Annotated in this window: 52 protein-coding genes and 1 pseudogene (1 of these 53 running past the window's edge); 18 read left to right on the top strand and 35 right to left on the bottom strand. The window is 62.4% G+C overall.

Annotated features, from left to right (window positions below; all coding sequences use genetic code 11):
* A protein-coding gene (locus GJV18_RS10485) for a hybrid sensor histidine kinase/response regulator (protein ID WP_160345180.1) crosses the window boundary here: on the top strand, positions 1-286 show its 3' end. Its footprint begins 2,465 nt before the window's first position; 286 of the gene's 2,751 nt are visible here — the last part of the coding sequence; its start codon lies off the left edge, out of view; it ends in the stop codon at positions 284-286.
* A 47-nt stretch (positions 287-333) separates the two neighbouring features.
* Positions 334-573 (top strand): YheU family protein, encoded by a 240-nt coding sequence (locus tag GJV18_RS10480; protein WP_160345178.1) that lies wholly within the window; start codon positions 334-336, stop codon positions 571-573.
* A gap of 12 nt (positions 574-585) precedes the next feature.
* Here GJV18_RS10480 and GJV18_RS10475 read toward each other — a convergent pair whose 3' ends face one another.
* The 11 genes from GJV18_RS10475 to GJV18_RS10425 form a co-directional block, all read right to left on the bottom strand.
* Positions 586-1,014, bottom strand: coding sequence for a hypothetical protein (locus GJV18_RS10475; protein ID WP_160345176.1), 429 nt, complete (start codon positions 1,012-1,014; stop codon positions 586-588).
* A gap of 194 nt (positions 1,015-1,208) precedes the next feature.
* A complete protein-coding gene (locus GJV18_RS10470) occupies positions 1,209-2,369 on the bottom strand; it encodes an MFS transporter (RefSeq protein ID WP_160345174.1) in 1,161 nt (386 codons plus the stop codon).
* Positions 2,370-2,457: 88 nt separating this feature from the next.
* Complete coding sequence (locus GJV18_RS10465; RefSeq protein WP_160345172.1) at positions 2,458-3,267, bottom strand: SDR family oxidoreductase; 810 nt, start codon at positions 3,265-3,267, stop codon at positions 2,458-2,460.
* 129 nt (positions 3,268-3,396) lie between these two features.
* Positions 3,397-4,191, bottom strand: a complete 795-nt coding sequence (locus GJV18_RS10460; RefSeq protein WP_160345170.1) for a transglutaminase family protein — start codon at positions 4,189-4,191, stop codon at positions 3,397-3,399.
* Entirely contained in the window at positions 4,188-5,138 is a 951-nt protein-coding gene (locus GJV18_RS10455; protein ID WP_160345168.1) for an alpha-E domain-containing protein, read from the bottom strand. Before GJV18_RS10455 ends, GJV18_RS10460 begins: the two co-directional genes overlap by 4 nt.
* 2 nt (positions 5,139-5,140) lie before the next feature.
* Positions 5,141-6,550 (bottom strand): circularly permuted type 2 ATP-grasp protein, encoded by a 1,410-nt coding sequence (locus tag GJV18_RS10450; RefSeq protein ID WP_160345166.1) that lies wholly within the window; start codon positions 6,548-6,550, stop codon positions 5,141-5,143.
* Positions 6,551-6,895: 345 nt separating this feature from the next.
* Positions 6,896-7,603, bottom strand: coding sequence for a type 1 glutamine amidotransferase (locus GJV18_RS10445; RefSeq protein ID WP_160345164.1), 708 nt, complete (start codon positions 7,601-7,603; stop codon positions 6,896-6,898).
* 108 nt (positions 7,604-7,711) lie between these two features.
* On the bottom strand, positions 7,712-8,053 hold the full coding sequence (locus GJV18_RS10440; RefSeq protein WP_160345162.1) for a ribonuclease E inhibitor RraB: 342 nt from the start codon (positions 8,051-8,053) through the stop codon (positions 7,712-7,714).
* A gap of 378 nt (positions 8,054-8,431) precedes the next feature.
* Positions 8,432-9,193 carry an SDR family oxidoreductase gene (locus GJV18_RS10435; protein ID WP_160345160.1) on the bottom strand — a complete coding sequence of 254 codons (762 nt, stop codon included), beginning with the start codon at positions 9,191-9,193 and terminating at the stop codon, positions 8,432-8,434.
* Positions 9,194-10,123 (bottom strand): alpha/beta hydrolase, encoded by a 930-nt coding sequence (locus GJV18_RS10430; protein ID WP_160345158.1) that lies wholly within the window; start codon positions 10,121-10,123, stop codon positions 9,194-9,196.
* Positions 10,107-11,582 (bottom strand): flavin-containing monooxygenase, encoded by a 1,476-nt coding sequence (locus GJV18_RS10425; protein ID WP_160345156.1) that lies wholly within the window; start codon positions 11,580-11,582, stop codon positions 10,107-10,109. The genes GJV18_RS10430 and GJV18_RS10425 overlap by 17 nt, the downstream gene beginning before the upstream one ends.
* 100 nt (positions 11,583-11,682) lie before the next feature.
* Here GJV18_RS10425 and GJV18_RS10420 point away from each other — a divergent pair, with 100 nt between their 5' ends.
* The 3 genes from GJV18_RS10420 (at position 11,683) to GJV18_RS10410 (ending at position 15,325) form a co-directional block, all read left to right on the top strand.
* Positions 11,683-12,702 (top strand): AraC family transcriptional regulator, encoded by a 1,020-nt coding sequence (locus tag GJV18_RS10420; protein ID WP_160345153.1) that lies wholly within the window; start codon positions 11,683-11,685, stop codon positions 12,700-12,702.
* A gap of 53 nt (positions 12,703-12,755) precedes the next feature.
* A complete protein-coding gene (locus GJV18_RS10415) occupies positions 12,756-13,727 on the top strand; it encodes a Bug family tripartite tricarboxylate transporter substrate binding protein (RefSeq protein ID WP_160345151.1) in 972 nt (323 codons plus the stop codon).
* A gap of 155 nt (positions 13,728-13,882) precedes the next feature.
* On the top strand, positions 13,883-15,325 hold the full coding sequence (locus tag GJV18_RS10410) for a methyl-accepting chemotaxis protein (RefSeq protein WP_160345149.1): 1,443 nt from the start codon (positions 13,883-13,885) through the stop codon (positions 15,323-15,325).
* 4 nt (positions 15,326-15,329) lie between these two features.
* Here GJV18_RS10410 and GJV18_RS10405 read toward each other — a convergent pair whose 3' ends face one another.
* The 5 genes from GJV18_RS10405 to aroC all read right to left on the bottom strand — a co-directional run bounded on the left by GJV18_RS10405 (position 15,330) and on the right by aroC (position 19,268).
* Positions 15,330-15,887 (bottom strand): histidine phosphatase family protein, encoded by a 558-nt coding sequence (locus GJV18_RS10405; RefSeq protein WP_160345147.1) that lies wholly within the window; start codon positions 15,885-15,887, stop codon positions 15,330-15,332.
* A gap of 9 nt (positions 15,888-15,896) precedes the next feature.
* Positions 15,897-16,088: a PLDc N-terminal domain-containing protein gene (locus GJV18_RS10400; RefSeq protein ID WP_160345145.1), complete on the bottom strand. Its 192-nt coding sequence runs from the start codon at positions 16,086-16,088 to the stop codon at positions 15,897-15,899.
* Positions 16,089-16,381: 293 nt separating this feature from the next.
* A complete protein-coding gene (locus GJV18_RS10395; RefSeq protein ID WP_160345143.1) occupies positions 16,382-16,924 on the bottom strand; it encodes a cupin domain-containing protein in 543 nt (180 codons plus the stop codon).
* A 12-nt stretch (positions 16,925-16,936) separates the two neighbouring features.
* Positions 16,937-18,100: an MFS transporter gene (locus GJV18_RS10390; RefSeq protein WP_160345141.1), complete on the bottom strand. Its 1,164-nt coding sequence runs from the start codon at positions 18,098-18,100 to the stop codon at positions 16,937-16,939.
* Positions 18,101-18,176: 76 nt separating this feature from the next.
* Entirely contained in the window at positions 18,177-19,268 is a 1,092-nt protein-coding gene (gene aroC, locus GJV18_RS10385) for a chorismate synthase (protein WP_160345139.1), read from the bottom strand.
* A 246-nt stretch (positions 19,269-19,514) separates the two neighbouring features.
* Here aroC and GJV18_RS10380 point away from each other — a divergent pair, with 246 nt between their 5' ends.
* Positions 19,515-20,309, top strand: coding sequence for a hypothetical protein (locus tag GJV18_RS10380; RefSeq protein ID WP_160345137.1), 795 nt, complete (start codon positions 19,515-19,517; stop codon positions 20,307-20,309).
* Positions 20,310-20,485: 176 nt separating this feature from the next.
* On the opposite strand, the gene prmB is transcribed toward GJV18_RS10380, so the two are convergent.
* Positions 20,486-21,424, bottom strand: a complete 939-nt coding sequence (prmB, locus tag GJV18_RS10375; protein ID WP_160345135.1) for a 50S ribosomal protein L3 N(5)-glutamine methyltransferase — start codon at positions 21,422-21,424, stop codon at positions 20,486-20,488.
* Positions 21,425-21,592: 168 nt separating this feature from the next.
* On the opposite strand from prmB, the gene nhaD reads away from it, so the two are divergent.
* From nhaD to folE, 5 genes are all read left to right on the top strand, one after another.
* Positions 21,593-22,882 carry a sodium:proton antiporter NhaD gene (gene nhaD, locus GJV18_RS10370; RefSeq protein WP_160345133.1) on the top strand — a complete coding sequence of 430 codons (1,290 nt, stop codon included), beginning with the start codon at positions 21,593-21,595 and terminating at the stop codon, positions 22,880-22,882.
* Positions 22,883-23,181: 299 nt separating this feature from the next.
* Positions 23,182-23,778, top strand: a complete 597-nt coding sequence (locus GJV18_RS10365; protein ID WP_160345131.1) for a cysteine hydrolase family protein — start codon at positions 23,182-23,184, stop codon at positions 23,776-23,778.
* Positions 23,779-23,867: 89 nt separating this feature from the next.
* Positions 23,868-24,179 carry a hypothetical protein gene (locus tag GJV18_RS10360; protein ID WP_160345129.1) on the top strand — a complete coding sequence of 104 codons (312 nt, stop codon included), beginning with the start codon at positions 23,868-23,870 and terminating at the stop codon, positions 24,177-24,179.
* A 41-nt stretch (positions 24,180-24,220) separates the two neighbouring features.
* The gene (locus tag GJV18_RS10355; RefSeq protein WP_160345112.1) at positions 24,221-24,778 is read left to right on the top strand and encodes a Smr/MutS family protein; all 558 of its coding nucleotides are present in this window, start codon (positions 24,221-24,223) and stop codon (positions 24,776-24,778) included.
* Positions 24,779-24,863: 85 nt separating this feature from the next.
* Positions 24,864-25,412 carry a GTP cyclohydrolase I FolE gene (gene folE, locus GJV18_RS10350; RefSeq protein WP_160345110.1) on the top strand — a complete coding sequence of 183 codons (549 nt, stop codon included), beginning with the start codon at positions 24,864-24,866 and terminating at the stop codon, positions 25,410-25,412.
* A 120-nt stretch (positions 25,413-25,532) separates the two neighbouring features.
* Here the strand turns inward: folE and GJV18_RS10345 are convergent.
* The 11 genes and pseudogenes from GJV18_RS10345 to GJV18_RS10295 all read right to left on the bottom strand — a co-directional run bounded on the left by GJV18_RS10345 (position 25,533) and on the right by GJV18_RS10295 (position 39,714).
* Positions 25,533-26,378: pseudogene (locus tag GJV18_RS10345) on the bottom strand (integrase core domain-containing protein).
* A gap of 128 nt (positions 26,379-26,506) precedes the next feature.
* The gene (gene rpsA, locus GJV18_RS10340; RefSeq protein ID WP_160345108.1) at positions 26,507-28,186 is read right to left on the bottom strand and encodes a 30S ribosomal protein S1; all 1,680 of its coding nucleotides are present in this window, start codon (positions 28,184-28,186) and stop codon (positions 26,507-26,509) included.
* Positions 28,187-28,360: 174 nt separating this feature from the next.
* The gene (cmk, locus tag GJV18_RS10335) at positions 28,361-29,041 is read right to left on the bottom strand and encodes a (d)CMP kinase (protein WP_160345106.1); all 681 of its coding nucleotides are present in this window, start codon (positions 29,039-29,041) and stop codon (positions 28,361-28,363) included.
* Positions 29,038-31,281, bottom strand: coding sequence for a bifunctional prephenate dehydrogenase/3-phosphoshikimate 1-carboxyvinyltransferase (locus tag GJV18_RS10330; RefSeq protein ID WP_160345104.1), 2,244 nt, complete (start codon positions 31,279-31,281; stop codon positions 29,038-29,040). Before GJV18_RS10330 ends, cmk begins: the two co-directional genes overlap by 4 nt.
* The gene (gene hisC / locus GJV18_RS10325) at positions 31,278-32,387 is read right to left on the bottom strand and encodes a histidinol-phosphate transaminase (RefSeq protein WP_160345102.1); all 1,110 of its coding nucleotides are present in this window, start codon (positions 32,385-32,387) and stop codon (positions 31,278-31,280) included. Before hisC ends, GJV18_RS10330 begins: the two co-directional genes overlap by 4 nt.
* Positions 32,388-32,485: 98 nt before the next feature.
* Positions 32,486-33,580, bottom strand: a complete 1,095-nt coding sequence (pheA, locus tag GJV18_RS10320; protein WP_160345100.1) for a prephenate dehydratase — start codon at positions 33,578-33,580, stop codon at positions 32,486-32,488.
* Complete coding sequence (gene serC, locus GJV18_RS10315; RefSeq protein WP_160345098.1) at positions 33,580-34,665, bottom strand: 3-phosphoserine/phosphohydroxythreonine transaminase; 1,086 nt, start codon at positions 34,663-34,665, stop codon at positions 33,580-33,582. The genes pheA and serC overlap by 1 nt, the downstream gene beginning before the upstream one ends.
* A gap of 88 nt (positions 34,666-34,753) precedes the next feature.
* The gene (gene gyrA, locus GJV18_RS10310) at positions 34,754-37,522 is read right to left on the bottom strand and encodes a DNA gyrase subunit A (protein WP_160345095.1); all 2,769 of its coding nucleotides are present in this window, start codon (positions 37,520-37,522) and stop codon (positions 34,754-34,756) included.
* Between the two features lie 218 nt (positions 37,523-37,740).
* Positions 37,741-38,817 (bottom strand): S-methyl-5-thioribose-1-phosphate isomerase, encoded by a 1,077-nt coding sequence (gene mtnA, locus GJV18_RS10305; RefSeq protein WP_160345093.1) that lies wholly within the window; start codon positions 38,815-38,817, stop codon positions 37,741-37,743.
* Between the two features lie 90 nt (positions 38,818-38,907).
* Entirely contained in the window at positions 38,908-39,204 is a 297-nt protein-coding gene (locus tag GJV18_RS10300) for a BolA family protein (RefSeq protein WP_160345091.1), read from the bottom strand.
* Between the two features lie 9 nt (positions 39,205-39,213).
* Complete coding sequence (locus GJV18_RS10295) at positions 39,214-39,714, bottom strand: DUF2059 domain-containing protein (protein WP_160345089.1); 501 nt, start codon at positions 39,712-39,714, stop codon at positions 39,214-39,216.
* A 253-nt stretch (positions 39,715-39,967) separates the two neighbouring features.
* Between GJV18_RS10295 and GJV18_RS10290 the strand changes: the two genes are divergently transcribed.
* From GJV18_RS10290 to GJV18_RS10280, 3 genes are all read left to right on the top strand, one after another.
* Positions 39,968-40,978 carry a DUF2804 domain-containing protein gene (locus GJV18_RS10290; protein WP_160345087.1) on the top strand — a complete coding sequence of 337 codons (1,011 nt, stop codon included), beginning with the start codon at positions 39,968-39,970 and terminating at the stop codon, positions 40,976-40,978.
* A gap of 100 nt (positions 40,979-41,078) precedes the next feature.
* A complete protein-coding gene (locus GJV18_RS10285) occupies positions 41,079-42,473 on the top strand; it encodes a class II fumarate hydratase (protein ID WP_160345085.1) in 1,395 nt (464 codons plus the stop codon).
* Entirely contained in the window at positions 42,466-43,086 is a 621-nt protein-coding gene (locus tag GJV18_RS10280) for an NAD(P)H-dependent oxidoreductase (protein ID WP_160345083.1), read from the top strand. The genes GJV18_RS10285 and GJV18_RS10280 overlap by 8 nt, the downstream gene beginning before the upstream one ends.
* Before the next feature lie 20 nt (positions 43,087-43,106).
* Here GJV18_RS10280 and GJV18_RS10275 read toward each other — a convergent pair whose 3' ends face one another.
* Entirely contained in the window at positions 43,107-44,069 is a 963-nt protein-coding gene (locus tag GJV18_RS10275) for a DMT family transporter (RefSeq protein ID WP_160345081.1), read from the bottom strand.
* 286 nt (positions 44,070-44,355) lie between these two features.
* Here GJV18_RS10275 and GJV18_RS10270 point away from each other — a divergent pair, with 286 nt between their 5' ends.
* Positions 44,356-44,580, top strand: a complete 225-nt coding sequence (locus GJV18_RS10270; RefSeq protein WP_160345079.1) for a DUF6316 family protein — start codon at positions 44,356-44,358, stop codon at positions 44,578-44,580.
* A gap of 99 nt (positions 44,581-44,679) precedes the next feature.
* Here GJV18_RS10270 and GJV18_RS10265 read toward each other — a convergent pair whose 3' ends face one another.
* Both GJV18_RS10265 and pap read right to left on the bottom strand, forming a co-directional pair.
* A complete protein-coding gene (locus GJV18_RS10265) occupies positions 44,680-45,864 on the bottom strand; it encodes a thiolase family protein (RefSeq protein WP_160345077.1) in 1,185 nt (394 codons plus the stop codon).
* Positions 45,865-45,979: 115 nt separating this feature from the next.
* Positions 45,980-47,473, bottom strand: a complete 1,494-nt coding sequence (gene pap / locus GJV18_RS10260) for a polyphosphate:AMP phosphotransferase (protein ID WP_160345075.1) — start codon at positions 47,471-47,473, stop codon at positions 45,980-45,982.
* 102 nt (positions 47,474-47,575) lie between these two features.
* Between pap and mnmC the strand changes: the two genes are divergently transcribed.
* On the top strand, positions 47,576-49,543 hold the full coding sequence (gene mnmC / locus GJV18_RS10255) for a bifunctional tRNA (5-methylaminomethyl-2-thiouridine)(34)-methyltransferase MnmD/FAD-dependent 5-carboxymethylaminomethyl-2-thiouridine(34) oxidoreductase MnmC (RefSeq protein ID WP_160345073.1): 1,968 nt from the start codon (positions 47,576-47,578) through the stop codon (positions 49,541-49,543).
* A 149-nt stretch (positions 49,544-49,692) separates the two neighbouring features.
* Here mnmC and rlmKL read toward each other — a convergent pair whose 3' ends face one another.
* The gene (gene rlmKL, locus GJV18_RS10250; RefSeq protein ID WP_160345072.1) at positions 49,693-51,945 is read right to left on the bottom strand and encodes a bifunctional 23S rRNA (guanine(2069)-N(7))-methyltransferase RlmK/23S rRNA (guanine(2445)-N(2))-methyltransferase RlmL; all 2,253 of its coding nucleotides are present in this window, start codon (positions 51,943-51,945) and stop codon (positions 49,693-49,695) included.
* Between the two features lie 426 nt (positions 51,946-52,371).
* Here rlmKL and rmf point away from each other — a divergent pair, with 426 nt between their 5' ends.
* Positions 52,372-52,587: a ribosome modulation factor gene (gene rmf, locus GJV18_RS10245; protein WP_160345070.1), complete on the top strand. Its 216-nt coding sequence runs from the start codon at positions 52,372-52,374 to the stop codon at positions 52,585-52,587.
* A gap of 167 nt (positions 52,588-52,754) precedes the next feature.
* Here the strand turns inward: rmf and GJV18_RS10240 are convergent, their stop codons facing one another.
* Both GJV18_RS10240 and GJV18_RS10235 read right to left on the bottom strand, forming a co-directional pair.
* Positions 52,755-53,783, bottom strand: a complete 1,029-nt coding sequence (locus tag GJV18_RS10240; protein WP_160345068.1) for a quinone-dependent dihydroorotate dehydrogenase — start codon at positions 53,781-53,783, stop codon at positions 52,755-52,757.
* A 79-nt stretch (positions 53,784-53,862) separates the two neighbouring features.
* Positions 53,863-54,084, bottom strand: coding sequence for a DUF2835 domain-containing protein (locus GJV18_RS10235; RefSeq protein WP_160345066.1), 222 nt, complete (start codon positions 54,082-54,084; stop codon positions 53,863-53,865).
* Positions 54,085-54,486: 402 nt separating this feature from the next.
* Here GJV18_RS10235 and GJV18_RS10230 point away from each other — a divergent pair, with 402 nt between their 5' ends.
* Entirely contained in the window at positions 54,487-55,110 is a 624-nt protein-coding gene (locus tag GJV18_RS10230; RefSeq protein WP_325065250.1) for a DUF6685 family protein, read from the top strand.
* Between the two features lie 66 nt (positions 55,111-55,176).
* Here the strand turns inward: GJV18_RS10230 and GJV18_RS10225 are convergent.
* Positions 55,177-57,671 (bottom strand): type I secretion C-terminal target domain-containing protein (locus GJV18_RS10225; protein WP_160345062.1); only part of this gene is annotated, 2,495 nt, incomplete at its 5' end.

Raw genomic sequence — 57,671 nt, 5'->3', positions numbered from 1 at the left:
CCTGAATGAGTATCAGCGCGCCCCCCAGGCCACCCAGCTGATTCTGATGGACTGCGAGATGCCGGAAATGGACGGCTTCGAGGCCACCCGGCAGATCCGCCGCTTCGAGCGCCAGCACAAGCTGCCCGCCGTGCCCATTGTCGCCCTGACCGCGCATATCCTCGATGAGCATCGGCACAACGGCGCCGAAGCGGGGATGAATGACTTCCTCGGCAAACCCATCGACAGTGCCAAGCTCTACAGCACCCTGGAGAGTTTTCTGCGCCAGGGCGATGAACATGGCTGAAACGCCCTGCCCTCGGCTATGATCGGCGCCGCCCTGGAGAACTTACCGTGCTGATCCCCGTCCACCTGCTTGAAGCCGATACCCTGACCCGCCTGATCGAAGACTTCGTCACCCGTGACGGCACCGACAATGGCGACGAAACCCCACTGGATACTCGCGTGCAGCGAGTGCGTCGGGCGCTGGACAAGGGCGAGGCGGTGATTGTCTTTGATGCCGACAGCCAGCAGTGTCAGCTGGCGCTGAAGCGCGATGTGCCGCGCGAATGGCTGGACGCGCTGCAGGACTGAAGCAACAGCTGCCTAGCTGCGCAGCCCGCCTTCGCGCTCCCAGGCGCATCTAACCCGCAGATCCCCTTCATGGGGGCTGTGCAGGCCGTTGTCCGATTCCCAGCGAAAGGTATGGGTGCCGTTGAGTTCGGTTTCCAGATGCACCACGGCACTGGCCCAGTACAGGCGCTTGAGCAGCGCCTCGAACTGCTGGATCCACAGCGCCCACTCGTATTCCACCGTACGGTAGCTGGCGCCGAAGTGGATCACCTGGGTCTGCAGGGCAGCCTCCAGCGGCTGCTCGCTGCAGGCGAACATCTCACGCCCCAGCAGGCTCCAGGCATCGCCCGCAGGCAAGCTATCCAGAACCTGACGATTGATCTCGCGGCGCAAACGGCTCTCCGCCGCACTGGCCGAGGGGCAGTCGCGGATGCAGCCATAAACGATGGATTCCGACTCCACACCGTCACTCCTGAAAAACTAGGCTGCCTTCTATCACAGGCGTGTCAGGCAAGAAAGGAACTGCGGCTAAAAATGCCTCTGGCCAGTCAATAAACCGGGGCATGGCCACAGGGCCTGAGATACCCCGTGCGCACCGCCGTATGTCGGCGGCGCGGGTGCATGAAGTGCTCCCCACCGCTGCCGGCAGGCAGTACCTAGTCGCACCGCCCCTTGCCCAATGCCCAGGCCACACCGCTCATCAGCAATGCCAGCACCGTCAGCACCATAAAGGGCAGCTGGTAATGCCCAGCCAGGTCCCGGGCCAGGCCCGTGAGCATGGGCGTCAGGCAGGCCAGGCTGTAGCCGACAAACAGCATCATCGAGGTCCAGCGGCTGACCGCCAGGGGCGAACCGGCTTCGTACAGGGGCAGTACCAGGGACAGGGCAAAGGAGCCGCCCAGCCCCAGGCCAATGGTCACGGCCCAGACCTCGGGAAAAAAGGTCGGCACGAAGGTGATCATGCCCAGACTCAAGGAGGAAAGCAGACCGCAGGCCAGCAACAGTCGGTAGCGGTTAAAAAAATGCTGGGCCAGCCAGGGCATCAGAAAAGAACCCGGCAGCCCCGCCAGCATCGACACGCTGAACAGGCTGTTGCTATGCAGCAGACTGAGACCGGCCTCGTGGTAGCGCGCCACCGACCAGGTGGCCAGGGCGTAGAACAGCCCGGCCTGGAGGGCAAAAAAACCGCTGATCAGCCAGGCGCGAGGCTCGCCCCAGGGCAAACCGACCGGCACGCTACCGCTCTCCTGCATGTCGCGTCGATTGGGCAGAGACAGCCACAGCAGCAACCCCAACAGCGCCGGCAGCGCCCAGAAGCCCAGGCCCCAGGCCCAGTCGTCGCGCAGCCACTGGGTCACCGGCGCGGTCAGCACCGCGCCGGCCGCACCGCCAATGGCCATGCTCAGGGAGTACCACCCCACCACGCTGCCCATGTGCCCGGCGAAGTGGCGCTTGATAAAGCCGGATAGCAGCGGGCCGGCCACGGCAATCCCGGCCCCCAGCAGCACGGCGCTGCCAATCAGCAGCAGGCTGAAATGCCCGGCCAGGCGCAGCAGCAGGGCCAGGGTAATCAGCCCCATGCACAGGGCAATGGTGCGCTCCAGACCAAAGCGCACGGCCAGGCGCGGCGCCAGCGGCGCCAGCAGGCCCATGCACAGCACCGGCAGCGCCGTGGTCAGGCTGATCAGGGAACGGTTCAGGGCCAGCTCGCTGGCGATTCGCTCGATCAGCGGCGCCAGGGAGGTGATGCCCGGGCGCAGGTTGATCGCCGCCAGGATCAGAGCCAGCAACAGCAGGCTCCGGGGGAAAGGTTTCACAGAAGGTCCATCAGTTGTGCGGGCACTCAACCCTAACGCCCGAACCTTGTGGAGACAATACTCGGGCGCAGCTTTCCTGATCGCTCGATCAGCTCTTGTTGCGGGGCGCGCGCATCTTGTCGGCCATATTGGTCATTTCCGTGTAAAGCAGCTGCGGGTTCTGCCGCTTCAGGGCCCAGGCCATACGCCCCTGCTCATGGGGCAGGATCATAAATTCGCCCTTGGCGATTTCCTGGTAGATGTAGTCGGCGATATCCGCGGCGCTGATCGGCGAGCTTTCCAGCAGCTTGCCGACCTGGGCCTTCATGGCCGGGGTCGGGCCGCGGAAGGAGTCCAGCAGGTTGGTCTGGAAGAACGAGGGGCAGACCACGTGCACGCCGATTTCCTGGCTTTTCAGCTCAATCAGCAGGCTTTCCGACAGGGCCACCACGCCGGCCTTGGCCACGTTGTAGTTGCTCATGGCCGGGCCCTGCATCAGGGCAGCCATGGAGGCGACATTGACGATCTTGCCCTTGCTCTTTTCCAGCAGCGGCAGGAAGGCCTTGCAGCCCTTGACCACGCCCATCAGGTTGATCGCGATCTGCCAGTCCCAGTCTTCCAGGGACAGGTCGGCGAAGAAGCCACCGGAGGCCACCCCGGCGTTGTTGACGATCACATCGATGCCGCCCAGTTTCTCCTCGCAGGCCTGGGCCAGGGCGGTGAGCTGGCTGTAGTCGCGCACATCGCAACGCTGGGTAAAGCCATCGCCGCCGGCTTCACGCACCAGCTTGAGAGTTTCTGCCAGGCCCGGCTCGTTGACGTCGGAAAGCGCCAGCTGCCAGCCCTCACGTGCCCAACGCAGGGCGATTTCACGCCCCAGACCCGAACCTGCGCCGGTGATCATCATGCGATTTTGCATAGGAAGCTGCCTTGTCATGCTGTGGTTGATGGGGCCAGTGTAGCTGGGGAAATTATCTGGCCCTCATACCATCAGCCCCATGAATAAGGCCTGCTAAGCCCCACTCAACCGCGCAGCCTCCTGGCCAGGCTACTGCTGTACCTGCAACAGCGGCGCCACATCCACCCGTGCATGCATCTGCTCGCCGCCACCGCCGCGGCGCATGCCGCGTACCGGGCAGGCATCCAGGTAGTCCAGACCCACCGCAAGCTTCAGATGCCGCTCGGGTTTGGCCAGGCAGTTGGTCACATCGAAGCTGTACCAGGCGCCATCCAGCCAGGCCTCGGCCCAGGCGTGACTGGCCAGATGATCCTGGCTGTCGGCGAACAGGTAGCCCGACACATAGCGCGCCGGCACGCCCAGGCTGCGGGCGCAGGCGAGGAAGGCATGGGCATGATCCTGACAGACGCCCTGCCCTCCGGCGAACGCCTCGACCGCACTGGTTTCTACCCGTGTGGCGCCAGGCTGATAGCGGATATGAGCATTCAAGGCATGCATCAGATCGATCAGGCCGCTGCGGTCCGGGCGACCATGGCTCTGCAGCATGGCGAACTCGCGCAGGGCCTCATCGGCCTCGGTCAGGCGGGTAAAGCGCAGAAACGGCAAGGCCGACTGGCTTTCGTGCTCGGCCTCGCGGGATTCGTCGATTTCCACCTGGCCACGGGCGCCGATGACGATGGATTCGTGGGGCTCGTCCAGGGTCAGCACGTGGAGGATATTGCCGTAGGGGTCGAGCTGGGCGCGCACCGGGCGCGGCAGGTCGAGCTGCCAGCTGAGCACCTGCTGGCGTTCGCTGTCATGGGGGGTCAGGCGCAGGTACTGGATGCTGTTACGCACCTGATCCTCATAGTGGTAGTGGGTGTCGTGGCGAATGGACAGTCTCATGCGACCTCCAGATAGGATGTGTGGATGACATTGCCCAGCTGGCGCACCAGCAGGATGAAATCGGTGAGCCAGGCGTGCAGCCCTTCATCGAGCACTTCCTCGATGCTGGTGTAGCGCAGCCGCGCCTCCAGTTCGGCGGCCAGACGCTGGGCCGGGCGGCCGTTGTCACCGGGCAGGCTGGCGAGCATCAGGCTGAGTTCGTCCATGCAGGCGCGTAGCGAACGCGGTACTTCCGGGCGCAGCAGCAGCAACTCGCTGACCTTGCGCGTGCCGGGCGAGCCACGGTAGATCTCGGCGAAGGCCTCGAACGAGGACAGCGCCCGCAGCAGTGCGGTCCACTGGTAGTAGCTGCGGGCCGGTCGGCCGTCGATTTCATCGATGTCCTCGCCGAGCATCTCGTAGCGCGCATCGAGCAGGCGAAGGGTGTTGTCGGCCCGCTCGATAAAGGTGCCCAGACGGATAAAACGGTACGGATCGCCGCGCATGATGGTGCCGAAGGTGGCGCCGCGGAACAGGTGCGAGCGCTCCTTGACCCACTCGCAGAAACGGCTGATGCCATAGCGGCCCAGGCCCTGCTCGGCGATACCGCGAATTTCAAGCCAGGTGGCGTTGATGTTCTCCCACATATCGGCAGTGATCCGCCCGCGCACGGCGTGGGCGTTGCTGCGCGCGGCCTGCAGGCAGCAGTAGATGCTCGCCGGGTTGCTCGCATCGAGGGCGAAGAAGTGCAGCATGCGCTCGGCATGCAGCGGGCCGTGGCGCTCCAGATAGTCATCCAGGGTGCCGGTAATCAGCAGCGGCAGGGCCAGTTCTTCCAGGCCATCGCCACGGCCGTCCTGGGGCATCAGCGACAGCGAGTAGCTGACTTCAAGCATGCGCGCGAGGTTTTCCGCGCGCTCCAGGTAGCGCGACATCCAGTACAGATCAGAGGCAGTTCTACTCAACATGATTAGTCCTCCACCACCCAGGTGTCCTTGGTGCCGCCACCCTGGGACGAGTTGACCACCAGCGAGCCTTCGCGCAGCGCCACGCGGGTCAGGCCGCCGGGGACGATGCGGGTTTCCTTGCCGGAAAGCACGAAGGGCCGCAAGTCGATATGCCGCGGCGCGATGCCCTGCTCGACAAAGGTCGGACAGGTCGACAGGCACAGGGTCGGCTGGGCGATATAGGCCGCCGGGTTGGCCTTGAGGCGCTCGCGGAAGGCTTCAATTTCCGCCTTGCTCGCCGCCGGGCCGACCAGCATGCCGTAGCCGCCGGAACCCTGGGTTTCCTTGACCACCAGCTGCTCCAGGTTGGCCAGTACATGGGACAGCTCGGCAGGCTTGCGACACTGGTAGGTCGGCACGTTTTTCAGGATCGGCTCTTCATCCAGGTAGAAGCGGATCATTTCGCCGACATAGGGGTAGATCGACTTGTCGTCCGCCACCCCGGTGCCGATGGCGTTGGCCAGCACCACATTACCGCTGCGGTAGCAGGCCAGCAGACCGGGCACGCCGAGCATGGAATCCGGGTTGAAGGCCAGCGGGTCGAGGAAGGCGTCGTCGAGGCGGCGGTAGACCACGTCCACCTGCTTGGCCCCGGCGGTGGTGCGCATAAAGAGTTTGTCGTCGCGTACGAACAGGTCCGCGCCCTCGACCAGCTCCACGCCCATTTCCCGAGCCAGGAAGGCGTGCTCGAAGTAGGCGCTGTTGAAGCGCCCCGGGGTCAGCACCACCACATTGGGGTTATCCAGCGGGCTGGAGGATTTCAGCGTGTCGAGCAGCAGGTTCGGATAGTGATCGATGGGGGCCACGCGCTGGGCGGCGAACAGCTCGGGGAACAGGCGCATCATCATCTTGCGGTCTTCGAGCATATAGCTGACGCCGCTGGGGGTGCGCAGGTTGTCTTCCAGCACGTAGTAGCTGCCGTCGCCATCGCGTACCAGGTCGACCCCGGCGATATGGGCGTAGAGGTCGCGGTGCAGGTTGAGGCCCTGCATGGCGATCTGGTAGCCCTCGTTGGCCAGCACCTGCTCGGCGGGGATGATCCCGGCCTTGAGGATGCGCTGCTCGTGGTAGAGGTCGGCGAGAAACATGTTCAGCGCCTGCACGCGCTGGATACAGCCGCGTTCGACGATGCGCCATTCGCTGGCGGGGATGCTGCGCGGGATGATGTCGAACGGAATCAGGCGCTCGGTGCCCTGGTCATCGCCATACAGGGTGAAGGTGATGCCGGCGCGGTGGAACAGCAGATCCGCCTCGCGGCGGCGCTGGGCCAGCAACTCGGCCGGCGTATCGGCCAGCCAGCGGGCAAAGGTCTGATAATGCGGGCGGACAGCGCCACTCGCGTCGTACATCTCGTCATAAAAGGTGCGGGCCATGCCGTACTCCTTGTCACCCGGACATGGAGTCGGCTTTGCAAGGCCCGCGCCATCGATTAAAAGTCTTTTAAATCAATAGGTTGCTTATTCACCCAAACGAGATTGCACCAAGCCGGGGCGCAACCGTGACCACCAAGTCGCGCAGCGCGCCATTTTAAGGCGCATCGCTTGGATAGGGCGTAGGGTGCGCCGTGCGCACCACGTGACCGAGGCCTGCACCGGTGCGCATAGCGCACCCTACCCCTTTACGCGGCTGTGTTAGGCGTAGGGTGGATAACGCTGTTTTTATCCACCACAAGGCAACCAATGGTGGATGGGTAAAGCGTCATCCACCCTACCGGAGTATCAGAGCCCGGCGAGACTCAGCCAATGGCGGTAGAAGCCTTCAGCCACACGGTTGAGTTCGGCCACCTTGGCCGGTAGCTCATCCAGCATCAGCGCCCGGCTCTGTTGGCTGGGCTGGGTTTCGTCTAGCAGGTGGTGCCAGTCATCCAGCCATTCGCGCACCAGGGCTTCGGTCATTTCCGGATGGCCCTGCAGGGCCAGCACCTTGTCGCCCCAGGCAAAGCCCTGGTTGGCGCACCAGGGGCTGCTGAGCAAAGGCTGCGCGCCCTCGGGAATGGCAAAGCTGTCGCCATGCCACTGGAACATGGGGAACTGCACGGGCAGATGGGCCAGCCAGGGGCTGGGGGCTGACTGATCCAGGCGGGTCAAGGGCTGCCAGCCGCTTTCGGTGTAGGGCATTCGGCTGATTTCGGCACCCAGAGCCTTGGCCAGCAGTTGACCACCCAGGCAGTGACCGATCAGCGGGATATCGCGGCGGATCAGATGCTGCAGCGCCGCCACCTCGGTCTGCAGCCAGGGCAGCGGGTCGTTCACGCTCATGGGCCCGCCCATGATGGCCACGGCTTTGGGCCGATCCAGATCGATACCGTCCAGCTCGCCCAGATCGGCGCGCAGTACGGCAAAGCGGTGCCCGCCCTCCTCCAGCACCTGGGCCAGATGGGCCGGTGGGCAGTAGTCGATATGGGTAAAAATCAGAATATCGGTCATTGCGAAAGCCTGTGAACTGAACGCGAAAAGCCGCCAGTCTGAGGCAAAGCGCAGTATGGGTCGAGTCGGCGACACCGCCCGGCCATGGCCGGACGGTGCCTGCTGCACTCAGGGACGCAGGTTCTTGACCTCCTGAGTCACGCCCCAGCCGTCCAGCTTGCCGCCCAGAGGGGCGACCACGGCTTCCAGATCATGCTCGAAGTCATCAATGCCATGGTAGGTGGCGAACATCACCTTGCTCACCTGCAGATGCCACACCCCGTCGTCACGCTCGGTCACCAGGGCGTGCAGTGATTCGCCTCGAAACTTGCGGGTTGCCATACGGGCCCGTTCCTCGTCCGGGAAGATGGCGTAGAACTCGATGGGATGGAAGCTGGCGAAGTCGAAACCGCCTTCCTTCATCCGCCGTAAAACCCCATTGCTGACATCATCGTGCAAGGCTGCGCTCATAAAGTGACCTCCTCAGGCGATGGAAAAAGACGCGAGGAGCTGCCGACGTTCCGCCAGATGCCACGACGTAACTGCAACAGCCCTTAGGAACCAACTAAAGAACCAACTGCGTTGTCGATGCTGCGTGAAACCATCTGTAGAACACCTTCCCGTCGCCACCGCACTCGGTTTTGCGGTGTAGTGGCACCTGTTTCAGCGCCACCCGGGAGTCAGGCACGTCACTGCCTGTTTTGCCTAAAACCAGTTCTTGAGGCGAACTGGAAGACGGTGACCAGTGCAGAGTGCACCGCCAGAGCCGTCATCTGCAGACTAGTCCTATCTCCATGCATTTGCCCAGGAAAAGTTGTTACAGCCGGCCACAGGCAGCCGATGCGCAGTTTATGGACGACTGAGCCAGGCCATCATCAGACGGCTCAACCAGGCCGGGGTGATCTGCCCGGCCCAGTACAGCAGCTTGAACTGCAGGCTGACCGGGCGATGCACCAGCGGCCTGTGGGCCTGCTGCCAGACGGCCTGAGCCACATCCTCGGCGCCCAGGTTGACCCCCAGACGGCGCAGCACCGGGGCCTGCACCTGCTGGTCATTAAGCATTGGGGTGCTGACAAAGGGCGGCATCAGGTCGCCGACGCCGATGCCATGGCGCGCCCACTCGATCTCCAGGGCCTCGGTCAAGCCGCGCACGGCGAACTTGGAGGCCGAGTAGCTGGCCAGCTCCGGCACGCCATACACACCGGACGCCGAGCCCATATTGATCACCTGGGCACCGGGGGTGGCCTTGAGATAGGCAAAGGCGGCATGGGTCATATTGATCAGGCCGAGGACGTTGATCTGCAGAATGCGGGCATGCTCGGCCGGCTCAATCGTCTCGAACTGACCAATACGCAGCACCCCAGCGCTGTTGAACAGCAGGCGCAGCTGTCCGCCCTGGCCGGCGCAGAAGTCCGCCAGGGCCGCCTTGACCGCTGCTGCGTCGGTGACATCCAGTTCGGCATTCCAGGCCCCGCCCAGCTCGGCGGCCAGTTGCGCCAGGGCCTGGCGATTGCAGTCGAGCAGGCCGACCCGCCAGCCCTGTTGGTGAAACAGACGCGCCGTGGCCGCGCCGATACCGGAGGCGGCGCCGGTAATCAGGATGTTCTTCATTCAGCAGCCCCGCTCGCGCAGAAAACTCACCACCTCGGCCAGGGCGAAATCCGCCGCCTTGAGCATGCCGGCATGGGCCTGGAACACATGCCACAGGTCCGGGTAGCGCTGCAGGCGCACCTCCACCCCGGCGGCCCTGGCCTTGTCGGCAAAACGCAGGCTGTCATTGCGCAGGATCTCGTCCTCGCCCACCTGGATCAGCACAGGCGCCAGGCCCTTGAGATCGGCGAACAAGGGTGACAAAGCCGGGTCATCCAGGCGTATCCCCGGCGGGCAGTAGAGGCCACGGGCCTGCTCCACCCAGGCGCGATGGATCAGCGGATCGCCCGCCGGCGGCTCGTGCAGCTGCTCGCCGGTAAAATCCACCACGGGTGAGAAACACACCAGCGCCGCCGGTTGCGGCAGGCCCAGGTCGCGCAGGCGCAGGCTGGTGATCAGGCTCAGGTTGCCGCCGGCCGAGTCACCGCCGATCACGATCTGCTCGGGTTTGTAACCCATCTCTAGCAGGGCCTCAAAGGCGGCCACGGCATCTTCGCTTGCCGCCGGAAAGGGATGCTCCGGGGCCAGGCGATAATCCAGGGCGCACACTTGCAGCTGCCCACGCTTGGCCAGGTTGGCGCAAATGGCCCGGTGGGTATTGGGCCCACCGATCAGGTAGGCGCCGCCGTGCAGATAGAGCAACACCGTGCCGCGAGCACTCTGCGGCTTGTGCCACTCACAGGCTCGCCCACCCAGGGTGCCGGCGCTACGGCTGACCCCACGCAGCGGCGGCGTGGCAGCGGTGAGCAGGCGCAAGACCGCACGCTGCCCGGCAATCGGCATGGGTGGACGCACCAGGCCACGGAACAACAGGCGCAGGGCACCACGCAGCACGCTGCGCAACAGCGGCTGGTCCTGGGCCGGGGCGGTGAATTCAGCGGATGCAGTCATAGTCGGCAAGCTCCGGAGCGCGGGTCAGGTGGCGGTAGGTGAAGGTATAGCCCGGCCAGTTGTTGGTGCTCTTGCCGGAGGCGGTTTTGTACCAGCTGGAACAGCCCTGCTCCCATATCGTTCGATGTGAATCGGCCTGGATACGGCGGTTGTAGGCCTGCTGCACCTGAGCCTTGACGTCCAGATAGCGCAGCCCCCGGGCCTGCAGCGCCTGGATGCAGCCCAGCACATAGCGGAACTGGCTCTCCAGCATATAGATGATGGAGCTGTGGCCCAGGTTGGTGTTGGGCCCATAGAGGATAAACAGGTTGGGGAAACCGCTGACGCTGATGCCCTTGTAGGCCTCGGCACCCTCGCGCCAGGCCTGGTTCAGCTCCACCCCGTCACGCCCACGAATCTGCATCGGCGCGAGAAAATCCGTGGCGGCAAACCCGGTGCCGTAGATCAGCACATCGCAGGCATGCTCCTGGCCATCGCGGGTGCGGATGCCAGTACTCGTCACCGCTTCGATGGCCGTATCGATCACCTGCACATTGGTCTGGGCCAGGGCCGGCAGGTAGTCGTTGCTGATCAGGATGCGCTTGCAGCCCATGGGGTAATCCGGCTGTAGCCTGGCGCGTAGGGCCGGGTCGGGAATATGCCGGCGCAGGTGCCGATCAAAACCGGAACGAAACACTTTCATCAGCCAGGGCAGGCTGATAAAGGCCAGGCCGCGCACCTCATGCTGCAGGTACTGCAGGCTGCGATCCAGGCGCTGCAGCCAGGGCAGACGGCGCAGCAGCGCCAGCTCCCAGGGCCGGTAGGCGCGATCGGCCTTGGGCAACACATAGGCCGCCGAGCGCTGGAACAGCTTGAGCTCGGCCACCCTGGGCTGGATCTGCGGCACAAACTGGATGGCCGAGGCCCCGGTGCCGATCACCGCCACGCGCTTGCCGGCAAGGTCCAGGTCATGGCGCCAGCGCGCCGAGTGGAAAGCCTCGCCCTGGAACTGCTCGATACCGGGAATGGCCGGATAGGCTGGCTGGTTGAGCTGACCGCAGGCGCTGATCAGCACCTCGGCGGTCAGCTCCTCGCCGCTGCTCAAACTGACCCGCCAGAGCCCGGCCGACTCATCGAAGGCGGCGCTGCGCACTTCGGCCTGCAGGCGGATATGCGGGCGCAGGCGGTACTTGTCCACGCAATGCTGCATATAGCCGTGGATCTCGGCCTGGGGGGCGTACTTGCGGCTCCAGTCGACCTTGGGCTCGAAGGAAAAGGAGTACAGGTGTGAAGGCACATCACAGGCCGCACCGGGGTAACTGTTATCGCGCCAGGTACCACCGATATCCCCGGCTTTTTCCAGCAGCAGAAAATCCTCGAAGCCGGCCTGACGGAGCTGGATGGCCATGCCGAGGCCACCGAAGCCGGTGCCGATGATCAGGATGCGCAAGGCCTTGGCCGTTTGACTGTGGTTATTCATTGTTATCTCGTCTGGTTGAGCGCTACCTGCATGCTACTTGTACCCGCGGCCCCGGGTTATGGCATAGTCGGCCAACCTATTGTGATTTTCGGACAACCCTATGCTCTGCCCCGGCCCCAAACGCAGCATCACCAGCCTGCAACTGCTGACCCAGCTGGGCCTGGAGCATGGCCTGAGTCTGGACCACTGTCTCAAGGGGTGCGACCTGACTCCGCTGCAACTGGCCGACCCGCTGCAGGAGTGCGATTCACAGCAGGAACTGCGCCTGATTGCCAATCTGATCGAGGCGCTGCCGGCGGTCACCGACCTGGGCCTGCAGGCTGGCCTGCGCTACCAGCTGACCACCTACGGCATCTGGGGCTACGCCCTGCTCAGCAGCCAGAGCTTTCGCCAGGCCGCCGAGACCGGCCTGCGCTATCTGGACCTGACCTTCGCCCTCACCCGCATCCACCTGAGTGAAGACCCCGAGCTGGCCCACCTGCACCTGACCGACAGCCACCTGCCCGCCGCTCTGCAGAGCTTTCTGGTGCAGCGCGATGCGGCGGCGGTGCTGGTGATCCAGCGCGAGCTGACCGGCGCTGCAGTCGCCTTGAGCCAGGTGCAGTTGCGCATGCCGGCACCGGCAGATCCGCAGCCCTTTATTCAGGCGTTTGGCCTGCTGCCGCACTTCGCCAGCGACGAGAACCGCATCAGCTTTGCCCGGACACTGCTCGATGCGCCCCTGCCCCGGGCCAATCCGGCCATGGCCAGCCTCTGCGAGCAGCAGTGCCAGGCGCTGCTGGACAAACGCCGGGTACGCAGCGGCCTGGCCGGCCAGGTGCGCGATCGTCTGTTGCGCACCCCCGGCTGGCTGGCCGATATGGAGCAGATCGCCGCTGAACTGCACCTCAGCAGCCGCACCCTACGCCGCCGTCTAAAGGATCAGGGCAGCAGCTTCCGCCAGCTGCAGGAAGAGGTGCGCCAGACCCTGGCCGAAGAACTGCTGAGCGGCAGCAGCCTGACCCAGGCGCAGATTGCCGAACGCCTGGGCTATAGCGAGGTGTCCAATTTCCTCCATGCCTTCAGACGCTGGAAGGGACAGACGCCGCAGCAGTACCGCCGCCACCGCAGCAACGCCTGAGCGGCTGCTAACCTTGCCAACAGAAACATCCGTTGCTGTCACTGGGAGGTGCCGTGTCCACTTTGCTCAAACGCCTGCAAACCCGCCTTGTCCTGAGCGGCGCCCTGTTGCTGGGCAGCGCCCAGGCCGCGCCGTTGGAGCAGCTGCACCTGTTCGTTCCAGGCCCCGCTGGTAGCGGCTGGGATACCAAGGCCTATGCCGTGGGCGATGCCCTGTTGGCCACCGGCCTGGCGCAACAGGTGGTATACGATCGCTGGGAAGGGGCCGGCGGCTGGCGCGGCCTGCAGAAATTCCTCGCCGATGACAGCCTCAAGAACGCCTTGATGGTGCAGTCCAGCCCCCTGATCTACCGGCCGCTCACCGGCACCTACCTCAAGGGCTTTCGCGAACTGGCGCCGCTGGTAGTGCTGTCCAACGAAGCCGAAGCGGTGGTGGTGGCCAGCCACTCGCCCTACCAGAACATCCAGCAACTGGTTGCCGCCCTGAATGCCAACCCGATGCGCCATCCCGTCATTCTCGGCGCCTCGAAAGGCAGTATCGACCACTTCGCCGCCGCCATGATTCTGAAAAAGGCCGGTGTGACCCAGCCGAAAAACCTGCGCTTCACCTTCCGCCGCAGTGACGAGGAAGCCGTGCAGGCCTTGCAAAGTGGCTTTGAAGGCATCGTCCTGTTTACCGGCCTGGGTGGCCTGGGTGAAGCTCTGGCCAGCGGCGAGGTGCGCCTGCTGGCCGTGAGCACGGCACAGCGTATCCCAGGTTTCGATGCCCCGACCCTGAGGGAACAGGGCGTGGATCTGGTGTTCAACAACTGGCGCGGCTTTTTTGCCCGCGCGGATCTGCCGGCAGACCAACGTCAGACCTATACCCGGGCGCTGCTGCAACTGAGCCAGACCGCGCACTGGCACGCCACCCTGGCCCGCCATGGCTGGTCGCCCCTGGTGCTCAGTGGCGATGAGCTGCTGCGCTTTCTCGAAGAAGAGGAAAGCAAGTTCGCCGCAATTCTGCAGGACATCGACCTGCTCTGAATCGGGCGCGCCAGAAAGCCGCCTGAGCGCGGCTCGAACGCCTGATTACCGACACTGGCTTTTCGCCATTTTCTCCGGCATTTTGCCGCTTTTACCCCTCAAGTCTTCGCCATTTAGCGCCGATACTCGGGGTAGCCATCTGACTGGAGTACGGCATGCGACAGGGTTTTCTCGGGTATTTCCTGCCACAGGCGCTCAATGATCAAACCAGCATGCTGCTGGCCCGCACCCTGGCCTTCAGTGGCCTGTGCAGCGTGGTAATCGGCCTCTACAGCTGCATCAAGTGGGGCCGCCTGGGCAACGAGGCGCTGATGTACGGGTCACTGCTCTTGGTGCTGGGCATGCCGCTGATGCTGCTGGTACTGCGCAGCGCCCTGTTCCCCCTGATCGTGGCGGCCAATCTGGCCCTGACCTGCATGGCCAGCTATTCGATGCTGCTGATCTACCAGCTCGGCGGTCTGAATTCGGCGCATATCTACTGGCCGGCGGTGATCATCGTGTTCGCCTATCTGCTGGCAGACAGCCGCAGCGCCATGTTCTGGAGCCTGGTACAGGCCATCTTCGTGTTCTGGTTGATCCGCCTGGAACGCAGCGGCGCGGCCTTGCCGGTGTTCGAGTTGAGCGCCAAGGATGCCATGGTCAACACCTACTCCGGTTATATCCTGCCGGTACTCACCGTCTGGCTGGCCCAGTGGTACAACGCCAAACTGCGCAGCCAGGCGCTGAGCGATGCCGAGCAGGCCCTGAATGAATCCCGCGCCTTCGGCGACAGCGCCGCACGCAACCAGCAGCAACTGGCCGGCATGGTCGATGAAGTGCGCAATACCGCCCGCGACCTGTTGCAGATGGCCGGCCAGCTGCAGCAGACCCTTAGCGGCATCCGTCAGCGCTGCCAGAGCATCGACACCGATGTGCAACAACAGGCCGACGCCATGCAGCAGCTGGACCTGGCCCTGCATGAGGTTCTGCAGAACCTGGCCGAAAGCACCGGGCATATGCAGCAGCTGAGCCAGGACACCCAGCACAGCAGCGGCCAGGTCAACCTCTGTGCCCAGCGCATGGAAGAAGCCCAGACCAGCATGCAGGCCATCCAGCAGAGCAATCAGCGCATCGCCGAATCCATGCAGATGATCAGCGCCATCGCCCAGCAGACCAACCTGCTGGCCCTCAACGCGGCCATCGAGGCGGCCCGGGCTGGTGAACATGGCCGTGGCTTTGCCGTGGTGGCCGACGAGGTGCGCAGCCTGTCCCAGCGCAGCAATGAAACCGCTGACCGGGTGCAGAGCGTGCTCGGTCAGTCGCAGCAGATCGTCGACACCGGCGCCGCCCAGGTCAGCGATGTGGGCAGCGCCCTGGCCAGCAATGCCGGCCTGACCGACAACCTCTCCAGCGCCATTCTGCAACACAGTCAGGCCCTGGATCGCGCCCACCAGCAGCTGGCCCATGTGCGTGACAACAGCGCGGCCCAGCGCGAAGCCAGCCAGCGTCAGCGCGAGGCCAGCGCCGAACTGCTCAGCGCCCAGGAATCATTGGTCATGCTCGGCGAACAGCTTGAGCAGCTGTCCCATCAGCTGCATCAGCGGGTGGCCAGCCAGTAGCGAATCAGGGCGGCGCGATGCGCCCTAGCACCCGGGCCGGCTGACTGAGCGGCAAGGCGAGCACCAGGCCCTCCCCCGACGCCGGGAATATCCCGGTCAGGGCGGTGATATTGACCTGATGGGACACTAGCACCAGGGGCACGCCCCGGGGCTGGGCATTGATCTGTTCGATCAGCTGGCGCGTGCGTTCGGCGCCCTGCCGGGGCTGGACGAAGAAGGAATCCAGGACCGGCGCGGGCTCAACTGCCCCCAGGCCCATGGCGCTGGCGGTGTCCTGAGCCCGGCACCAGCGGCTGCTGAGCAGGCGCGGATGCTCGATCCCCTGGCGGCGCAGCAACTGTCCCCAGCGCTGCGCCTGCTCACGGCCGGCCTGATTGAGGTTGCGCTGGGTGCGGCAATCACCCAGCTGGAAATTCGCCGGATCACCCGTGCCTGGCGCTGTGGCATGGCGCAACAGCAAGACCGCACGTCCCTCGCGCAGGGCCTGCCAGGCCTCGGCTTCGGTCGCACTGGCCGGGCCCGCCAGCAGCAGGGCCAGGCCCAGGACAAGCAGGTTACGCATGGCGTTGACCTAGAACCTGATAGTGCCGCGGGGCCCCATCAGCGCCCAGATGATCAGGCCGATCACCGGCAGCAGCACGATCAGCAGAATCCACAACACCTTCTTGCCGCTGTCGACATTGCTCTTGATCACATTGAGGATGGCCCAGATGCACAGGGCCAACACGACCAGACCGAGCAGACTGTTGAACATGGATCCCATGATGACGCTCCTTGAATGAGGCTTACCCCTCTAGGATAGCCAGCCCCCAACAGAGTTCAGATCTATTTGCCGGTTAACAGGCCGTTGAAAAACGTAGGCGAGGCAGGCAAGACAAGGCGCTACGTTAGTAACAGCCTCCGGCTGGTCAAAACGGCCGAAGAAGCGGAGTTTACGTGCTGTAAATGAGCATTCTGAGGCCGTTTTTAACGCAGGATTGCCCACGCACGACTGCATGGATGCAGGAGGTAGGGCGACGCAGGAGGCCAAAGCCGAGGTAGTTTTTCAACAGCCTGTTAATCATCCAGGCCTGGGATCAAGCCCGCCAGGGTCTGGTCGGCCAGCGTCGCAGCCGGCACCTTGCTGCTGGCGAACAGGCGAACGAGCGCCAGGCGCGGCTGCTCGCCGATATCCAGCCAATGCACCACCCCGGCCGGCACCCGCAGCAGGTCGTGTTTCTCGCACTGCACGGCCAGCACATAATCATCCACCTGCAGACACAGCTGCAGTCGCCCGCCTACGCAATAGAACTGCTGATCCACCGGGTAGCGCCGAGCCTGACGCAGGCTGGTGCGCTGCTCCGGGGCGCCGTCGATGCCGCAATCCAGGCTGAGCACCTCCAGGCTGGCATAGCCCTCACTCTGCAGGCGCGCCAGGGGTTCTGCACAGGCGGCGAGGATGCTGGCCTGGTCGGCACCGGCCGGCAGCGCACTTGCAAGCGGCAGGCTCAGCAGCTCGATACCGGCTACGCCCAGGGTGCTGGCGATATCTTCCATATGGGTCAGGGTCTTGTTCGCCTGCTCGGGCGTGGACTGGTGATAAACGCTCAGGATGCTCATGGGCATATCCCCTTAAAGATGATGGACGGGCCGTTGCTCATGCATGCCCCAGGCGCACACCGCAGCGGCGGCCAGGGCCACCAAGCTGGCGATGGCAAAGGTTGCGGGCGCACCCAGGCTGTTCCAACTGTAACCGGAATACAGGGCGCCGAGGGCACCGCCGATACCGGCCAGGGTGGCATACAGGGCCTGGCCCTGGCCTTGCTGGCGGTCGGCGAAGCTGCGCTGAATAAAATGGATGGAGGCGGCGTGGAAACTGCCAAAGGTGGCGGCGTGCATGCACTGAGCCAGCAGCAGAATCGGCAGATGCTCGGCCAGATTGCCCAGCAGCAGCCAGCGCAGCGCGGTGATCAGAAAGCTGGCCAGCAGCACCGTACGCAGGCGGTAACGGGTCAGCAAACGGGCCATAAACAGAAACAGCACAATCTCCGCCACCACCCCCAGTGCCCAGAGCATGCCGATCAGGCCACGGCCATAACCCAGCGCCTCCAGATGCAGGCTGAGGAAGGTGTAATAGGGGCCGTTGCTCAGCTGCATCAGCCCAACGCTGAGGAAGAAGGCGAGCACGCCGGGACGACGCAACTGACGCAGGAAACCGCCCACATGGCCGTCTTCGGGTCTGGACTGCGGCTGGGCATTGGGCACCCAGAAGCTGCTGGCAACGATGCCGGCCATGATCAGAATCAGCGCCCAGGGGTAGGCATCCAGGCTGATGCGCTGGAACAGCTGCCCCAAACCCACCACCGCGACAATAAAACCGATGCTGCCCCACAGGCGGATCTGACTGTAGCGCGCCGCCTGCTCACGCAGATGGGCCAGGGTAATGACCTCGAACTGCGGCAGCACCGCATGCCAGAAGAAGGCATGGGCGGCCATGATCAGCGCCAGCCAGGCATAGCTGTGGCTGATAAAGATGCCGGCAAAACAGAGCAAGGTGCAGATGGCGCCAAAACGCACGATGGCCAGGCGCTGGCCGCTACGATCGCCCAGCCAGCCCCAGAGGTTCGGCGCCAGGCAGCGCATCAGCATGGGAATGGCGATCAGCTCGCCGATGCGCGCGGCGCTGAAACCCAGGTGGTCGAAATACAGAGCTAGAAACGGCGCCGTGGCGCCGAGCAGGGCAAAGTAGAAAAAGTAAAAACCGGACAGGCGCCAGTAAGGCAATGCGCCATTCATGGCGTGCCCCTGGCCTGGGTTGAGCATGGGCCGCATTGCTGGCTAACGCAACGCGCAAGCCAACCTGGCCGTGCTGTCACAGCTGCGGCAGCACCGGGGTCTGCACCCGCACATCGGCATTCTGGCCGCGGTGACGCAGCAGATGATCGAGCAGCACCATGGCCATCATCGCCTCGGCAATCGGCGTGGCGCGGATGCCCACGCACGGGTCGTGGCGGCCCTTGGTAATCAGCTCGATGGGGTTGCCGTGCACATCGATAGCGCGCCCCGGGGTGGTAATGCTGGAAGTGGGCTTGAGGGCCAGGTGGGCGACGATCGGCTGGCCGCTGGAAATGCCACCGAGAATGCCGCCGGCATGGTTGGAGAGAAAGCCTTCGGCGGTCATCTCGTCACGGTGCTCGGTGCCGCGCTGGGCCACACAGGCGAAACCGGCGCCGATTTCCACGCCCTTGACCGCGTTGATGCTCATCAGCGCGTGAGCCAGTTCGGCGTCTAGGCGGTCGAAGATCGGCTCGCCCAGCCCTGGCATCACGCCTTCGGCGACCACGGTGATCTTGGCGCCCACCGAATCCTGATCGCGACGCAGCTGGTCCATATAGGCCTCAAGCTCCGGCACCTTGTCCGGGTCGGGGCTGAAGAAGGCGTTCTGCTCGACACTGTCCCAGGTCTTGAAGGGAATCTCGATGGGGCCGAGCTGGCTCATATAGCCGCGAATCAGAATGCCCTGGGTCGCCAGGTACTTCTTGGCGATGGCACCGGCCGCCACGCGCATGGCGGTTTCCCGGGCCGAACTGCGACCACCGCCACGGTAGTCGCGGATGCCGTACTTGTGCTGGTAGGTGTAGTCGGCATGGGCCGGACGGAAGCTGTCCTTGATCGCCGAATAGTCCTTGGACTTCTGGTCGGTGTTGCGGATCAACAGGCCGATGGGGCAGCCGGTGGTCTTGCCCTCGAACACCCCGGAGAGAATCTCCACCACATCGTCTTCCTGGCGCTGGGTGGTGTGCCGGCTGGTGCCAGGCTTGCGCCTGTCCAGGTCGCGCTGCATGTCTTCCAGGGACAGCTCCATACCCGGCGGGCAGCCGTCGACGATGGCGACCAATGCCGGGCCATGGCTTTCGCCAGCGGTGGTGACGGTGAACAGCTTGCCGAAAGTGTTGCCGGACATGTGCAAAAGGCTCCGCGAAGACAGCCCCGGATGGCATGCAAGGCGCCAGCGGGCCGGATAAGGAAAGGCGCTGAGTATACCCCCGGCAGCGGCACAGTTCACCCCGCCCGGGGCAACCTGCATAGCCGTACTGGTCAAGCCAGCGGGGCCTCGTCTATGGTTGCTGCATCAGTCATCGACGGCAGCCAGGCTACAGCCATGGCTCCGGCGGCCGATAAGCCGGCATCTTTGGATGGAAACGCAGCCATGAGCGAAAGCCCAGCATCCCCCAGCGACAGCCCGGCCGACAGTGACGTCCAGCAGGTCGAGACGCCCCACCCCTGGGCAGACCTGCCGGCAGAACGCTTTCAGTTGCTGCGCCTGGCCCCCCTGCCAGCGGATCGACACACCGGTGCCCGCCCCCTGCGTTTTGTGCAACTGGGGCGGGTTGAGCGCCGCGGCAAGGAACACAGCCTGTTGCGCCTGAGCCTGCAGCTGCCCGGCCAACGCCTGCGCAAGGGGCAGAACCTGCTGGAGATCTGGGCCGACCACCAGCTCAAGCAGGTGCGCTTCGCCCCGGAGAAAGGCCTGAGCCTGGAACCGGAAAACCGCGGCCTGGGCCGCTATATGCTGGCCCAGGCGATCAGCTGGGCCCGTCAGCACTATGCCCACTATCTGGTCGAGCCCTTTCCCCTGCCCACCCAGGACGCCTTCAGCAAGGAGGCCGTGGCCCGCCGCGAACACTGCCTCAAGGCTCAGGGTTTTACCATCGACTACCTCGACCCGCTGCAACTCAAGGCCCAGGCCAGCGCACCGCGGGTCAGCTCGCTGTATGGCGACTGGCACGCGGAAAAGGTGCAACAGGTAGAGCTGCTGGACGCCGCTGCCATGCTGACCCAGGCCGATCAGAGCCTGCGCGAGCAGGACGTGAAAATCCGCAAGCTGGAAGATCGTCTGGATACCTACAAGCGCGAGGACGGCAGCCTGCGCTTTACCATCACCTGCCTGATCGCCTTCTGCGTGTTCCAGGCCGGTCTGCTGATCTGGATTGCCACCCGCTGATTGCAAAGCCCTCAGGGTGGATAACGCGAGCTGGCTCGCCGCCGGCATATCATGGTGGACAACGCTGCGCGGTTGTCCACCCTACCTAGCCATGACTGCAAGCACGTAGGGCGGATAACGCGAAGCTTATCCGCCGGCTACGCAACCTGATGGAAAGCGCCGCGTGGTTTCCCACCCTAGCCGTTGGCATTCACCCGCGCACGAAACAGCGCCTGATGCTCACGGCACTGGGCCGCGGCCAGCAGGAACACGCCATGGCCGCCGCGCTCGAACTCCAGCCAGGTGAAGTCCACCTCCGGGTACAACGCCTCGACGTGAACCTGGCTGTTGCCCACCTCCACGATCAACAGACCCTTTTCCGTCAAGTGATCGGCGGCCTCGGCCAACATGCGCCGCACCAGGTCCAGGCCATCCTCGCCACAGGCCAGGCCCATGGCCGGCTCGTGCTGGTATTCGGCCGGCATATCGGCGAAATCCTCGGCGTCCACATAAGGCGGGTTGGACAGGATCAGATCGAAACGCTGGCCCGGCAGCCCATCGAAACCATCGCCCTGCACGGTGTAGACCCGCTCTTCCAGGCCATGGCGCTCGATATTCTGGTTGGCCACCTCCAGCGCCTCGAAGGACAGGTCGCCCAGCACCACCTCGGCCTCGGGGAACTCGTAGGCGCAGGCAATGCCGATGCAGCCCGAACCGGTGCACAGGTCAAGGATGCGCGCCGGCTCCAGCGCCAGCCAGGGCTGGAAGTGCTGCTCGATCAGCTCGGCGATGGGTGAGCGCGGCACCAGCACGCGCTCATCGACGATAAAGGGCAGACCACAGAACCAGGCCTCGCCGAGCAGGTAGGCGGCGGGTACCCGTTCCTCGATGCGCTGGCGCAGCAGTGTTTGCAGGTGCAGGTGTTCGTCGTCTTCCAGACGGCAATCCAGGTAGCTGTCGTTGATCTGATAGGGCAGGTGCAGCGCCCCCAGCACCAGCTGGCGGGCTTCGTCCCAGGCATTGTCGGTGCCATGGCCAAAGAACAGTTGCTCGGCCTGAAAGCGGCTGACCGCCCAGCGGATATAGTCGCGCAGGGTGCGCAGGCGAGTATGGGTAGCGGCGGGAGTATCGGTCACGGCAGGCTCTCCGGGGGCAAGGGAATGGCGCGCATTCTAGCCCAAGCAGCCAGGGCAAAAATAAAGTTCTGGCCAGGGCTGGACACCTCTGCCAAAGCCTCAGGGCCAGGGATATAATTTGTTACGAATTCTTAACCCTTCCCCTCCCTTCCTTCCGAGCCCACACAAATGACCATAGATCCCTTCTCGCTCACGGGCTTGCTCGTGCTGGCGATTTTCCTGATTGGCATGACGCTGATCGTGTTCGAAGCCCAGTTGGAGATGGATAAGTTCAAGCCCGCGATGTTTATGATGTCCGGCCTGATCGTGATCGGCGCACACTACGCCTTCTATGACCCCAACGGCTTTCAGTACTTCCTCCACGCCCAGAATGAAACCAAGGAGGAGCTGTTCGGCCTGATCGCCTTTATGGCCTTTATGTGGATGATCGTGGAGCTGCTTAACGAGCGAAACGTGTTCACTGCCCTCAATGGTTACCTGATGGGCAAGGGGCTGGGCGCACGCGGCATGTTCTGGGCCACTGGCGCGCTTTCGGCGCTGCTCTCACCCTTCCTCAACAACATCACCACGGCGATGATCTTCGGCAAGACGGTGAAGAGCATCTCCAACCACCCGCGCTATACCCATGTGGCCCTGTGCAATATCGTGGTGGCCTCCAACACCGGGGTGTGGTTTCTCGGCACCTCCACCAGCCTGATGGTGGTGCTGGCAGGCAAGATCAGCGTGGCCGGCCTGCTGCTGCTGATTCCTTCGGCCCTGATCGGCTGGCTGCTGTTTGCCGCCACCCTGCACCTGTTCTACCTGCGCAAGCTCACTGGCGAAGACCTGATCCAGCAAGCGGATGTCAGCGAAACCGCGCTTAAGCCCGGTGGTGCCGGCCTGGCCCTGGTCGGCCTGGTGGCGGTGACCGGTGCGGTGCTGTGCAACGTGATCCTCAAGGTCAGCATCGAATTCGCCGTCGGTATCGCCCTGGGCTTTGTCGCGCTGTATGCCTGGGTGCTGATGCGTCGCGGTATCGAACTGCCCTGGCAGGATCAGCTGCAGAAGGTGGAGTGGAACGCCCTGCTGTTCTTTATCGGCATCATCACCTCGGTGGCCTGCCTCAACCATGTCGGTTGGCTGTCCTATATCTCCCGCCTGTTCGAGGTGATGGACCCGACCGCCGTGAATATGGTGCTGGGGGTCGCTTCCGGGGTGATGGATAACGTGCCGGTGGAAGCCGCCGCATTGATGTCCAACCCGCAGCTGGGCCTGGATCAGTGGGCACTGAATGCCCTGATGGTGGGTATTGGCGGCTCGCTGACGGTGGTCGGCTCAGCCGCCGGGATCATGGCCATGAGCCTGGACAAGAGCTACAGCTTTGCCGTGCACCTGAAGTTCCTGCCGGCCATCCTGGTCAACTTCTTCGGCTCGCTGGGCGTCTGGTATCTGCAGTTCCAGGTACTCGGCTGGTACTGACAGCCGCGACAGCAGGCAGGCCCTGTAGCGCCACGGGGCCTGCTAATCGCGTTTCAGATGCAGCTCGCGCAGTACGGCAATGGACACCGCCACGGCGAAAAATAACCAGAAGTGTTCGGACAACAACGTAATCAGGCTCACGGGGCTTCTCCTTGCCGGGCTGGGCTCCATCCTTTGGAGTGCCTGTGATTCTGCGCGTGCGCCGCGCTACTCGCAAGAACCGCCTTGGAGGTTCACAGCAGCGCCCACAAGGCGGACAATGAGCCATCACTCACCCATGCCCAAGGAGCCTCCCTGCCATGTCCATTCCGCAAACCCTGCTCGCGCTCACCGGTCGTAGCCATGCCCCCGCCAAACTGGGCAACGCGACCCTGGTGGTGATCGACGCGCAAGAGGAATACCGCAGTGGCGTGTTGCAGCTCCCCGGCCTGGATCCGGCTCTGGAAGAAATCGCCAAGCTGCTGGCGGCCGCCCGCGCCCAGGGCAGCGCCATCGTCCACGTCAAGCACCTGGGCATTGCCGGTGGCCCGCTGGACCCGCGCAGCCCGCGCGGCCAGCACCTGCCGGAAGCCGCGCCACTGCCCGGGGAAATCGTGGTGGAAAAGCGCATGCCCAATGCCTTCTCCGGCACCGACCTGCATGAGCGCCTGCAGGCCCTGGGGCATCTGGACCTGATTATCTGCGGCTTTATGACCCACTCCAGCATCAGCACCACAGTGCGCGCCACCAAGGACTATGGTTACCGCTGCACCCTGGTCGACAGCGCCTGCGCCACCCGCGATCTGCCAACCCTGGATGGCCAGGTGCTGAATGCCGCCGACATGCACAGAGCCGAGATGATCGCCCTGGCTGACAACTTCGCAGCAGTGGTCAGCTGTGCCAATGCGTTGCTCTGAAAACGCACCTGCGCTCACAACTGTGCAACCTGAAAGGAACCCCTGTTGCGAGCACCAGTCATAGCGCCGGTACAGACAGAGGAAAGCCGATGAAGCTGTCCGATGATTTTGATGCCCGCCGCCTGCGCCCCCGCAGCACCAGACGCTGGCCCTTGTGCCTCGCCGCCGGCCTTGCCCTGTTGTGCCTGCTTGCGGGGCTGGGCAGCCTGTTCACTGCAGCCGCCAGCCTGTGGCACAACCCCTTCGCGCTCGACGAGCCAAGGCGCGCCGCAGCCGTCCTGGCACCGTTCGGTCTGGTCCTGCTGGGCCTTGGCATACTGGGCTGGCGCCTGTGTCGGCGCCGCTTGCGGCGCTCCAGCGAACTGAGCATGGCGCCCCACCTGCTGAAAAAGCGTCATTAAAGCCACGCCCTGATAAACTGGCGGGCTTCGTGGAGGCCCCAATGCAAGACGACGATTTTTCCCTGTTCCAAGCCGAACTGCGCGGCGTCAAACCGATCAAGCACGACCGCGCCGACACCGGCAAACCCAAGCCCAACCGCGCCCGTCTGGAAACCCTGCGCCAGGCGGCAACTGCGCGGGTGGAATCGATCAAGGTCGACGGCCTGTCGGATCAGTTCGTCATCGACGTGGGCGCCGAAGATGCCCTGTACTGGGCCGGCAACGGTATCCAGGAAGGCCAGATGCGCAAGCTCAAACTGGGCCAGATCGCGTTCGAGGGCAGCCTCGACCTGCACGGCATGAACGTGGAAAAGGCCCGCGACACCCTGTGGGAATTTATCGCCGAAGCCACCAAGCTGGAGGTACGCTGCGTCCGTGTCACCCACGGCAAGGCGGTGCGCATGGACGGGCGCAAGCCGATGATCAAGAGCCACGTCAACACCTGGCTGCGCCAGCATCCTCAGGTGCTGGGCTTTACCTCCTGCCTGGCCAAGCATGGCGGCACTGGCGCGGTCTATGTACTGCTCAAGCGCACCATGATGGATGGACGCGACGAATAAGACCCTTACTCTGGCAGCCAGCGCACTTGCCAGCCCCCGACTTGCGCCCTACCCTGCGCCCTTTGAGACACCAACGAGATTTTCCATGTCCTTGGAACAGAACTACACCGCGATTCTCGGCCAGCTCGGCGAGGACGTGTCCCGCGAAGGCCTGCTCGACACCCCCAAGCGCGCGGCCAAAGCCATGCAGTACCTGTGTCGCGGCTACCAGCAGACGCTGGAAGAAGTCACCAACGGCGCCCTGTTCAGCTCCGACAACAGCGAGATGGTGTTGGTCAAGAACATCGAGCTGTACTCGCTGTGCGAGCATCACCTGCTGCCGTTTATCGGCAAGGCCCATGTGGCCTATATCCCCAACGGCAAGGTGCTCGGGCTGTCCAAGGTGGCGCGTATCGTCGATATGTATGCCCGGCGCCTGCAGATCCAGGAGAACCTCAGCCGGCAGATCGCCGAGGCCATCTCGCAGGTCACCGGCGCCCTCGGCGTGGCGGTGGTTATCGAAGCCCAGCATATGTGCATGATGATGCGCGGCGTGGAGAAGCAGAACTCCTCCATGGTCACCTCGGTGATGCTCGGCGAATTCCGTGAAAACGCCGCCACCCGCAGCGAGTTCCTGAGCCTGGTCAATAATTGATCAAGTGCTCAGCATGAATAAACCGGCCTGCGCCGGTTTTTTTATTAAAATCCGACTCACCCCGCAGCCCGCTGCCAGATCCTAACTAGACTTACGCTGCTTTGGTTAGATTCGCGGCACTCAAAACGCCCAGTGCACTACATTGAGCGTTTTGTATTTCAGGGACCGATGCGGTCGTTCCATGCTGTAGATGTCGATGACATCCTTGACCATTGCTCTTGCCTGTCTCAGGCCACTGGGACGACGCAGCATCAATTCATTCTTGAGGGCTCCGCTTACCTGCTCCAAAAGCGCGTTCTGGTAGCAGCCGTATCAATCGAGCATCGGCACTGTGCCGCTTATGCAGAGCTTTATACAACGCCGAGCATTACTGGCCCATGGTCATAGTAGTGAAATAGCACATGCCCCCCGGCGCTGTCTCAGCGCATGCCTGAAAACGACGACTACTGAGTCAGTATGAAGCCTCTCGTGTATATGATGGTCAACGATCTTGCGGGAAAGCACATCGGTGACCAAGCTCAGGCAGAGGGGACTGCTGCGATTGGGAAGAACGGTTACACGCGTGCCTGACGGCTGATAGACAATTAACTCGCAAGCCCTGCCGACACTGTGCCCTTCAACCTACCTTTGCGAGTGAACTTGCCGGAGCGCTATTCTAAGATTAAAACACTGTAGTAATTCTTCAGCAGATCGACCACAGCTTCGAAGAACCGCACCTTCTGGCTCATAACCTGTAGTTGCTGTTCGAACGCTGCTCGGGCGTCAGTTTTGCTGGATCTATCATGGCTACGCTTCTGGCGGATCAAATCGAAGCCCTGGCCCCAATCTTGCCGACCATGTTTGCACGAGCATACTGAACCATAGGCCTTCCGTGCCCCTCAACTAGGTTTGCCGACTGGTCAGCTCGTCCTTTTCGATCAAGTCGGCCACAGCCAATTTAAAAGTCAGCGAGTAATCACGCTGGATTCACTTAACACCTTAATCCATTGAGAATTTCAGAGTCTCGGGAGAAAGGTGTAAATTTTATTCAGGATGGGGCACAGCGCACAAAAAAGGGCGACCAAAGTCGCCCTTTTTTGCAGGTGCATCAGGGATTAACCCTGGTTCTCCATTTGCGCACGGATCAGATCACCGATGGTGGTCGGACCAGCAGTTTCAACTTCCTGCTTGCGCATTTCCTTGATGGCTTCTTTCTCGTCTTCAACGTCTTTGGACTTGATCGACAGGCTGATTACACGGCTCTTACGATCGACGCTGATGATCTTGGCTTCAACTTCTTCGCCTTCTTTCAGCACGTTACGCGCGTCTTCAACGCGGTCACGGCTGATTTCGGAGGCTTTCAGGGTAGCTTCGATGCCTTCGGCCAGGGTGATAACAGCGCCCTTGGCGTCAACTTCCTTCACAGTACCGCGAACGATAGTGCCCTTGTCGTTGACGGCAACGTAGTCGGAGAACGGATCTTCTTCCAGCTGCTTGATGCCGAGGGAGATGCGCTCACGCTCCGGATCAACGGAGAGGATAACGGTTTCCAGCTCGTCGCCCTTCTTGAAGCGGCGTACGGCTTCTTCGCCCACTTCGTTCCAGGAGATGTCGGACAGGTGAACCAGGCCGTCGATGCCGCCGTCCAGACCAATGAAGATACCGAAATCGGTGATCGACTTGATGGTGCCGGAGATCTTGTCGCCCTTGTTGAACTGGCCGGAGAAGTCTTCCCACGGGTTGGTCTTGCACTGTTTGATACCCAGGGAGATACGACGACGCTCTTCGTCGATATCCAGAACCATGACTTCCACTTCGTCGCCGACGTTAACGACTTTCGACGGGTGGATGTTCTTGTTGGTCCAATCCATTTCGGATACGTGTACCAGGCCTTCCACACCTTCTTCCAGCTCGGCGAAGCAGCCGTAGTCGGTCAGGTTGGTAACGCGAGCCACAACGCGGGTGCTTTCCGGGTAACGCGCCTTGATGGCAACCCACGGATCTTCGCCCAGCTGCTTCAGGCCCAAGGATACGCGGTTACGCTCGCGATCGTACTTGAGAACCTTGACGTCGATCTCGTCGCCAACGTTGACGATCTCGGACGGATGCTTGATGCGCTTCCAGGCCATGTCGGTGATGTGCAGCAGGCCGTCGACGCCACCCAGGTCCACGAACGCGCCGTAGTCGGTGAGGTTCTTGACGATACCCTTGACCTGCTGGCCTTCCTGCAGGGATTCCAGCAGAGCTTCGCGCTCGGCGCTGTTCTCGGCTTCCAGCACGCTGCGGCGGGAAACGACAACGTTGTTGCGCTTCTGATCCAGCTTGATGACTTTGAATTCGAGCTCTTTGCCTTCCAGGTGGGTGGTATCACGCACCGGACGGACATCGACCAAGGAACCTGGGAGGAACGCACGGATGCCGTTAACGTCGACAGTGAAGCCGCCCTTAACCTTACCGTTGATAACGCCCTTGACCACTTCCTCAGCGGCGAAAGCTGCTTCCAGAACGATCCAGCACTCGGCGCGCTTGGCTTTTTCGCGGGACAGCTTGGTTTCACCAAAGCCATCTTCAACCGCGTCCAGCGCTACGTGAACTTCGTCACCGACCTTGATGGTCAGCTCGCCGGCGTCGTTGTAGAACTGCTCCAGCGGGATGACGCCCTCGGACTTCAGGCCGGCATGCACGGTAACCCAGTCACCGTCGATGTCGACCACGATGCCGGTGATGATGGCACCCGGCTGCATGTCGAGGGATTTCAGGCTTTCTTCAAAAAGTTCTGCAAAGCTTTCGCTCATGTTGATTCCTGTTGATTCAGGGCAGGGAATCTGCCCAAACCACACTCCAGACAATGTGGGTCGTTGATATAAAAAAGGCCCGTGGGACTAGGACTGGTCTCCCACATGCCTCCTTGTCAGGTCACCCGACCCTATGTCGAATGACCCGTGCGACTGCCCAGCAGGACAATCGCCTTACCCGGCGAGCTCGCGATCGGCGATCTCGCGCAGAATGCGTTCAAGCACTTGCTCAATGGAAAGCTCGGTGGAATCCAGCACTATGGCATCGGCCGCCGGCTTGAGCGGGGCTACTGCTCGCTGGGTATCGCGCTCGTCGCGCGCCCGAATCTCATCAAGAAGACTCGCGAGATTAACATCATCGCCCTTGGCCTTCAACTGCAAGTAGCGGCGCTGCGCGCGCTCCTCGGCACTGGCGGTGAGGAAGACCTTGAGCGGCGCATCGGGAAACACCACGGTGCCCATATCCCGACCATCTGCCACCAGTCCCGGCATTTCGCGAAAGGCCTGCTGGCGCTGCAGCAAGGCCTCACGCACTGCAGGCAGGGACGCCACCTGGGAGGCGCCGGCGCCGACCTGCTCGTTGCGAATCAGATCGGTCACATCCTCACCTTCCAGAATGATGCGCTGGCCACCGCTAGCGGCCACGAACTGCACATCCAGATGGGCGGCCAAGAGTTTCATGGCCTCCTCATTGGTCAGGTCAACCCCATGATTGCCTGCGGCAAAGGCCAGCAGGCGATAAAGAGCGCCGGAATCCAGCAAGTTCCAGCCCAGCTGCTTGGCCAGCAGACCGGCAATGGTGCCCTTGCCCGAACCGCTGGGGCCGTCGATGGTGATAACCGGAGCATTGATCATGCCTTGCCCTCCTCGGCTACACGGATGCCGACCTGGGCCGACAGGCTCAGGAAGTTGGGGAAGGAGGTGGCGACGTTGGCGCAGTCGTGGATGCGGATCGGCGCACTGGCGCGCAGCGACGCCACACTGAAGGACATGGCAATGCGGTGATCGCCATGGGCCCAGACTTCGCCACCGCCGATGCTGCCACCCTCGATCACGATGCCATCCGGGGTCGGTTCGGATTTCACGCCAAGCGCGATCAGGCCGTCGGCCATCACCTGGATGCGGTCGGACTCCTTGACCCGCAGCTCTTCGGCGCCACGCAGCACGGTGCGGCCCTGGGCGCAGGCAGCGGCGACGAACAGCACGGGGAATTCGTCGATAGCCAGCGGCACCAGGTCCTCGGGAATATCGATGCCCTTGAGCTGGGCCGAGCGCACGCGGATATCCGCCACCGGCTCGCCGCCGACTTCACGCTGGTTTTCCAGGCTGATATCGCCACCCATCAGCTTGAGGATATCGATCACCCCGGTGCGGGTCGGGTTGATGCCGACATGCTCCAGCACCAACTCGGAGTCTTCGGCGATGCTCGCCGCCACCAGGAAGAAAGCCGCCGACGAAATATCCGCCGGCACCTCGATGCGAGTGGCGGTCAGCTTATGCCCAGACTCGACGCTGGCGGTGCTGCCCTCGACACTGACCGGGTAGCCGAAGCCGCGCAGCATGCGCTCGGTGTGGTCACGGGTCGGCGCCGGCTCGGTCACCGAGGTGCGCCCGGCGGCATACAGGCCGGCCAGCAGCAGACAGGATTTGACCTGGGCGCTGGCCATGGGCATTTCGTAGTCCATGCCGGTCAGACGCTGGCCACCGCGGATGGTCAAGGGTGGGCGGCCTTCCGGGGCCGTTTCGATCACTGCGCCCATGGCCCGCAAGGGCTTGGCCACGCGGTTCATCGGCCGCTTGGACAGCGAGGCATCGCCGGTCAGGGTGGTGTCGAACGGCTGCGCCGCCAGCAGACCGGAAAGCAAGCGCATGGAGGTGCCGGAATTACCCATATAGAGCGGGCCGGCCGGCGCCTTGAGGCCGTGCAGACCGACGCCATGGATGGTCACGCGACCATGGTGCGGGCCCTCGATGACCACACCCATATCGCGAAAGGCCTGCAGGGTGGCCAGCGCGTCCTCACCTTCGAGGAAACCTTCAACCTCGGTCGTGCCTTCGGCCAGGGAGCCGAGCATGATCGAGCGGTGGGAGATGGACTTGTCGCCCGGCACGCGGATGCGCCCAGACAGTTTGCCACCGGGGTTGGCCAGGAAAATCAGATCGTTCGAGTGCATAGCGTCCACATAGGCCCTGCGGGCCAGAATTTTGCCGAAATGCTCACGGGCCACCCGGGCGCGGGTAAATACGCCCAGCAGTTGGTGCCCATCCCCTGCGTCAACCGCATCGCGCAGGGCGTTGAGGTCGTCGCGAAATACATCGAGGGTTCGTAGCACGGCCTCGCGGTTGGCGAGGAAGATGTCGTGCCACATCACCGGGTCGCTGCCGGCGATTCGCGTAAAGTCGCGAAAGCCGCCGGCGGCGTAACGAAAAATCTCCAGGTTCTCACTGCGCTTGGCCAGCGAATCCACCAGGGTAAAGGCCAGCAGATGGGGCAGATGACTGGTGGCTGCCAGCACCTGATCGTGGTGCTCGACCTCCATATGCTCGACATCCGCACCCAGCTCACGCCACAGGGTATCGACCAGGGCCAGCGCCTGCTCGTCGCTGTGCTCGGAAGGCGTCAGGATCACCTTGTGGCGACGGAACAGTTCGCCATTGGCCGCTTCCACCCCACTCTGCTCGGAGCCGGCGATGGGGTGACCCGGTACGAAGCGTACCGCTTTACCGGCAAAGGCCAGGCGCGCCGCACGCAGCACACTGCCCTTGGCACTGCCCACATCGGTCAGCACCGCCGCCCCCAGATCAAGCTTGGCCAGCTCGCCCAAAAGCTTTTCCATGGCCAGAATCGGCACCGCCAGCTGGATCACCTCGGCGCCCTGGCAGGCTGTGGCCAGGTCGCTTTCACAGCGATCGACCACGCCCAGCTCTACCGCCAGGCGGCGCGATTCCGGGTCCAGGTCGACGCCTATCACTTCCCGGCACAGGCCCCGCTCGCGCAGGCCCTTGGCAAAGGAGCCGCCGATCAGGCCGAGGCCGATGACCACCAGACGACCAATCAGCGGCACCTGCGCAGGCGTATGGTTGCTTTGACTCACGAGCGCAGCACCTTGGTCAAGGCTTCAAGAAAGCGTGCGTTCTCTGCGGCCAGGCCAATGGACACCCGCAGGAAATGGGGCATGCCGTAGCCGGCCACCGGGCGCACGATTACCCCCTCGCGCAGCAGCGCCTGATTGATCGCGGCGGTGTCACGGGCAAAGTCCACGGCAATAAAGTTGCCCTTGCTGGGAATCCACGCCAGGCCCAGTTCAGCCAGGCCAGTTTCCAGCTGCGCCATGCCGGCATCGTTGAGCTGGCGGCTGCGCGCCAGGTAGTCGGTGTCATCCAGGGCCGCACAGGCTGCCGCCAGGGCCAGGCTGTTGACATTGAAGGGCTGGCGCACACGGTTGAGCACATCGGCAATGGCCGGCGAGCTGATGGCGTAGCCGACGCGCAGCGCCGCCAGGCCATAGGCCTTGGAGAAGGTGCGCGAGACCAGCAGATTGGGATAACGAGCCAGGTAGTCGAGACCGTCCGGCAGCTCGTCGCCTTCGGCGTACTCGATATAGGCCTCATCCAGCACCACCAGCACCGACTCCGGCACCTTGGCCAGAAAGGCTTCCAGCGCCGCCGGACCGAACCAGGTGCCGGTGGGGTTATTCGGGTTGGCGAGAAACACCACCCGGGTATTGGCATCGATGGCCGCCAGCATGGCGTCCAGATCGTGACCATAATCGCGCGCAGGTACCGCCCTGCCCTCGGCCCCCACCGCCTGGGTGGAGATGGGGTAGACGGCAAAGGCGTACTGGCTGAACACCGCATTCAGCCCAGGGGCCAGATAGGCACGCGCCACCAGATCGAGAATATCGTTGGAGCCATTGCCCAGGGTGACTTGCGCCAGGTCCACACCATAACGCGCAGCCAGGGCGGCCTTGAGGGCGAAGCCATTGCCGTCGGGGTAGCGGGTCAGCTCGGTCAGCTCGCTACGGATCGCCTCCAGGGCCTTGGTGCCGGGGCCAAGCGGGTTCTCGTTGCTGGCCAGCTTGACGATGCCGGCCGGATCCAGATCCAGCTCACGGGCCAGCTCATCCACCGGTTTTCCCGGCACATAGGGGGACAGCTTCTGCACGCCTGGCACGGCCAGGGCGAGGAAATCACAAGTCATCACAAAACCTCATTGTCTCGACCGAGCACCACAGGCCTCGCAGGAGCGACTTCAGTCGCGAATATCGCGGCTAAAACCGCGCCTACAAGGAGGCGGACTTACAGCACCGCCTTTGGATAGGAACCCAGCACCTTGAGCGCCACGGCCTCCTGGCCGATCTTCTCCAGCACGTCCTTGATCAGCGGATCGCGGTGATGACCGACGAAGTCGATAAAGAACACATAGGTCCACTTGCCGCTGCGCGATGGACGGGTTTCGATGCGGGTCAGGTCGATGCCGTTGTTATGGAACGGCACCAACAGCTCGTGCAATGCACCCGGCTTGTTGCGCATGGAGACGATGATCGAGGTCTTGTCGTCGCCGGTGGGCGGTACTTCCTGGCTACCGATGATCAGGAAGCGCGTGGAGTTATCCGGGCGATCCTCGATCTTTTCCGCCAGCTTGGTCAGGCCATAGAGGTTGGCCGCCATATCGCCGGCAATTGCGGCGGAATTCCACTCACTCTTCACCCGCTTGGCCGCGTCGGCATTGCTCGACACCGCCACGCGCTCGACGTTCGGGTAGTGCGCGTCCAGCCACTTGCGGCACTGGGCCAGTGACTGGGCGTGGGAGTAGATGCGGGTGATCTTGTCGGTCTTGGTGGTTTCACCGACCAGCAGGTGGTGGTGAATACGCAGCTCCACCTCGCCGCAAATGACCATGTCGTGTTCGAGGAAGCTGTCCAGGGTGTGGTTGATCGCCCCCTCGGTGGAGTTTTCCACCGGCACCACGCCGAAGTTCACCGCACCGGCGGCCACTTCGCGGAACACCTCGTCGATGGCGGCCATCGGCACGCTGATCACGGCATGACCAAAGTGCTTCATCGCCGCAGCTTGGGAGAACGTGCCTTCCGGGCCGAGGTAGGCGACTTTCAGCGGGTTCTCCAGGGCCAGGCAGGAGGACATGATCTCGCGGAACAGCCGCGCCATTTCTTCGTTGCCCAGGGGGCCCTGGTTGCGCTCCATGATGCGTTTGAGCACCTGGGCCTCGCGTTCGGGGCGATAGAACACCGGCTTCTCGCCTTCGGCCAGTTCCTTCATCTTCACCCGCGCCACTTCTTCGGCGCAGCGCGCGCGGTCGCTGATCAGCTCCAGGATGCGCTCATCGAGGTTGTCGATGCGCAGGCGCAGGGCCTGCAGTTCCTGCTCGGACATCAGCCGTGCTCCTTCTCGAACTCGGCCATGTAGGCCACCAGCGCCTCGACCGCATCCAGGCCCACGGCGTTGTAGATGGAGGCGCGCATGCCGCCCACCGAACGGTGCCCTTTGAGGTTGAGCAGGCCGCGCGCATCGGCCCCGGCGAGGAAAGCCTTGTCCAGCTTCTCGTCGGCCAGACGGAACGGCACGTTCATCCAGGAACGGGCGTTGTGGGCGACCGGGTTACTGTAGAAATCACTGTCATCAATGGCTTTGTACAGCAGCTCCTGCTTGGCGCGGTTGATCCGCTCCATGGCCTCGACGCCGCCCTGCTCCTTGAGCCACTCGAACACCAGGCCAGAGAGGTACCAGGAGTAGGTCGCAGGGGTGTTGTACATCGAGCCGTTGTCGGCGGATACCTTGTAATCGAGCATGGTCGGGCAGCTGGAACGGGCGCGGCCGAGCAGGTCCTCACGGACGATCACCACCACCAGGCCGCTGGGGCCGATATTCTTCTGCGCGCCGGCGTAGATCAGGCCGAACTGCGACACATCGATGGGGCGCGAGAGGATGTCCGAGGACATATCCACCACCAGGGGGGTGTCGCCCAGCTCCGGTACCCAGTCGAACTGCAGACCGCCGATAGTCTCGTTGCTGCAGTAGTGCAGATAAGCGGCGTCTTTCGACAGCTGCCAGTCGTTCTGCCCCGGGATGGCAAAGTAGTCATGGGCCTTAGCACTGGCGGCGACATTGATGCGGCCGAAGCGCTTGGCTTCCTCGATGGCTTTCTTCGACCAGATACCGGTGTCGACGTAATCAGCCACACCCTCTTCCGGCAACAGATTCAGGGGGATCTCGGCGAACTGCTGGCTGGCGCCGCCCTGGAGGAACAGCACCTTGTAGTCGTTAGGTACCACCAGCAGGTCACGCAGATCCTGCTCGGCCTTGGCGGCGATGGCCATGTACTCGTCGCTGCGATGGCTCATCTCCATCACCGACAGGCCCTTGCCCTGCCAGTCGAGCATCTCGGCCTGGGCGCGTTGCAGTACGGCGGTTGGCAGCGCGGCCGGGCCGGCGCAGAAGTTAAAGGCTCGCTTGCTCACATCCACTCTCGCTCAAATGTTGAGCGGCCGACACCGGGTCGACCGCCGAATCCTAAGCTGCCACGGGCGGGCTGACCCCGCCGGCAGATCACTCTTCGCTGGCTGGGCTCTGCTCGACTGCGGCGTCATCCGCCTGCGCCTCGACACCCGCTTCGGTCGCGTCCTCGTCGCCCGGCAGCTCGTCCTCGTCTTCGACAGAAGGCTCCTGCACCCGCTCAAGACCGACCAGTTTCTCATCCTTGGCCAGCTTGATCAGGGTTACGCCCTGGGTATTGCGGCCCAGGCTGGAGACCTCACTGACACGGGTACGCACCAGAGTACCCTGGTCGGAAATCAGCATGATTTCCTCGCCATCGAGAACCTGCACAGCACCCACCAGCGCACCGTTGCGCTCGTTGCTGACCATGGCGATGACACCCTGACCACCGCGACCGCGACGAGGGAACTCGGCCATGGCCGTACGCTTGCCATAGCCACGCTCGGAAGCGGTAAGAATCTGCGCACCGGCTTCGGGGATCAGCATGGAGATGATGCGCTGACCTTCCGCCAGACGCATGCCGCGCACGCCACGGGCGGTACGGCCCATGGTGCGCACGTGCTTTTCCTTGAAGCGAATGACCTTGCCGCCGTCGGAGAACATCATCACCTCACGGGCGCCATCGGTGATGGCCGCGGCGATCAGGGTGTCGCCCTCCTCCAGCTTCAGCGCGATCAGGCCACTGGTACGCGGCCGGCTGAACTGCACCAGCGGGGTCTTCTTCACGGTGCCCTTGGCCGTGGCCATAAAGATGTAGGCGCCGGTGGGCTCGTCCTGCTCGTCATCGGCCAGCTCGGCGTCAGAGTCGTCGGCCACATCGGCTTCGACCACTTCGCCTTCCAGCACCACGCCTTCGCTGTCGTCCAGCTCTTCGTCGCCAGCACTCTGCTGCAGGGCTTCGAGATCGATCTGCAGCATGGCGGTGATGCGCTCGCCTTCATCCAGTGGCAGCAGGTTGACCAGCGGGCGGCCACGGGCAGCGCGGGAGGCTTCGGGGATTTCATAGGTCTTCAGCCAGTAAACCTTGCCCTTGCTGGAGAACAGCAACAGGGTGGCGTGGCTGTTGGCCACCAGCAGGTGCTCGATGTAATCCTCGTCCTTGACCCCGGTGGCGGACTTGCCACGGCCACCGCGACGCTGGGCCTGGTAGGCATGCAGCGGCTGGCTCTTGGCATAGCCACCGTGGGAGATGGTGACTACCCGCTCCTCTTCGGTGATCAGGTCGGCCATGGTCAGGTCCATGCGCGAGGCCACGATCTCGGTGCGACGGGCATCGCCATACTCGTCACGCACCGCTTCCAGCTCTTCGCGAATCACTTCCATCAGGCGCTTGGCGTCGGTGAGGATGCGGATCAGCTCACCGATCTGAGTGAGGATTTCCTGATACTCGGCCAGCAGCTTCTCGTGCTCCAGGCCAGTCAGGCGGTGCAGGCGAAGTTCGAGGATGGCCTGGGCCTGCTCCGGCGAGAGGAAGTACTTGCCGTCGCGCAGACCGTATTGCGGATCGAGATCGTCCGGACGGCAGGCATCGGCGCCAGCGCGCTCGACCATGGCCTCCACCGCAGTGGACTCCCAGGCGGTGGAAATCAGCGCCTGCTTGGCTTCGGCCGGGGTCGGCGAGGCCTTGATCAGGGCGATGACCGGATCGATATTGGACAGGGCAACCGCCTGACCTTCGAGGATATGGCCGCGCTCGCGGGCCTTGCGCAGCTCGAACACGGTGCGCCGGGTCACCACCTCGCGGCGGTGCAGGACGAAGGCTTCGAGCATGTCCTTGAGGTTGAGCACCTTGGGCTGGCCGTCGATCAGGGCCACCACGTTGATGCCGAACACGCTCTGCATCTGGGTCTGGGCATAGAGGTTGTTGAGAATCACCTCCGGCACCTCGCCGCGGCGCAGTTCGATCACGATACGCATGCCGTCCTTGTCGGACTCGTCACGCAGCTCGGTGATGCCTTCGAGCTTCTTCTCCTTGACCAGCTCGGCGATCTTCTCGATCAGGCGCGCCTTGTTCAGCTGATAAGGCAGCTCGGTGACCACGATCTGTTGGCGACCACCGACCTTGTCGATGTCCTCGACCTCGGCACGGGCACGGATATAGATGCGCCCGCGACCGGTACGGTAGGCCTCGATAATGCCGGCGCGGCCATTGATGATCGCCGCCGTGGGGAAATCCGGGCCAGGGATGTACTCCATCAGCTCATCGACCGTCAGCTCGGGGTTTTCGATCAGAGCCAGGCAGCCGTTGATCACCTCGGTCAGGTTGTGCGGCGGAATATTGGTGGCCATGCCCACGGCGATACCGCTGGAGCCGTTGACCAGCAGGTTGGGGATCTTGGTCGGCATGACCGCCGGAATCTGCTCGGTGCCGTCGTAGTTGGGCACCCAGTCGACGGTTTCCTTGTGCAGGTCGGCCAGCAGCTCATGGGCCAGCTTGGTCATGCGCACTTCGGTGTAACGCATGGCCGCGGCGTTGTCGCCGTCCACCGAACCGAAGTTACCCTGGCCATCCACCAGCAGGTAACGCAGGGAGAACGGCTGGGCCATACGCACGATGGTGTCGTACACGGCCGTATCACCATGGGGGTGATACTTACCGATCACGTCACCGACCACACGGGCGGACTTCTTGTATGGCTTGTTCCAGTCGTTGCCCAACTCGCTCATGGCAAACAGCACGCGGCGGTGCACGGGCTTCAAGCCATCGCGCGCATCCGGCAGGGCTCGCCCGACGATCACGCTCATCGCGTAATCGAGGTAGGACTGCTTGAGTTCGTCTTCAATATTGACCGGGAGGATTTCTTTGGCCAGTTCGCCCATGAGTAGCCTGGTTCCTTTTTCTGGTGGAGCCGCGCCTCATTCGTCCTGAATGGAGCGAAGCCTGTCGCCCAGGCCAGCGGCCATAAGCGACTCACGACAAATCAACAAGTTATGCCATGTATCTGCGCAGTTCTGGCGCCCCATGGGGCAGCCTTCAAACCGCCGGAGATTACCACAATCGCTGCCCGTGACCTATCCCCAGAATTGCCCTCTGCGCGTCAATGCAGTCGCTTGCGGCACATCAGATGGGCCATTTTCTGCGCATCCGGGCGCTCCACCACACCCTTCTCCGTCACCAGAAAGTCCACCAGATCCGCCGGGGTCACATCGAACACCGGATTGACCGCCGCCACGCGGGCCGCCAGGGGCTGGCCGGCGATATCCAGCAACTCGTCAGCGGAGCGCTCTTCGATGGGGATGTCATCACCGCTTTCCAGGGCCATATCGATGGTGGAACTGGGCGCCACCACCATAAAGCGCACACCATGGTGCATGGCGTTGACCGCCAGCTGATAGGTGCCGATCTTGTTGGCCACATCGCCGTTGGCGGCAATCCGGTCGGCGCCGACGATGACCCAGGTGATGCCACGGGTCTTCATCAGGTGCGCGGCGGCAGAGTCGGCGCAGACGCTGACCGGGACCCCGTCACGATCCAGCTCCCAGGCGGTCAGGCGCGAGCCCTGCAGCCAGGGCCGGGTTTCATCGGCATAGACCCGTTCCACCAAGCCTTCCAGGTAAGCCGCGCGGATCACCCCCAGCGCCGTACCAAAACCGCCGGTGGCCAGGGCTCCTGCATTGCAGTGGGTCAACAGGTTCTGCGAGTTGCCCTGATGGCGACGGATCAGCTCGGCACCCAACTGAGCCATGGTCAGGTTGGCATCGCGATCACTCTGATGAATGGCCAGGGCTTCGGCCTCGACCGCCTGTAATGGATCCTCAGCGGCCTTGAGACGCTCCAGGCGCTCACGCATGCGCCCCAGCGCCCAGAACAGATTGACCGCCGTGGGCCGGGAGGCCGCCAGCTGGGCGAAGTCAGCCTCCAGCGCCAACTGCCAGTCACCTCCCTCAGCCAGGCGTGCCCGCACCGCCAGCACCACGGCATAGGCCGCCGCGATGCCAATGGCCGGCGCACCACGCACCACCATGCTGCTAATGGCCTCGGCCACTTGGCCACTGGCCTGGTAAGTCAGCCAACTGATCTGCCCCGGCAAGAGCCGCTGATCGAGCAGGTGCAGGGCATCGTCACGCCACTCGATGGCCTGAATGTTCTCGGCTGCCAACAATTGCTCGCGCATGACCACCTCTGGGCGAAAAAAGCCGGCGATTATACGCACCCACCGAACCGGTGGCTGTCATTTATATAAGCGTGCGGGCGCAAGCGCCGGTCAGGCGCTACCACCCCGACAGGTCGGCGAAGCCGGCGCTACGCCCTGCTGCGCCCACTCCTGTGGCGTGTAGGTATGCAGCGCCAAGGCGTGCACCTGCCCCATCAGCTCACCCAGGCAGGCGTAGACCCGCTGATGGCGCTTGACCGCATTCAAATCGGCGAAGACGGGGCTGACGATCACCGCCTTGTAGTGCGTCTCCAGCCCCCGGCTGTGCATATGGCTTTCATCCAGCACATCGAGGTGCTGGGGTTGCAACGCCTCGAGGGCGGCGCGCAATTGATCGATCTTGGCCATGTCTATCCCTCAGGGCTGCTTCGGTTGCAGTTTGCCGCTCATTTCCGCCAGCAGCTGATTGACTTCCGGCACCGCGGCTTCCAGCCGGGCCTGGGTCAGCTGGGCCGACTGCGCGGTCAGTTGCGGCATGCTGTCGACCACCTTCTTGCCCAGTGGCGACTCATAGAAGGCGATCAGCTCACGCATCTCCTGCTCGTTGAAATGGCGGGTGTAGAGGCTGATCATGTCCGGCTTGAGCTTGTCCCAGCCCACGGCCTTGTCCAGTGCGGCATCGGCCTTGGCCTGATAGGACTCCAGCAGCGCCTGATCAGCCTGGGAGCCCTTGCTCTCGGCAAAACGCTGGGCAAACATCTCGCGCACCTGACCGTAGACCGGCACCGCCAGCTTGTCGGCCCGTGCCAGCAGGAGAAAACGTTCGGCATCGGCGGCATGGCTGCGAGCATCGGCCAACACCTGGGAACAACTGCCTGCCAGCAACAAGGTCGCACACAGGACGGATAAACGTGGCATGCACACTCCTAATCTAAACAGAAGGCCCGACAGGCCCTCGACCGCGCCATTCTGGGCCGAACACGGCAGCCACTCAAGCGACCCGAGAGCGTGCACCAGCGCACATCCGGTCTGCGCACTGGCGCACCGCCTGACAAAAGGCCAAAATACCAGCACTTGCTGAGCCGACCGACGGCTGTGCATCCTGCCGGGTCTCAGCCATTCTTGCTTGATCGTACCCGGCAATGGGTACCAGCACACATGGACGTGTTCGATGAACAGTTTCACCCAGCCACCACCCGGCGCCCTCATTGCCCTGTGCGATGCCCATGGCCAGCTCAACCCCCAGGCGATCGGCTGGTCCGCCCAACCGCGGATTGACTGCGCCATGCCTGGCCACTTCGGCCGGCGCAAACGCTGGAATCACTGGTGCATCACCACGCCCGACTGGATTCTCTCCCTGACCCAGGCCGACCTCGACTACCTGGGCTATGCCGCGGCCTATTTCCTCGACCTGCACAGCGGCCACTCTGTGGCCCACAGCCAGCTGCGCCCCCTGAGTCTTGGCTGCAAGTTGCCGGATCGGGCGCAGCAGAGCCATGCCTTCAACCACCCCAAGCTGCAGCTTCGCGTCAGCGAACACTTCGGGCGTACCCGCATTACGGTCAGCGCTCCGGATATTGGCGGCCAACCCCTGCATGTCGCCCTGGACGTCCAGCAGCCCGGCGATCGCGACTCGGTCAATCTGGTCGCCCCCATGGGCCATCGCGGCTTTCACGCCACCTGTCGGGAGCTGGGCCTGCCCTGCAGCGGGAGCGTGCAACTGGGCGAGCGGCAATACCTCTGCAGCCCGGGCCAGAGCTTCGCCTCCATGGATTTCGGGCGCGGCGTCTGGCCGCTCAATAGCCACTGGACCCGCGCTGCCTTTGCCGCCCCCGGCGGCATTGCCGGTAACTTCGGTGCAGGCTGGACCGATCACAGCGCACTGTCGGAAAACGCATTGTGGTTCGGTGGCGACCTGCAACAACTCAACAGCCCCGTCAGCATTGCCAAGCAAGCCAACAGCAGCCCCACCCTCTGGCAACTGCGCAGCCAGAATGACCAGGTCAGCCTGAGCTTCAGCCCCTTGCAGCATCATCAGGTCTACCGCCGTTTCGGCCCGTTCTACGCCGACAGCCGGCAATGGTTCGGTCACTTCAATGGTGAGCTGCGCACCCCCCAGGGTGAACGCGTACCCGTGCGCAATGCCCTGGGTTGGCTGGGCGAAACCCGCGCCCGCTGGTAGAGCGCCTGCCCCCAGGGAACCTCCTGCAGCCGCCGAGGGCCTAAGCTGAGGGTGCTGACACCCCTACAGCCCACCCACCAGCCGCCTCGGGAGCCTCACCATGACTCGCATCGAAACCGACAGCCAGGGGCCCATCGAAGTCCCCGCCCAGGCTTACTGGGGCGCTCAGACTCAGCGCTCTCTGGACAATTTCGCCATCGGCCAGGACAGCATGCCCCTGGCCGTGGTGCATGCCCTGGCCCTGATCAAGAAAGCCGCCGCCCGGGTCAACCAGCGTATCGGCGAGCTGCCGGCGGATATCGCCCGCCTGATCGAACAGGCCGCCGACGAGGTGCTGGCCGGCCAGCACGACGGCGAGTTTCCCCTGGTGGTATGGCAAACCGGAAGCGGCACCCAGAGCAATATGAACGTCAACGAGGTACTCGCCGGCCGCGCCAACGAGCTGGCCGGAGGCACGCGTGGCGGCAAGCACCCGGTACATCCCAACGACCACGTCAACCGGGCGCAGAGTTCCAACGACAGCTTTCCCACGGCCATGCATATCGCCGCCGCCCTGGCCGTTCACCAGCAACTGCTGCCAGCCCTGCAGCTGCTGCGCGACGGCCTGCAGGAGCAGGCCGAACGCCACGCCAGACAGATCAAGTGTGGCCGCACCCACCTGATGGATGCCACACCCATCACGTTCGGCCAGGAACTGTCGGCCTTTGTCACACAACTTGATCACGCCGGCAAAGCCATCCGCAGTGCGCTGCCGGGCGTTTATGAGCTGGCCCAGGGCGGCACGGCGGTGGGCACCGGGCTGAACTCGCCCAAGGGCTTCGGCGAAGCCATGGCCGCCGAACTGGCGGCCCTCAGTGGCTTGCCCTTGGTCAGCGCGCCCAACAAGTTTGCCGCCCTCGCCGGCCACGAGCCCCTGGTACAGCTGTCCGGCGCCTTGAAGACCCTGGCCATAACCCTGATGAAACTGGCCAACGACCTGCGCCTGCTCGGCTCCGGACCGCGCACCGGCTTTGCCGAAGTGCGCCTGCCGGCCAACGAGCCGGGCAGCTCGATCATGCCCGGCAAGGTCAACCCGACCCAGTGCGAGGCGCTGTCCATGCTGGCCTGCCAGGTGCTGGGCAATGATGCCTGCATCGGCTTCGCCGCCAGCCAGGGCCAGCTGCAGCTGAACGTGTTCAAGCCCGTGATCATCCACAACCTGCTGCACTCGCTGCGCCTGCTCGCCGACGGCTGTCGCAACTTCCAGACCCACTGCATCGCCGGCTTGCAGGTGGACAGCACACAAATGGCAACACATCTGGAGCGCGGCCTGATGTTGATTACCGCCCTCAACCCCCATATCGGTTACGACAAGGCTGCCGAGATCGCCAAAAAGGCCTATCGGGAAGGCACCACCCTGCGCCAGTCTGCCCTGCAACTGGGCTACTTGAGCGGCGAACAATTCGACACCTGGGTACGCCCGGAAAACATGCTGGAGGCAGGACAGAATGAGTGAAGAAGGAAAAAGCGGCGCCACGCCACTGGAAGGTGACGGCAAACGTATTCTGATGATCCTCGGCACCCCGAAGAGCAATAGCCTGTGCCACGCGCTGAGCGAGGCCTACGCCCAGGGCGCGCGCCGCAAGGGCCATGTGGTACGCCAGCTGAAACTGGGAGAAATGGACTTCGAGCCGGTACTACGCGACGGCTACGAACAGGGCCAGCAACTGGAACCCGACCTACTGGAGGCGCAGCGGCAGATCCACTGGGCCGAACACCTGGTGTTCGTCTACCCGGTCTGGTGGGGTGGCATTCCGGCGCTACTCAAGGGCTTTTTCGACCGCACCTTTCTACCCGGTTTCGCCTTCAAGTACCGCAACCGATCGCAGCTGTGGGACAAGCTGCTCAGTGGCCGCACCGCCGACCTGCTGGTGACCATGGATACACCGCCCTGGTATTTCCGCTGGATCTACGGGGCACCGGGGCATCGCCAGATGACCCGCACCATACTGGGCTTCAGTGGCATCAAGACCCGCCGCCTGGCGGAGTTCGCCCCGGTACGCCCTTCCTCGGAACAGCAGCGCCAAAGCTGGTTGCGCCGCGCGGAACAGCTGGGGGTCAGCGCATGAACGCTGACGCCCCTGTCGGTTCAGCCAGGCAGAGCAAGGCGCGCCTTGCGTGCCCGCCAACCCGCCACGAGTGACGGCCCCAGAGCCGTCAGCGCCGAGCCCAGGACCACCAGCAAGGCACCGGCATAGCCGATCCAGTTGATCTGCTCGGGGCGCACATGATCCGGCCACCAACTGGCCGCCAGGGCCACCGCGGAAAAGGTCACCAGCGGCGTGATCGCCAGGGTCGCGCTGACCCGTGAGGCCTCCCAGTGGGCCAGGGCCTCGGCGAAGGCGCCATAGGCCACCAGGGTATTCAGGCAACAGGCCAGCAGCAGCCAGCCCTGCAGTGGACTCAGTTGCAAGGCCTGCATGGGATGCGCCCAGGGCGTCAGCAACAGGGCGCAGGCCAGGTAGATCACCATCATCACCTGCAGCGAGTTCCATACGGTCAGCAACTGCTTCTGTGCCAGGCCATAGAAGGCCCATACCAGCGCCGCCAGCAGGACAATCAGTACCCCTGCGGTGTAGTCGCTGAGGGACGTCAGCAATTCCTGCAGACGCTGATTGAAGAACAGGGCAAATCCCAGCAACAGCACCACCAGCCCCATCCCCTGGCCCAGGCTGAAACGCTCGCGGAAGACGAAAATACTGCTGACCAGAAGCAGAATCGGCGCCATCTGGATGACCAACTGGGTGGTGCCGGGGCTCAGCAGGTTCAACCCCACCAGATAGAGCACATAGTTGGCGGTCAGGCCGGCAATGGCCAGCAGCAGCAACCAGCTGCCCTTGCGCCCCAAAGGGCGAAAGCGCGGCAAGCGCCGGCTGGCCGCCAGGTAGGCGAGGAGGATGGAACCGGCTACCAACAGGCGATACCAGGTCACCGTAACCGGGTCCATGACCTGCAGCACCTCTTTAAGCTTGATCGGCAACACACCCCAGAGCACTGCCGTCACCAGTGCCAACAGCATGCCGTACAACCAGCGCCCGGATGAAATATGCATGACCGCCTCGAATAGCTCGCACCCAGAGACTCAAGCAAGCAGCGGGCGCAAAATCGCTATTCTAGGTGGCCAGAGTGCAGCAATACAGCCACAGCCAGACAGCAGGATCAGGCAAAACTGTACTGATCAGTCGCCGCAAAGCGTTTGAAAGCTGGCGTCAGAAATCATGGAAAGTGCCTTCAACTGCCAGATTCCGGCTAAAAAACGACCACTTGTCGCCAACCCCGATGTCGCAGCGCAGAGGCAGTAAGCTGCAATTAGACGGCTCAGATTGGGAGGTTCGGCCATGTTCGGTCAGCGTCGCGCAGACAACAACCCAGGCACCCATTACCGCAGCGAGCGAGTGAGTGCGGTCAATGGCCAATATTTCTTCTCTACCCGCGAGGGCACCCTGGAGGGCCCCTACTTCACCCGGGTGGATGCCATCAAAGGGATTGATCGCTATATCCAGCGCATGCAGGTTGCCGGGGCACTCTACATCCGCTCCGGCGCCCTCGATCAGCACTTTTAGCCTCATGCCTGGCGCCTGAAACAGCAGGAGCGCCAACCCTGCAGGATTGGCGCTCCTGTCGACCCCGCTCGCCCCAGGCAGAGCGCTGGCAGGCAGATCTTAACGCACGGCTTCAAACAAGCCCGTCGCACCCATGCCCCCACCCACACACATGGTCACGATGCCATAGCGCAGGTTGCGCCTTTGCAGCTCACGCACCAGATGCCCGACCTGACGTGAACCGGTCATACCGAAGGGGTGGCCAATGGAGATCGAGCCGCCGTTGACGTTGTACCTGGCGTTATCGATTTCCAGGCGATCGCGGGCATACAGGCACTGGGAGGCGAAGGCCTCGTTCAGCTCCCACAGGTCGATATCGGCAATGGTCAGGCCTCTGGCCTTGAGCAGCTTGGGCACCGAGAACACCGGGCCGATACCCATTTCGTCCGGCTCGCAGCCGGCCACGGTAAAGCCGCGGAAGAAGGCCTTCGGTTTAAGCCCCAGCTCGATGGCCTTGTCCAGACTCATCACCAGGGTCATGGAAGCGCCGTCGGACAGCTGCGAGGCATTGCCGGCGGTCACCGAACCATCCTCGGCAAATACCGGTTTAAGCGCGGCCAGGCTTTCCAGGGTGGTGTCGGCACGGTTGCAGTCATCGCGATCAACCACGCCTTCGACGATACGCGCCTCGCCTGTGGCCTTGTCTTCAACCTGATAACGCACCTGCATCGGCACGATTTCATCGTCGAACAGCCCTTCGGCCTGGGCTCTGGCGGTGCGCTGCTGGCTTTGCAGGGCGTAGGCGTCCTGGGCTTCACGGCTGACGTTATAGCGCCGCGCAACGATCTCGGCGGTCTGCCCCATGGGGTAGTAGATGCCCGGCACCTCCTGCTGCAGGATCGGGTTGAACAGCTTGTCGGTGTTCATGCTCTTGAGGGTCATGGTGATCGACTCGACCCCGCCGGCGACGATGATGTCGCTGCAGCCGGAGGCCACCTGATTGGCGGCAATGGCGATGGCCTGCAGGCCCGAGGAGCAGAAACGGTTGAGGGTCATGCCGGCCACGTTGATGCCCAGGCCCGAAAGCACCGCCACGTTGCGGCCGATGTTCATGCCCTGGGCACCCTCGTTGGATCCGGCTCCGACGATGCAGTCATCCACCAGCGCCGGGTCAATGCCGGTGCGGGCCAGCAGCGCATTGACGCAATGGGCCGCCATATCGTCCGGCCGGGTCAGGTTGAACTTGCCGCGGAAGGACTTGGCCAGACCAGTCCGTATACTCTCGACTATCACCACTTCGCGCATGCTGCACCTCATTGTTATTGGCATTGAAGATGCGCCGAGCATAAGCCCGGACAATCAAACCGCGCGACGATCATTCAGTAGCTGTATGCGCCACCATCCTGGCCACCGGGCCTGGTTATTTGTCCTGGGCGGCAAACGCTGCCTCAATGGCCTGATTGATGGTGCGCAACACCTTGATCCGGGCAAAACGCTTGTCGTTGGCCTCGACCAGAGTCCAGGGAGCAATCTCGGTACTGGTACGATCGACCATATCGCCCACCGCATCGCGGTACAGCGGCCATTTCTCGCGGTTGCGCCAGTCTTCCTCGGTGATCTTGAAGCGCTTGAAGGGAATCTGCTCGCGGGCTTTGAAGCGCTCCAGCTGGGTGTCCTGATCGATGGACAACCAGAATTTGACCAGCACCACACCGGCTTCGCTCAGCTGCTCCTCGAAGTCATTGATCTCGCCATAAGCGCGCAACCAGTCGCCGGGGCTGCAGAAGCCCTCGACCCGCTCCACCAGCACCCGCCCATACCAGGAGCGATCAAACAGGGTGAATTTGCCGCGCGCCGGAATATGTCGCCAGAAGCGCCACAGATAGGGCTGGGCCTGCTCTTCCTCGGTGGGTGCGGCCACCGGTACGATGCGGTACTGGCGCGGGTCCAGGGCACCGATCACGCGACGAATCGCCCCGCCCTTGCCGGCCGCATCATTGCCCTCGAACACCGCCACCAGGGAATGTCGACGCATACGCTTGTCGCGCATCAGGCCGGACAGTCGGGCCTGCTCCACAGCCAGTTGCTCGTCATAGTCGGCCTTGTCCAGGCGCTGGCTCATATCCAGGCTGTCGAGCAGGCCGCGGTTGTCCAGGCTCGAGGTCAGCGGCGCCGCATGTGGATGAGGCACGGGCCGCGTCTTGGCCTTGAGCGCGACCTGCAGGCCATCGTGAAGAATGCGCCCCACCGTCAGGCTGCGGTAGTACTCATCAACCCCCTCGACCACATACCAGGGCGCGTAATCACGACTGGTGCGGCGCAATACCCGCTCACCGACCCGCACATACTTGTCGTAGGTCTTCGACTGTTGCCAGTCCAGTGGGCTGATACGCCAGCTGTGCAGCGGGTCGTCACGCAGGGACTTGAGGCGCGCCTTCATATGCGGTTTGGACAGGTGAAACCAGAACTTGAAGATCAAGGTGCCTTCATCGCTGAGCATGCGCTCCAGGGCCAGCGTGCTGTCGATGGCCTGATCCAGCACCGCATTCTTGAAGCGCCCATTGACCCGTCCCTGGATCATCTGGCTGTACCAGTTGCCGAAAAAGATGCCGATACGCCCCTTGGGCGGCAGCTGGCGCCAGTAGCGCCAGGCTGGAGGATGGGCCAACTCCTCGTCGGTCTGCTGGTCGAAGGTGCTGACCTGGATTAGTCGGGCATCCATCCACTCGTTGAGCAGCTTGACCGTCTCGCCCTTGCCCGCCCCCTCGATGCCATTGATCAGAATCAGCACGGCGAAACGCTTCTGCTGCTGCAACTCATACTGCACCTCCAGCAACGCCTCACGCAGCAATGCGGCCTCGCTGTCGAATGTGTCCTTGTCGATGGCGTGGCCGATCTCGGCAGATTCGAACATATACAGCTCCCGGGGATGATCAACAGAGCCTAGCGGATCGCTCTCGGCTTGTCTGGAAGCACGCTGCTAGAATGCGCCCCTGCTTGATCCGGACTGCCCTGTATGTCGATCGATACTCCCCACGCCGAACTCGATTGGGACGAACGCGGCCAGCCGCTGTCGCGCCAGTTCGCTGATGTCTATTTCTCCCAGGAAGACGGCCTGACCGAGACACGCTATGTGTTTCTGGCCAACAACCAGCTCGGCGAACGTTTCAGCGCACTGCAGAACGGTGAACAGCTGGTGATCGGTGAAACCGGCTTTGGCACCGGCCTCAACTTTCTCTGCGCCTGGCAGCTGTTCGAACAGCAGGCGCCGGCTGGGGCGCAGCTGCATTTCGTCAGCGTGGAAAAATATCCTCTAAACAAGGCCGACCTGGAGCGCGCCCTGGCCCTCTGGCCGGAGCTGGCCCCCTATGCCGAGCAACTGCTGGCGCAGTACGTGGCTTTGCACCCGGGATTTCAGCGTCTGGTGCTGGCCAACGGACGCATCATCCTGACCCTGCTGATTGGTGATGCCCGCGAGTTGCTCGGACAACTGGATGCACGTATCGACGCCTGGTTTCTCGACGGCTTCGCCCCGGCAAAAAACCCGCAGATGTGGACACCCGAGCTGTTTGCCGAACTGGCCAGGCTGTCTCACACCGGCACCACCCTGGGCACCTTTACCAGCACCGGCCATGTGCGCCGCAGCCTCAACGAGGCAGGCTTCAAGATGAAGCGCGTGCCGGGCCTGGGGAAAAAGTGGGAAGTGCTAAAAGGTGCCTATATCGGGACACCGGCAGCCGCCGCAACACCCTGGTTTGCCCGCCCGCCTCAGCCGGCTGGCGCGCGTACTGCCCTGGTAATCGGCGCAGGTCTTGCTGGCTGCGCCACGGCCGCCAGCCTGGCCCAACGCGGTTGGCAAGTGACCCTGATGGAACGCCATGGCGCCATTGCCCAGGAAGCCTCGGGCAATCCGCAAGGGGTGCTTTACCTCAAGCTGTCGGCCCATCACACCGCACTGTCGCGCCTGATCGTCAGCGGCTACGGCCATACCCGCCGGCTGCTGCACGGGCTGCACAAAGGTCAGGACTGGGACAACTGCGGTGTGCTGCAGCTGGCCTTCGACAGCAAGGAGGCCCAGCGTCAGGCCCAACTGGCGGCCGCCTTCCCCGAGGATTTATTAACCGCCCTGGATAAAACCGCCGCCGAAGCCCAAGCGGGCATTCCTCTGCCCGCCGGCGGCCTGTTCTATCCCGAAGCCGGCTGGGTGCATCCGCCGGCGCTCTGCGCCCTGCTTAGCCAACACCCGAATATCCACCTGCAATTGCACCAGGAAGCCCTGGAACTGCGCCGCGACGGCAATCAATGGCAAGCCTGCAATGGCGAGCAGCTGCTGGCCAGCGCAGCGGTCGTGGTCTTGGCCAGTGCCGCCGAGATCAAGAGCTTTAGCCAGGCTGCGCACCTGCCGCTCAAACGCATCCGTGGGCAGATCAGCCGGCTGCCGGCCACAGCGGACAGCCGGGCATTAAGCACCGTGGTCTGCGCAGAGGGTTATGTCGCGCCGCCGCGTCTGGATGAGCACACCCTGGGCGCGAGCTTTGACTTCAACAGCGATGACTTGACAGCCAACAGCGCCGATCATGCAAGCAACCTTCAACTACTGGAGGAAATTTCACCCGCACTGGCAGACGCACTGAATGCTGTGGCACTGAACCCCGCACACCTGCAGGGCCGCGCCGCCTTTCGCTGTACCAGCCCGGACTATTTGCCGATTGTCGGCCCACTGGCCGATACCGCTGCGTTTGCCGAGGCCTACGCGATGCTGCGCAAGGATGCCCGCCAGGTGCCGGACAGCCCCTGTCCCTGGCTCGACGGTCTGTATATCAACAGCGGGCATGGCTCCCGCGGGCTGATCAGTGCGCCCCTGTCAGGCGAGCTGATCGCCGCCTGGCTCAACGATGAACCCTTGCCGGTGCCCGCCGATGTAGCCCAGGCCTGCCATCCCAATCGCTTTGCGCTGCGAAGGCTGATCCGCAACAAACCGTAGGGTGGATGACGCTTTTTTCATCCACCACCAGGTCGCAACGGTGGATGGGTGAAGCGCCATCCACCCTACAGGTGCGCTCAGACAGGGCGCAGACTGCAGAGCAGCGAGCGGACAAGCCTTCGGCATGTCCGAGCGACACCCACGATGCCTCAACCGCGCAGACTGATCCGCCAGGCGCGGTGGATCTTCGGGTTGCGCGCGAAGTCCGGGTCGAGGGTCTGCGCACTGATCTCCTCGACCTGATAGCGCGTGGCCAGACTCTCATCCAGCTCGAACTTGCGGAAGTTGTTGGAGAAGTACAGCACCCCGCCCTTGGCCAGACGGGCCATGGCCAGGTCGAGCAGCTGCACATGGTCACGCTGCACATCGAAGATGCCTTCCATGCGCTTGGAGTTGGAGAAGGTCGGCGGGTCGATAAAGATCAGCTCGTACTCACCACGGTCCTCGCCCAGCCAGGCCATCACATCGCCCTGCTCCAGACGGTTCTTGTCGGAGAATCCATTGAGCGACAGGTTGCGCCGCGCCCAGTCCAGGTAGGTCTTCGACAGGTCGACGCTGGTGGTGCTGCGTGCGCCGCCCTTGGCCGCGTGCACGGTCGCCGTGGCGGTGTAGCAGAACAGGTTGAGGAAGCGCTTGCCGGCGGCTTCTTTCTGGATGCGCAGGCGCAGTGGCCGGTGATCGAGGAACAGACCAGTGTCCAGGTAATCGGTGAGATTGACCAAGAGCTTCACCCCACCTTCACTGACTTCCATAAACTGGCCCTGGGCCGCCTGGCGCTGGTACTGCTTGGTGCCGCTCTGGCGTTCGCGGCGCTTGATCACCACCTTGTTCTTGTCCACACCCAGCGCCTGCGGAATCGCGGCAATGGCGTCGAACATGCGCGCCTTGGCTTTCTCCGGGTCAATGGACTTGGGCGCAGCGTATTCCTGCACGTGCACCCAATCGCCATACAGATCCACCGCCATGGAATATTCCGGCATATCGGCGTCGTACAGGCGGTAGCACTCGACGCCTTCCTTGCGTGCCCACTTGCCCAGCTGCTTGAGATTCTTCTGCAGGCGGTTGGCAAACATCTGCCCGCCCTCACTCAGGCGCGCCTGCTCAACCACTGGAGCCGGCGCCGGTTTGATCGGGTTGCCGTTCCTGTTCAATTGCGGCGCGGCCTTTTCGCCCTCGGCCTGTTCGCGTTCGCGCTCACGCTGCTCGGGGGTACGACGCTCACCGGTGACGAACTGCTCGGGCTGCACCTTGATCAGCAGCAGCTTGCACGGCAGCGCGCCGTTCCAGAAGGCGTACTGCTTGTGGCTGCGAATGCCCATGCGCTTGCCCAGGTCCGGCGCGCCGGTAAAGACCGCGGCCTCCCAGCCCATGCAGGCCTGACGCAGGCGCTCGCCCAGGTTCTGGTAGAGGTAGAGCAAACTGGCTTCGTCACCCAGGCGCTCGCCATAGGGTGGGTTACAGATCACCAGGCCTTTCTGGTTCTGATCCGGTCGCGGCTCGAAGGTCGCCACCTCGCCCTGGTAAACCTTGATCCAGTCGCCCATGCCGGCGCGTTCGATATTGTTGCGCGCTGGCTGAATCAGCCGTGGGTCGGCCTCATAACCGCGAATCCACAACGGCGGCTTGGCCATACCCGCTTCGGCACGCTGCTGGGCCTCGGCATGGACTTTCTTCCACAGTGCCGGCACATGCCCCAGCCACTGACTGAAGCCCCACTGCTCACGGGTCAGGTTGGGCGCGATATCGGCGGCGATCATCGCCGCCTCCACCAGGAAGGTGCCAACACCACACATGGGGTCGGCCAATGCGCCACCCTCGGCGGCGATACGTGGCCAGCCGGCACGGATCAGCACGGCAGCCGCCAGGTTTTCCTTGAGGGGTGCGGCGCCCTGCTGCAGGCGATAACCACGCTGGTGCAGGCTATGCCCGGACAGATCCAGGGACAGAATCGCCTCGCCGCGATCCAGGCGCAGGTGCACGCGCAGATCCGGATTGACCTTGTCCACCGAGGGCCGCGTACCATCTTTCAGACGTAACTTGTCGACGATGGCATCCTTGACCTTCAACGCACCGAAGTGGGTATTGTCGATCCCCGAACCCTGGCCGCTGAACTCCACCGCCAGGCTGCCGCTGGACGCCAGGTGCTCGAACCAGTCCAACTCCAGCACTCCCTCGTAGAGGCTCTGGGCGTCCTGCACCGGAAAACGCCGCAGCACCAACAACACCCGGTTGGCCAGGCGCGACCACAGGCACAGGCGGTAGGCCGTTTCCATGTCGGCCATGCCGCGAATAGCCGAGGTGTGCTCGCGGGCCTCCTCAAGACCCAGGGTGCTGGCCTCATCGAGCAGCAGGCCTTCGAGGCCCTTGGGGCAGGTGAGGAAGAGTTCGTAACGATCCGACATGGGAATTTCCAGTGCCTTAAGGCAATCAACGGCATGCAGCGACATCAGCACAGCCAAAATAAGTGACAAAGCGTCGCAGAGCGACCCTTCGTCGGAATAAACAGCAGTCTCAATCGCGACTCATTCGCGATATCACAACACCAGCATAGCGGCCCTAAGCCCCGGCGCATCAGGCCTGGGTCAGAAAAGAACCGCAAGCAACGATCAGCCTTATGGCCCAGGCCACAAAAATATTACGTGCTTATGACTAAACGATCATTCACAGGCACTCACGCATTGGATAGAAATCAACTCAGGCCATCGCTGCAACGGTGATGGCAAGGAGGCACGCGACGCCGGCAGCGACCTCCGTACGGCAGAACTTTCTCTGCCTGACCCTGCTACAGGGTCCAAGGACATAACAGTCAACATTGAGGGCAACACCCTATGAGAAGACTTAAGCGTGATCCGTTAGAAAGAGCTTTTTTGCGCGGCTATCAATATGGGATCAATGGTAAATCCCGCGACCTCTGCCCCTTCACCCTCCCCTCTGTACGCCAAGCCTGGATGAACGGCTGGCGCGAAGGCCGCGGTGACAACTGGGACGGCATGACCGGTACAGCCGGCATCCATCGACTTAACGAACTTCACGCTGTCGGCTGAATCAAGGACACGACCGACTTCACCAAGCACGCTCTAACCGAGCGGCGGGCGCGAGCCCAGGGGCTCCTTAATGGAGCCCTTTTTATTGGGCCACGCAACTGCCCGAAAATCCGCAGCAACGGCTTTACCTACCAACAACCCGATCCAAACCTTAACGCGCCCTATGCCTAAGACTTGCTCGGCAATGCGGCAATGGCATCCACCGCCTCGCGAATCAGCGCCGGCCCCTTGTAGATAAACCCGGAATAGATCTGTACCAAACTGGCGCCAGCGGCAATCTTCTCGGCCGCATGCTTGCCTTCGGTAATCCCGCCTACGGCGATAATCGGCAGGCGCCCGCCCAGTTCAGCGGCCAGCACTTGGACAATATGGGTGCTCTTGTCGCGTACAGGCGCACCGGACAGCCCACCCGCCTCGTCGGCATGATCCAGACCCAGCACCCCTTCGCGCCCCAGGGTGGTGTTGGTGGCGATCACCGCATCCATCCCGGTTTCCACCAGGGCGCGGGCCACCTCGCAGGTTTCCTCGTCGGTCATGTCCGGGGCGATCTTGATCGCCAGGGGGACCCGCTTGTCATGCGCCTGGGTCAAATCTTCCTGACGTTGGCGCAACGCTTCCAGCAGCTGCTTGAGCGAATCGCCAAACTGCAGACTGCGCAGCCCCGGCGTATTGGGTGAACTGACATTGACCGTGACATAGCTGGCGTGGGCATAGACCTTGTCCAGACACAACAGGTAGTCGTCCACGGCATTTTCCACCGGCGTGTCGAAGTTCTTGCCGATATTGATGCCCAAAACGCCGCGGTATTTAGCGGCCTGCACCCGGGCTAGCAGATGATCAACGCCATGGTTGTTAAACCCCATGCGATTGATAATGGCCTCGGCCTCCGGCAAGCGGAACAGGCGCGGCTTGGGGTTGCCCGGCTGCGGGCGCGGTGTCACGGTACCGATCTCGATAAAACCAAAACCGAGCTGGGCGAAGCCGTCGATGGCATCGCCATTCTTGTCCAGCCCTGCCGCCAGGCCCACCGGGTTGGCAAACTCCAGGCCCATCACCTTGACCGGCAAGGGTGCCGGCTGGCGAGTCAGCAAGCCGTTGAGGCCCAGGCGACCACCGGCACCGAGCAGATCAATGGACAGCTCATGGGAGGTTTCCGGGGAGAGTTTGAACAGCAGCTCGCGGGCCAGGGTATACATGGGCAGGCTTAGCTCGATAAAGTGACGAAGGCCGCGATTATAGCCGCCTGCCAGCGCTCAAGGCGAGGCACATGGCGCCTCACTCTATCCGGCGCAGGCTGAGCAACTCACCCTTGTCACTGAACTCCAGCATAAATGAACCATAGACCCCGTCATGGGTCAGAAAGGGCCGAAAATGATGGGCTGGCACACTGACTCGCCTACCATCACGACTGTGCAGTAAGATTCGGTTGGCGCGGCCCTGATAGACGGCGACCAAGCGCTCAGCGGATAACGCAATATCCAGCACCAGACTGGGCATGGAGGCACCTTTGCAAACACGTGCGCGAATATTGCCACAGGCTCTCGTTAGCCTTGGTAAAAAACCTGGCAATAGTGCCATTAAAGCCTGTGCGCCTTATCGAGGTGTCTGCCAAACTGGCTATGGTGATGCTGGAGTAATTGCCTGACCATGATTCCGCCTGAGCCGTCATCCACTCTGGGCTCCCGCCTTGGCGCCCTGGCCCAACGCCTGGGTCTGCGCGGCCGTGCCCCGCGACAAGTGCTTGAGCGAGCCAGCCAACTGCGACTCCCCTTCACGCCCCTACCCGAGATAGCAGACAGCATCTGCTGGCAAGAAGGCCCACCCCTGCACCGCCTGGTTGAACTCCCACGCGGCGCTCTCTCAGGACCTGTTCAGGAAGACAAAGCCGCCGCCCACGCCATGCTGGTAGGCCTGGTCACGGCTGAGGAACAATCCCTTGAGTCCTTTGACCTGCGCCTGGTCGACGGCCTTTACAACTGCCAACCGGCGCAATGCCGCTATGCCAATTTCGAGGCGTTCGCCAGCTGCGAACAGTGCCGCAAAGTGCGCATCATCAGCTACAAGGACTTCGTCAAGACGATCAGCCTGGCCTTACCGCGCTTTCTGGCCGGCGAACGCATCAAATTGCGCCAGGCCAGCTGGCGCGGCCCGCGGATTTTCTGGACGAGCGAGCAACACAATGAAGCCTTTGCCTGCGCGGTGGCCTACGCCCGCCGCCGCGAACTGGAAATCACCCTGCCGGCAGATATCACCCACTACAAACTAAGCCCATCGGGCATTAAGCAACTGCAACAGCATTACCATGCCCTGGCCATGCCCAGTGCCACCTGGAGCGACCCTGCGTTTATGGCCCTGCTGCTGGAAAACGGCCTGCCCTATGCACGCCTGTCACTGCTGCGAAATCCGGGCGATCCTGAAGTACTGCTATTACCCAAACATTCGGCGGAGGCCAATGCTCTGGGCAAAGGATTGAGGCTGGCGGGTGCGCCGGATGTGGTCAGTTACCTGCTGCAACTCACATAATGCCCTCAAAAGCTCAAGCCCGCTTTATTAAGCGGGCTTGAGCCAATGCCAATGCCAATGCTTGTACTACACCACAAGCGTGCCGTTACCCAACATATCGTCGATCACATCGGCAGCAGTCCCACCCGCCAACAGGTCAACCGACTCCAAGGTAATTTTCTGATCCGCTGGTTGGCTGCCCAAATCCCCTGTACTGGAGACTTCAATCAACGTACTGGCACCGTCGGAACTCAGCGCCAAATACGAACCAAGCAAATTGCCAGACGTGACGGGACCCACGAAATCCAACAAATCTGACAAGTCCAGCACATCCATATCGCCAGGTGTACGCCCAAAGTCTTTGACGACATCGTGGTAATTTTCGCCTCTGTCATCGGCATTCCATACAAAGGTATCGTTACCACTTCCACCAATCAGCAGGTCATCACCGGTCCCCCCAATTAACCTGTCGTTACCACCCTGGCCATAGAGAATGTCATCCCCAGCCCCACCGTTTAAGATGTCATTTCCGCCTACAGAGCCATCCTGACCGTAAGCAGCATGATTTGCAGCAATCAAGGCACTGAGTTGGCTATTGGTCAGACCTGGGTTGGCTGCTACAAATGCAGCCCAGCCGCTGTCAGTGCTATCTGCATAAATACTGTCACCAAAAATAATATCGTTGCCATCGCCTCCATTGAGGACATCATCGCCCACACCGGCAACATCGATTACACCACCAGCCAGACCACCGATTACGGCCGAAAGCTGATTGGCAGTAGTCACGTTGTCCGCATCTCCACCAGCCCCCTCAACTTGATCCAACCGAGCCAATTGAGAAGCTGAGACAGCTATGCCGACAGCCTCAATAGTGAATCCTGCACTTTCAATAAGAGCGACTTCACTCAAATTATCGCCACTACCAGCTCCAAGAACATGATCCATGGCGCTATCTGCACTCACGCTAACAACATTATTTGAGCTATTGCCCTGCAAAGCACGATTCGGTGAACCATCAGACACAAAAATCAGTTTATTTACATCAGCTACCGCAACAGGATCACCCGACTGAATCCAGTTATTGGCCCTAACCAATCCAGCCTCATAGTTGGTAAAATTTCCACTCGTAGCACTGCCATTGGCCGTCATTGCACTAATAAATGCAATCGCCGCATCCAACTGCGCAGGATTATCGACACCATTTGCAGTCAATGTGAAGGTACTACCAGCTGGCGCATTTGTACCAAACCTAACCAAATGAACCTTAATATCACTAGCACCTGAGTTGTACAGATTATTGAGAGAAGCAACAACCGACTGCTTCAACGCTTCAAGTCGCGTAACATTAACAACATCGCCTTGAGCATTGGTGAAATTAATATTGCTGTCCATACTACCCGAGTTATCCAGCACATACACAATATTGGCCTTCTGAGCAGGCAACTGGGTAGACCCACCTATATCCCCTATTAGAACATCATTACCCTTATCACCATCTATGCTGCCATCAGGCCCAAAACGAGAGGTATCAATTACGTGATCAACTACCTGGCCGAACACATCACTGACATTATCACCAACAACCAGAACATCAGGAATCAAGGGGTTAAACTGAACATCCAGCGTTGCCGACGAACGATCACCATCCCCATCCACTACAGCCAAATCGAAACTAATATTGACCGGGTCCTCGTCAACGCGATCAACAACCGCCAAACTTTGAACCCTAAAGCCTTCATTTCCAACATCCTCACCAACCTCAACCTTAGTTATATCCTTCAAAGTAGTGGGAATAGTTGTTAACTCACCCTCAATAAAAATGGCCGTACCTGTCTCAACTGCATCCACACCAAATGCGTCCTTACCGTAGGCTGTCCATACGACAGTGTTGCTCGGGGTGTTACCTTGATTATCTATAGCGAGCGACACACTCAACACCGGACTAACAAAGGAGAAATACAACCTATCCGAACCCAGTATCCACTGATTATTGTCAGCCAAGCCTTGTACACTAGCATTAACCTGCCCATTAAGTGAATCAACCTCAATTACAACTTGCTGACCAGAAGGAACTGCATCACCTGGTTTCAGAATAGTTCCTTCATCAGTAATCAACAGATAACTTTCATTGCCTCCAATATTCTTATTAAAAGTCGCACCAAACGTTTGCAACTGGCCATCCAGCTTGCCACTCATATCAATGACATAATCGCCATTAATATCAAAGCTCAGAGTAAACACTAGTGATTGACTTGGATCATTCTGATCATACTCACCTAAAACCGAACTGGTATAGGCATAGAGAACTCCGAGATCACTTGGATCAACATAGTAGTAAACTGTTTCGCCGCCAGATGTTAGATTAGCTGCCCCGTAAGTTATATTGACACCATCCCAGCCACTGACATTTCCGGATAGATCCGCGTACCCAGCACCATCAGCACCTAGCGCAACAACAGAACTACCAGTGGCATAGCCACTCGCGGAGTTATCCAATACTGCGTCTTGAATATCACTGATGCCTGGGCCATCGTCTTCGAACTGAATCAGCTGACCAATACCAACCGTTTCACTAACCGCTT

Source organism: Pseudomonas xionganensis (genome assembly GCF_009763245.1).
Classification (GTDB): Bacteria; Pseudomonadota; Gammaproteobacteria; order Pseudomonadales; family Pseudomonadaceae; genus Aquipseudomonas; species Aquipseudomonas xionganensis.
The sequence above is the reverse complement of the archived record's forward strand: the minus strand, read 5'-3'. Positions and strand labels throughout refer to the sequence as shown.

Coding starts and splice junctions, on each gene's coding strand:
- GJV18_RS10410 (WP_160345149.1), top strand. CDS start 13,883: ATGCGACAGGGTTTTCTCGGGTATTTCCTGCCACAGGCGCTCAATGAT.
- gyrA (WP_160345095.1), bottom strand. CDS start 37,522: ATGGGCGAACTGGCCAAAGAAATCCTCCCGGTCAATATTGAAGACGAA.
- GJV18_RS10355 (WP_160345112.1), top strand. CDS start 24,221: ATGCAAGACGACGATTTTTCCCTGTTCCAAGCCGAACTGCGCGGCGTC.
- rmf (WP_160345070.1), top strand. CDS start 52,372: ATGAGAAGACTTAAGCGTGATCCGTTAGAAAGAGCTTTTTTGCGCGGC.
- aroC (WP_160345139.1), bottom strand. CDS start 19,268: ATGTCCGGCAACACTTTCGGCAAGCTGTTCACCGTCACCACCGCTGGC.
- GJV18_RS10295 (WP_160345089.1), bottom strand. CDS start 39,714: ATGCCACGTTTATCCGTCCTGTGTGCGACCTTGTTGCTGGCAGGCAGT.
- GJV18_RS10445 (WP_160345164.1), bottom strand. CDS start 7,603: ATGACCGATATTCTGATTTTTACCCATATCGACTACTGCCCACCGGCC.
- GJV18_RS10420 (WP_160345153.1), top strand. CDS start 11,683: ATGCTCTGCCCCGGCCCCAAACGCAGCATCACCAGCCTGCAACTGCTG.
- GJV18_RS10380 (WP_160345137.1), top strand. CDS start 19,515: ATGAGCGAAAGCCCAGCATCCCCCAGCGACAGCCCGGCCGACAGTGAC.
- GJV18_RS10265 (WP_160345077.1), bottom strand. CDS start 45,864: ATGCGCGAAGTGGTGATAGTCGAGAGTATACGGACTGGTCTGGCCAAG.
- folE (WP_160345110.1), top strand. CDS start 24,864: ATGTCCTTGGAACAGAACTACACCGCGATTCTCGGCCAGCTCGGCGAG.
- GJV18_RS10285 (WP_160345085.1), top strand. CDS start 41,079: ATGACTCGCATCGAAACCGACAGCCAGGGGCCCATCGAAGTCCCCGCC.
- GJV18_RS10450 (WP_160345166.1), bottom strand. CDS start 6,550: ATGGCCCGCACCTTTTATGACGAGATGTACGACGCGAGTGGCGCTGTC.
- GJV18_RS10460 (WP_160345170.1), bottom strand. CDS start 4,191: ATGAGACTGTCCATTCGCCACGACACCCACTACCACTATGAGGATCAG.
- rpsA (WP_160345108.1), bottom strand. CDS start 28,186: ATGAGCGAAAGCTTTGCAGAACTTTTTGAAGAAAGCCTGAAATCCCTC.
- mnmC (WP_160345073.1), top strand. CDS start 47,576: ATGTCGATCGATACTCCCCACGCCGAACTCGATTGGGACGAACGCGGC.
- GJV18_RS10465 (WP_160345172.1), bottom strand. CDS start 3,267: ATGCAAAATCGCATGATGATCACCGGCGCAGGTTCGGGTCTGGGGCGT.
- GJV18_RS10240 (WP_160345068.1), bottom strand. CDS start 53,783: ATGTATACCCTGGCCCGCGAGCTGCTGTTCAAACTCTCCCCGGAAACC.
- cmk (WP_160345106.1), bottom strand. CDS start 29,041: ATGATCAATGCTCCGGTTATCACCATCGACGGCCCCAGCGGTTCGGGC.
- GJV18_RS10405 (WP_160345147.1), bottom strand. CDS start 15,887: ATGCGTAACCTGCTTGTCCTGGGCCTGGCCCTGCTGCTGGCGGGCCCG.
- hisC (WP_160345102.1), bottom strand. CDS start 32,387: ATGACTTGTGATTTCCTCGCCCTGGCCGTGCCAGGCGTGCAGAAGCTG.
- rlmKL (WP_160345072.1), bottom strand. CDS start 51,945: ATGTCGGATCGTTACGAACTCTTCCTCACCTGCCCCAAGGGCCTCGAA.
- GJV18_RS10275 (WP_160345081.1), bottom strand. CDS start 44,069: ATGCATATTTCATCCGGGCGCTGGTTGTACGGCATGCTGTTGGCACTG.
- GJV18_RS10230 (WP_325065250.1), top strand. CDS start 54,487: ATGCTGGTAGGCCTGGTCACGGCTGAGGAACAATCCCTTGAGTCCTTT.
- nhaD (WP_160345133.1), top strand. CDS start 21,593: ATGACCATAGATCCCTTCTCGCTCACGGGCTTGCTCGTGCTGGCGATT.
- GJV18_RS10395 (WP_160345143.1), bottom strand. CDS start 16,924: ATGAGCATCCTGAGCGTTTATCACCAGTCCACGCCCGAGCAGGCGAAC.
- GJV18_RS10270 (WP_160345079.1), top strand. CDS start 44,356: ATGTTCGGTCAGCGTCGCGCAGACAACAACCCAGGCACCCATTACCGC.
- pap (WP_160345075.1), bottom strand. CDS start 47,473: ATGTTCGAATCTGCCGAGATCGGCCACGCCATCGACAAGGACACATTC.
- mtnA (WP_160345093.1), bottom strand. CDS start 38,817: ATGCGCGAGCAATTGTTGGCAGCCGAGAACATTCAGGCCATCGAGTGG.
- GJV18_RS10360 (WP_160345129.1), top strand. CDS start 23,868: ATGAAGCTGTCCGATGATTTTGATGCCCGCCGCCTGCGCCCCCGCAGC.
- GJV18_RS10455 (WP_160345168.1), bottom strand. CDS start 5,138: ATGTTGAGTAGAACTGCCTCTGATCTGTACTGGATGTCGCGCTACCTG.
- GJV18_RS10300 (WP_160345091.1), bottom strand. CDS start 39,204: ATGGCCAAGATCGATCAATTGCGCGCCGCCCTCGAGGCGTTGCAACCC.
- pheA (WP_160345100.1), bottom strand. CDS start 33,580: ATGTCCGAGCAGGAACTGCAGGCCCTGCGCCTGCGCATCGACAACCTC.
- GJV18_RS10435 (WP_160345160.1), bottom strand. CDS start 9,193: ATGAAGAACATCCTGATTACCGGCGCCGCCTCCGGTATCGGCGCGGCC.
- GJV18_RS10290 (WP_160345087.1), top strand. CDS start 39,968: ATGAACAGTTTCACCCAGCCACCACCCGGCGCCCTCATTGCCCTGTGC.
- GJV18_RS10235 (WP_160345066.1), bottom strand. CDS start 54,084: ATGCCCAGTCTGGTGCTGGATATTGCGTTATCCGCTGAGCGCTTGGTC.
- GJV18_RS10430 (WP_160345158.1), bottom strand. CDS start 10,123: ATGACTGCATCCGCTGAATTCACCGCCCCGGCCCAGGACCAGCCGCTG.
- GJV18_RS10425 (WP_160345156.1), bottom strand. CDS start 11,582: ATGAATAACCACAGTCAAACGGCCAAGGCCTTGCGCATCCTGATCATC.
- GJV18_RS10400 (WP_160345145.1), bottom strand. CDS start 16,088: ATGGGATCCATGTTCAACAGTCTGCTCGGTCTGGTCGTGTTGGCCCTG.
- GJV18_RS10365 (WP_160345131.1), top strand. CDS start 23,182: ATGTCCATTCCGCAAACCCTGCTCGCGCTCACCGGTCGTAGCCATGCC.
- GJV18_RS10390 (WP_160345141.1), bottom strand. CDS start 18,100: ATGAATGGCGCATTGCCTTACTGGCGCCTGTCCGGTTTTTACTTTTTC.
- GJV18_RS10440 (WP_160345162.1), bottom strand. CDS start 8,053: ATGAGCGCAGCCTTGCACGATGATGTCAGCAATGGGGTTTTACGGCGG.
- GJV18_RS10280 (WP_160345083.1), top strand. CDS start 42,466: ATGAGTGAAGAAGGAAAAAGCGGCGCCACGCCACTGGAAGGTGACGGC.